This window comes from Anaerostipes stercorihominis (assembly GCF_057535655.1).
Genome location: NZ_BAAJCL010000003.1, coordinates 232,089 through 289,759 on the forward strand (window position 1 = coordinate 232,089; position 57,671 = coordinate 289,759).

General features: G+C 41.9%; 54 protein-coding genes (2 of these 54 cut by a window edge). 13 read left to right on the forward strand and 41 right to left on the reverse strand.

The features are described 5' to 3' along the window. Positions 1-76, forward strand: the end of a protein-coding gene (locus tag AC27EF_RS04985) for a GHKL domain-containing protein (protein ID WP_487109324.1). It extends 1,397 nt beyond the left edge of the window; only the last 76 of its 1,473 coding nucleotides appear in the window; its start codon lies off the left edge, out of view; the stop codon is at positions 74-76. Here AC27EF_RS04985 and AC27EF_RS04990 read toward each other — a convergent pair. The 4 genes from AC27EF_RS04990 to ppk1 form a co-directional block, all read right to left on the reverse strand. Continuing rightward, entirely contained in the window at positions 73-834 is a 762-nt protein-coding gene (locus AC27EF_RS04990; RefSeq protein ID WP_487109325.1) for an EFR1 family ferrodoxin, read from the reverse strand. The two genes, AC27EF_RS04985 and AC27EF_RS04990, sit on opposite strands and share 4 nt — an antisense overlap. A gap of 27 nt (positions 835-861) precedes the next feature. Beyond that, a complete protein-coding gene (rlmD, locus tag AC27EF_RS04995; protein ID WP_487109326.1) occupies positions 862-2,247 on the reverse strand; it encodes a 23S rRNA (uracil(1939)-C(5))-methyltransferase RlmD in 1,386 nt (461 codons plus the stop codon). Positions 2,248-2,255: 8 nt separating this feature from the next. Next, on the reverse strand, positions 2,256-3,197 hold the full coding sequence (locus AC27EF_RS05000) for a 3'-5' exoribonuclease YhaM family protein (RefSeq protein ID WP_487109328.1): 942 nt from the start codon (positions 3,195-3,197) through the stop codon (positions 2,256-2,258). Between the two features lie 190 nt (positions 3,198-3,387). Continuing rightward, positions 3,388-5,469, reverse strand: coding sequence for a polyphosphate kinase 1 (ppk1, locus tag AC27EF_RS05005; protein ID WP_487109329.1), 2,082 nt, complete (start codon positions 5,467-5,469; stop codon positions 3,388-3,390). A gap of 230 nt (positions 5,470-5,699) precedes the next feature. Between ppk1 and AC27EF_RS05010 the strand changes: the two genes are divergently transcribed. Further along, positions 5,700-8,102 carry an endonuclease MutS2 gene (locus tag AC27EF_RS05010; RefSeq protein WP_487109330.1) on the forward strand — a complete coding sequence of 801 codons (2,403 nt, stop codon included), beginning with the start codon at positions 5,700-5,702 and terminating at the stop codon, positions 8,100-8,102. A gap of 91 nt (positions 8,103-8,193) precedes the next feature. Here the strand turns inward: AC27EF_RS05010 and AC27EF_RS05015 are convergent, their stop codons facing one another. From AC27EF_RS05015 to AC27EF_RS05070, 12 genes are all read right to left on the reverse strand, one after another. After that, the gene (locus AC27EF_RS05015) at positions 8,194-9,309 is read right to left on the reverse strand and encodes a 5-methyltetrahydropteroyltriglutamate--homocysteine S-methyltransferase (protein ID WP_487109331.1); all 1,116 of its coding nucleotides are present in this window, start codon (positions 9,307-9,309) and stop codon (positions 8,194-8,196) included. Positions 9,310-9,563: 254 nt separating this feature from the next. Continuing rightward, a complete protein-coding gene (locus tag AC27EF_RS05020; protein WP_487109333.1) occupies positions 9,564-10,106 on the reverse strand; it encodes a cysteine hydrolase family protein in 543 nt (180 codons plus the stop codon). Beyond that, positions 10,103-10,549 (reverse strand): GatB/YqeY domain-containing protein, encoded by a 447-nt coding sequence (locus tag AC27EF_RS05025; RefSeq protein WP_487109334.1) that lies wholly within the window; start codon positions 10,547-10,549, stop codon positions 10,103-10,105. Before AC27EF_RS05025 ends, AC27EF_RS05020 begins: the two co-directional genes overlap by 4 nt. Positions 10,550-10,580: 31 nt before the next feature. Beyond that, positions 10,581-11,189: a hypothetical protein gene (locus AC27EF_RS05030; protein ID WP_487109335.1), complete on the reverse strand. Its 609-nt coding sequence runs from the start codon at positions 11,187-11,189 to the stop codon at positions 10,581-10,583. A 42-nt stretch (positions 11,190-11,231) separates the two neighbouring features. Beyond that, complete coding sequence (gene asnS, locus AC27EF_RS05035; RefSeq protein ID WP_487109336.1) at positions 11,232-12,614, reverse strand: asparagine--tRNA ligase; 1,383 nt, start codon at positions 12,612-12,614, stop codon at positions 11,232-11,234. A 21-nt stretch (positions 12,615-12,635) separates the two neighbouring features. After that, a complete protein-coding gene (locus AC27EF_RS05040; protein WP_487109337.1) occupies positions 12,636-13,055 on the reverse strand; it encodes a PPC domain-containing DNA-binding protein in 420 nt (139 codons plus the stop codon). Between the two features lie 203 nt (positions 13,056-13,258). Continuing rightward, complete coding sequence (locus AC27EF_RS05045) at positions 13,259-13,972, reverse strand: MIP/aquaporin family protein (protein WP_487109338.1); 714 nt, start codon at positions 13,970-13,972, stop codon at positions 13,259-13,261. 53 nt (positions 13,973-14,025) lie between these two features. Beyond that, positions 14,026-15,519 (reverse strand): glycerol kinase GlpK, encoded by a 1,494-nt coding sequence (glpK, locus tag AC27EF_RS05050; protein ID WP_487109339.1) that lies wholly within the window; start codon positions 15,517-15,519, stop codon positions 14,026-14,028. Positions 15,520-15,610: 91 nt separating this feature from the next. After that, positions 15,611-16,654 carry a glycerol-3-phosphate dehydrogenase gene (locus tag AC27EF_RS05055; protein WP_487109340.1) on the reverse strand — a complete coding sequence of 348 codons (1,044 nt, stop codon included), beginning with the start codon at positions 16,652-16,654 and terminating at the stop codon, positions 15,611-15,613. Between the two features lie 25 nt (positions 16,655-16,679). Further along, positions 16,680-17,030, reverse strand: a complete 351-nt coding sequence (locus tag AC27EF_RS05060; RefSeq protein WP_487109342.1) for a DUF1667 domain-containing protein — start codon at positions 17,028-17,030, stop codon at positions 16,680-16,682. Positions 17,031-17,032: 2 nt separating this feature from the next. Beyond that, positions 17,033-18,298, reverse strand: coding sequence for an NAD(P)/FAD-dependent oxidoreductase (locus AC27EF_RS05065; RefSeq protein WP_487109343.1), 1,266 nt, complete (start codon positions 18,296-18,298; stop codon positions 17,033-17,035). After that, positions 18,298-19,737: an NAD(P)/FAD-dependent oxidoreductase gene (locus tag AC27EF_RS05070; protein ID WP_487109345.1), complete on the reverse strand. Its 1,440-nt coding sequence runs from the start codon at positions 19,735-19,737 to the stop codon at positions 18,298-18,300. The genes AC27EF_RS05065 and AC27EF_RS05070 overlap by 1 nt, the downstream gene beginning before the upstream one ends. A gap of 355 nt (positions 19,738-20,092) precedes the next feature. Between AC27EF_RS05070 and AC27EF_RS05075 the strand changes: the two genes are divergently transcribed. Then, complete coding sequence (locus AC27EF_RS05075; RefSeq protein ID WP_487109346.1) at positions 20,093-21,178, forward strand: LacI family DNA-binding transcriptional regulator; 1,086 nt, start codon at positions 20,093-20,095, stop codon at positions 21,176-21,178. 147 nt (positions 21,179-21,325) lie between these two features. Here AC27EF_RS05075 and AC27EF_RS05080 read toward each other — a convergent pair whose 3' ends face one another. After that, positions 21,326-24,670: a LamG-like jellyroll fold domain-containing protein gene (locus AC27EF_RS05080; protein WP_487109347.1), complete on the reverse strand. Its 3,345-nt coding sequence runs from the start codon at positions 24,668-24,670 to the stop codon at positions 21,326-21,328. A gap of 555 nt (positions 24,671-25,225) precedes the next feature. Here AC27EF_RS05080 and AC27EF_RS05085 point away from each other — a divergent pair. The 5 genes from AC27EF_RS05085 to AC27EF_RS05105 all read left to right on the forward strand — a co-directional run bounded on the left by AC27EF_RS05085 (position 25,226) and on the right by AC27EF_RS05105 (position 30,373). Then, positions 25,226-25,687, forward strand: a complete 462-nt coding sequence (locus AC27EF_RS05085; RefSeq protein WP_487109348.1) for a PTS mannitol transporter subunit IIA — start codon at positions 25,226-25,228, stop codon at positions 25,685-25,687. 1 nt (position 25,688) lies between these two features. Beyond that, a complete protein-coding gene (locus tag AC27EF_RS05090) occupies positions 25,689-27,128 on the forward strand; it encodes a PTS mannitol transporter subunit IIBC (protein ID WP_487109350.1) in 1,440 nt (479 codons plus the stop codon). A 73-nt stretch (positions 27,129-27,201) separates the two neighbouring features. Further along, positions 27,202-28,398, forward strand: coding sequence for a mannitol dehydrogenase family protein (locus AC27EF_RS05095; RefSeq protein ID WP_487109351.1), 1,197 nt, complete (start codon positions 27,202-27,204; stop codon positions 28,396-28,398). A gap of 24 nt (positions 28,399-28,422) precedes the next feature. Further along, positions 28,423-29,955 carry a BglG family transcription antiterminator gene (locus tag AC27EF_RS05100; protein WP_487109426.1) on the forward strand — a complete coding sequence of 511 codons (1,533 nt, stop codon included), beginning with the start codon at positions 28,423-28,425 and terminating at the stop codon, positions 29,953-29,955. Beyond that, positions 29,939-30,373, forward strand: a complete 435-nt coding sequence (locus AC27EF_RS05105; RefSeq protein WP_487109353.1) for a PTS mannitol transporter subunit IIA — start codon at positions 29,939-29,941, stop codon at positions 30,371-30,373. The genes AC27EF_RS05100 and AC27EF_RS05105 overlap by 17 nt, the downstream gene beginning before the upstream one ends. Before the next feature lie 107 nt (positions 30,374-30,480). Here the strand turns inward: AC27EF_RS05105 and AC27EF_RS05110 are convergent, their stop codons facing one another. Genes AC27EF_RS05110 through AC27EF_RS05150 form a run of 9 tightly spaced genes read right to left on the reverse strand, consistent with a single transcriptional unit; the run spans position 30,481 to position 39,009 of the window. After that, complete coding sequence (locus AC27EF_RS05110; protein ID WP_487109354.1) at positions 30,481-31,107, reverse strand: V-type ATP synthase subunit D; 627 nt, start codon at positions 31,105-31,107, stop codon at positions 30,481-30,483. 12 nt (positions 31,108-31,119) lie between these two features. After that, positions 31,120-32,505 carry a V-type ATP synthase subunit B gene (locus AC27EF_RS05115; RefSeq protein WP_487109355.1) on the reverse strand — a complete coding sequence of 462 codons (1,386 nt, stop codon included), beginning with the start codon at positions 32,503-32,505 and terminating at the stop codon, positions 31,120-31,122. Positions 32,506-32,517: 12 nt separating this feature from the next. Further along, positions 32,518-34,284, reverse strand: coding sequence for a V-type ATP synthase subunit A (locus AC27EF_RS05120; RefSeq protein WP_487109428.1), 1,767 nt, complete (start codon positions 34,282-34,284; stop codon positions 32,518-32,520). After that, positions 34,277-34,873: a V-type ATP synthase subunit E gene (locus AC27EF_RS05125; RefSeq protein ID WP_487109356.1), complete on the reverse strand. Its 597-nt coding sequence runs from the start codon at positions 34,871-34,873 to the stop codon at positions 34,277-34,279. Before AC27EF_RS05125 ends, AC27EF_RS05120 begins: the two co-directional genes overlap by 8 nt. A gap of 16 nt (positions 34,874-34,889) precedes the next feature. Beyond that, on the reverse strand, positions 34,890-35,198 hold the full coding sequence (locus AC27EF_RS05130) for a V-type ATP synthase subunit F (RefSeq protein WP_487109357.1): 309 nt from the start codon (positions 35,196-35,198) through the stop codon (positions 34,890-34,892). Between the two features lie 17 nt (positions 35,199-35,215). Next, the gene (locus tag AC27EF_RS05135) at positions 35,216-35,650 is read right to left on the reverse strand and encodes an ATP synthase subunit C (protein ID WP_487109358.1); all 435 of its coding nucleotides are present in this window, start codon (positions 35,648-35,650) and stop codon (positions 35,216-35,218) included. Positions 35,651-35,668: 18 nt separating this feature from the next. Next, positions 35,669-37,603: a V-type ATP synthase subunit I gene (locus tag AC27EF_RS05140; RefSeq protein WP_487109359.1), complete on the reverse strand. Its 1,935-nt coding sequence runs from the start codon at positions 37,601-37,603 to the stop codon at positions 35,669-35,671. Then, positions 37,600-38,670: a V-type ATPase subunit gene (locus AC27EF_RS05145; RefSeq protein WP_487109360.1), complete on the reverse strand. Its 1,071-nt coding sequence runs from the start codon at positions 38,668-38,670 to the stop codon at positions 37,600-37,602. The genes AC27EF_RS05140 and AC27EF_RS05145 overlap by 4 nt, the downstream gene beginning before the upstream one ends. A 24-nt stretch (positions 38,671-38,694) precedes the next feature. Continuing rightward, positions 38,695-39,009 (reverse strand): hypothetical protein, encoded by a 315-nt coding sequence (locus AC27EF_RS05150; protein WP_487109361.1) that lies wholly within the window; start codon positions 39,007-39,009, stop codon positions 38,695-38,697. A 321-nt stretch (positions 39,010-39,330) separates the two neighbouring features. Between AC27EF_RS05150 and AC27EF_RS05155 the strand changes: the two genes are divergently transcribed. Next, entirely contained in the window at positions 39,331-40,620 is a 1,290-nt protein-coding gene (locus AC27EF_RS05155) for a VanZ family protein (RefSeq protein ID WP_487109363.1), read from the forward strand. A gap of 54 nt (positions 40,621-40,674) precedes the next feature. Here the strand turns inward: AC27EF_RS05155 and AC27EF_RS05160 are convergent, their stop codons facing one another. From AC27EF_RS05160 to spoVG, 14 genes are all read right to left on the reverse strand, one after another. Then, positions 40,675-41,397: an amino acid ABC transporter ATP-binding protein gene (locus AC27EF_RS05160; RefSeq protein ID WP_487109364.1), complete on the reverse strand. Its 723-nt coding sequence runs from the start codon at positions 41,395-41,397 to the stop codon at positions 40,675-40,677. Further along, complete coding sequence (locus tag AC27EF_RS05165) at positions 41,384-42,064, reverse strand: amino acid ABC transporter permease (RefSeq protein ID WP_487109365.1); 681 nt, start codon at positions 42,062-42,064, stop codon at positions 41,384-41,386. Before AC27EF_RS05165 ends, AC27EF_RS05160 begins: the two co-directional genes overlap by 14 nt. 26 nt (positions 42,065-42,090) lie before the next feature. After that, positions 42,091-42,876, reverse strand: coding sequence for a basic amino acid ABC transporter substrate-binding protein (locus AC27EF_RS05170; protein ID WP_487109366.1), 786 nt, complete (start codon positions 42,874-42,876; stop codon positions 42,091-42,093). 20 nt (positions 42,877-42,896) lie between these two features. Beyond that, positions 42,897-43,727 (reverse strand): MetQ/NlpA family ABC transporter substrate-binding protein, encoded by an 831-nt coding sequence (locus tag AC27EF_RS05175; RefSeq protein WP_487109367.1) that lies wholly within the window; start codon positions 43,725-43,727, stop codon positions 42,897-42,899. Between the two features lie 71 nt (positions 43,728-43,798). Further along, positions 43,799-44,839, reverse strand: a complete 1,041-nt coding sequence (mutY, locus tag AC27EF_RS05180) for an A/G-specific adenine glycosylase (protein ID WP_487109368.1) — start codon at positions 44,837-44,839, stop codon at positions 43,799-43,801. Between the two features lie 91 nt (positions 44,840-44,930). Further along, entirely contained in the window at positions 44,931-45,641 is a 711-nt protein-coding gene (locus AC27EF_RS05185; protein WP_487109369.1) for a ComF family protein, read from the reverse strand. A gap of 76 nt (positions 45,642-45,717) precedes the next feature. Further along, entirely contained in the window at positions 45,718-47,058 is a 1,341-nt protein-coding gene (dnaB, locus tag AC27EF_RS05190; RefSeq protein WP_487109370.1) for a replicative DNA helicase, read from the reverse strand. 13 nt (positions 47,059-47,071) lie between these two features. Beyond that, the gene (gene rplI / locus AC27EF_RS05195; protein ID WP_487109371.1) at positions 47,072-47,515 is read right to left on the reverse strand and encodes a 50S ribosomal protein L9; all 444 of its coding nucleotides are present in this window, start codon (positions 47,513-47,515) and stop codon (positions 47,072-47,074) included. A gap of 2 nt (positions 47,516-47,517) precedes the next feature. Further along, the gene (locus AC27EF_RS05200) at positions 47,518-49,584 is read right to left on the reverse strand and encodes a DHH family phosphoesterase (RefSeq protein WP_487109372.1); all 2,067 of its coding nucleotides are present in this window, start codon (positions 49,582-49,584) and stop codon (positions 47,518-47,520) included. Between the two features lie 294 nt (positions 49,585-49,878). Continuing rightward, positions 49,879-50,133 carry a 30S ribosomal protein S18 gene (rpsR, locus tag AC27EF_RS05205; RefSeq protein WP_487109373.1) on the reverse strand — a complete coding sequence of 85 codons (255 nt, stop codon included), beginning with the start codon at positions 50,131-50,133 and terminating at the stop codon, positions 49,879-49,881. 16 nt (positions 50,134-50,149) lie between these two features. Then, positions 50,150-50,596, reverse strand: coding sequence for a single-stranded DNA-binding protein (locus AC27EF_RS05210; protein WP_487109374.1), 447 nt, complete (start codon positions 50,594-50,596; stop codon positions 50,150-50,152). A 20-nt stretch (positions 50,597-50,616) separates the two neighbouring features. Then, complete coding sequence (gene rpsF / locus AC27EF_RS05215; protein WP_487109375.1) at positions 50,617-50,904, reverse strand: 30S ribosomal protein S6; 288 nt, start codon at positions 50,902-50,904, stop codon at positions 50,617-50,619. A 92-nt stretch (positions 50,905-50,996) separates the two neighbouring features. Continuing rightward, positions 50,997-51,188, reverse strand: coding sequence for a DUF951 domain-containing protein (locus AC27EF_RS05220; protein ID WP_487109376.1), 192 nt, complete (start codon positions 51,186-51,188; stop codon positions 50,997-50,999). A 146-nt stretch (positions 51,189-51,334) separates the two neighbouring features. After that, positions 51,335-51,622: a septation regulator SpoVG gene (gene spoVG / locus AC27EF_RS05225; RefSeq protein WP_487109378.1), complete on the reverse strand. Its 288-nt coding sequence runs from the start codon at positions 51,620-51,622 to the stop codon at positions 51,335-51,337. A gap of 308 nt (positions 51,623-51,930) precedes the next feature. Between spoVG and murC the strand changes: the two genes are divergently transcribed. The 4 genes from murC to AC27EF_RS05245 all read left to right on the forward strand — a co-directional run bounded on the left by murC (position 51,931) and on the right by AC27EF_RS05245 (position 56,858). Further along, positions 51,931-53,316 (forward strand): UDP-N-acetylmuramate--L-alanine ligase, encoded by a 1,386-nt coding sequence (murC, locus tag AC27EF_RS05230; RefSeq protein WP_487109379.1) that lies wholly within the window; start codon positions 51,931-51,933, stop codon positions 53,314-53,316. A gap of 251 nt (positions 53,317-53,567) precedes the next feature. Continuing rightward, entirely contained in the window at positions 53,568-54,641 is a 1,074-nt protein-coding gene (locus tag AC27EF_RS05235; RefSeq protein ID WP_487109380.1) for a DnaD domain protein, read from the forward strand. A 3-nt stretch (positions 54,642-54,644) separates the two neighbouring features. Beyond that, positions 54,645-55,631, forward strand: a complete 987-nt coding sequence (locus AC27EF_RS05240; RefSeq protein WP_487109381.1) for an ATP-binding protein — start codon at positions 54,645-54,647, stop codon at positions 55,629-55,631. Positions 55,632-55,685: 54 nt separating this feature from the next. Continuing rightward, complete coding sequence (locus tag AC27EF_RS05245) at positions 55,686-56,858, forward strand: ribose-phosphate pyrophosphokinase (RefSeq protein ID WP_487109383.1); 1,173 nt, start codon at positions 55,686-55,688, stop codon at positions 56,856-56,858. Between the two features lie 64 nt (positions 56,859-56,922). Here the strand turns inward: AC27EF_RS05245 and AC27EF_RS05250 are convergent, their stop codons facing one another. Beyond that, a protein-coding gene (locus AC27EF_RS05250; protein ID WP_487109384.1) for a transglycosylase domain-containing protein crosses the window boundary here: on the reverse strand, positions 56,923-57,671 show its 3' portion. Its footprint extends 1,471 nt past the window's final position; only the last 749 of its 2,220 coding nucleotides appear in the window; the start codon falls outside the window, past its right edge — the gene reads right to left on this strand; the stop codon is at positions 56,923-56,925.

A 57,671-nucleotide genomic window follows, 5' to 3' on the forward strand; every position in this document is an offset into this window, starting at 1 on the left:
TTTAAAAAAATATCCGAATATTACATTGAACTCTTATACAAATCAAGGAATGTTTTGTCAAAGCCTCATCCTTTAAAACCATTCATTTTCTTTTCTTGAGGCGCAGGCTTTCTGAATTTTCTTTGTAACTGCTGCCAACAGCAAAGCGTTCACTTTCCTTGCCTGATTTGGACAAACCTTCACACAGCGCATGCAGGAGATGCATAGCTCCTGATCCGTTTCTTTCGGATGACTTTTTGAAATCGCCTCCACCGGACATTTTTGAGCACATAATCCACACTCATTACAGTTCTTTCCTGCCTTGGGCTGTATCGGAACAACACCATATTTCCGGTACGGCCGATTTCCCGGTACATCTAAATTTTCCGGTATCTTATGATTTTGTATTCTTTCCAAAATACTCTCTGCAAAACCTTCAAGCTCCTGTACATCTTGTTCATCCGGTCTTCCCTTTCCAAACTTATGAACAATGGAGTGCTCTGTCACAACTGCCGCTGCCGCTGCACAGCGAAAACCGCATTCCTCCATAAGATCTTTTAATTCAAGAAGGGTATCCTCGTAGGCGCGATTTCCATATGTTACAATCAAAACCGCCTTTGCACCTTCTCCTTTGATTTTCTGAATTCTCTCAGATGCCGCTGCCGGAACTCTTCCGCCAAAGGATGGAACTGCGATGATACAAAGATCATTTTCCTGAAATGTTATTTCTGAAAAGTCCACGGTGGAATCTGTTAGATCCATAGTTTTATAAGGCTTACGAAGCGCCTTGACAAAGATATCGGCTGCCTTTTTTGTTCCTCCGGTGGGGCTAAATATGATTTGATATACACTCATTTGATTGTTTCCTCCTCTTATTTTTTATCATAAGACAGTCGCTTTTCTCACCAGTAAAGCGACTGTCTCTACATGCCCAGAATGTCCAAATTGGTCTACAACACTGATTTTCTCTACCTGATATTGACTTTCTCCCAATCGCTTCAGATCTCGTGCCAGTGTCGCCGGATCACAGCTTACATATACAATTCGTTTCGGCGCCATCCTTACCATTGTTTCCAGCAAAGAAGCATCACACCCTTTTCTCGGAGGGTCCACTACAATAACATCTGCATAGATTCCATTTTTTTCATATTCCCGCGGCAAAACTTCTTCCGCTTTACCTACAAAAAATTCTGTATTGGTAAATCCATTCATTCTGGCATTTAATTTTGCATCGTCAATGGCTTCTTTTACAATTTCCACACCATAAACCTTTTTTGCCTTTTGTGCCAAAAACAGAGAAATCGTCCCGATTCCGCAATACAGATCCCATACAGTCTCATTCCCTGTCAGCCCTGCATATTCTAAAGCCTTTTCATAAAGTACCTTCGTTTGTTTTGGATTTACCTGAAAAAATGACAAAGGTCCAATTTGATATTTTACATTGCCAATGTCATCCCGAATATAAGCAGGACCATACACCTCTTCAATCTTATTCCCCAGAATACGATTTGTTTTTTCCCTGTTTCCATTCACACAGATACTGGTCATCCCTTTAATTTCCTTGAGAGAATCAACCAAAGCATCTAAATTTCTGAGATCCTTTTTAGAGCCATTGACCACCAGACAGACCATAATTTGTCCCGTCGCAAATCCCACTCTCGTTACAATGTGGCGCACCAATCCCCGGTGCGTGGTTTCATCATAGGCGGAAATTTTATATTTTTTCATATAATCTAATACTGTTATCAGAATCTTTTCATTGACGGGATGCTGAATCAGGCAATGGGTGCCATCTACAATATGATGTGTTCTTCCTGCGTAAAATCCTGTCACCAGCTTTCCATCCTTATTGGTTCCTACCGGAAACTGAGCTTTGTTGCGGTAATAAAAAGGCTCCTCCATTCCGTAAATAGGCTCCATTTTTTCTTCCACCGCCGACAATCCTCCAATTCGCTCCAAACAATTTTTTACCTTATGAAATTTGTATTCCAGCTGCTTTTCATAAGATAAATGCTGCAGAGTACACCCTCCGCACTGACGTGCTTTCGGGCATCTGGGCTCCACCCTGTCTTTGGATGGCTCCAGCACCTGCTCCACCCTTGCAAATCCATAATTTTTCTTTGTCTTTATAATTTTAGCGCGAACCTTATCTCCGATCACCGCGTCCTTTAAAAAAAGGGCATAGCCGTCTATATGGCCAATGCCCTCTCCCTCATTTCCAATGTCATCAATATACAGTTCTACTATCTGATTTTTCTTAAATTCCATATGCACCTCTAAATTGATGTTTTACGAATCCTTGTATCCAAAAGCCGCTGAAATCCGGACCATTCCTGATCTTCTTTTTGTTTCTCCATAATCTCCGCAAAAGTTTCCATACGGGCATCCAGATTATCCGCCTGACTCAGTGCAATTGCCTCCAAAAGCGCAGGCTTTTTCGGGGAACCGAATTCTAACTCCCCGTGATGAGCCAGCATACAGTGCTTTACTTCATTGGCAAGCTTCGGCGGAAACCCAGGGATCTCCCGAATCAAGCGGTCCAGCTTGATCGCCCCCATCACAATGTGCCCCACAAGCTGTCCTTCGTCTGTATAGTCATTCTCAGGGAATCCGGACAGCTCCTCGACTTTTCCCATATCATGCCACAGAGCGCACATGACAATCAAATCCCGATTGATCTGCGGATACAATGCAGCATAGCTTTCACATACCTTTGCAACCGAAAGACTGTGCTCTAAAAGCCCTCCAATATATCCATGATGCACACTCTTTGCCGCAGAATGCACTTTAAACTCTCTCGCAAAATTCTGGTCCTCCACAAAAACCTTCTCTGCCAGTTTTTTAAGATGCGGCTCTTTTGTCTTTTGAATCATCCGCAGTAATTCCTGATACATGCCGTCAATATCCCTCTTGGTACTCGGCATATAATCTGTCATCTGATATTCTCCCTCGGAAGCCTTGCGGATCTGCTGAATATTTAACTGATGGGCGCCCTGATAACTGGTCACCTGTCCGCGAACCTGTATGTAATCCATCGCCTCAAAATGACCAATGGCATTGGTCAGCTCCCACACTTTTCCGTCAATCATACCGGTTTTATCCTGAAGAGTCAGGGAATAATAAGATTTTCCGAATTTTGAAGTTCCCGGTGATTTTGTTTTACATAAATAGATCTCCGTAATTTGATCTCCTTCACGTAAATCGCTAATATATCTCATGTTTGAAACCTTTCTAGTTTAAAATTTTAAATCCTCTTCAATTTTTCACATTTTATTATGCCACAGTTCATTTATAAAATCCATACCCAAAACATGCAAAAAGACGATATTCTAAATGTATCCTTTGAAAACCAAAGGCACTGCAAAATATCGTCTCTTCTTGTTTGCATTTTCATCTTTTGCTTCGCCGCTACGATTCCTTTGCGTTTTTATACGCCTGCTCATAGAAAAATTCCTGCGAATTTAAACATGTTTCCTGATTCTTCGGAATTTTATAATTTCCCCTGAAATCCTCCTCCCGCGCCTTTTGATTGTCACTGAGCATCGTAATAAACATTTCCGTCAGCTGCATTTTCAGTTCCGGATCATAAACAGGTGCCGCAACCTCTACCCGGCGCAGAGTATTTCTGGTCATAAAATCTGCAGAAGCAATGTAAACTTTTTCTCTTCCTCTACTTCCGAAAATATAAATGCGGGAATGCTCCAGAAACCGACCCACAATGCTCCTTACCTGAATATTCTCCGTTTTCCCTTTGATCCCCGGAATTAAACAACAAATTCCCCGAATCACCATATCAATTTTCACTCCCGCGCAGGACGCCTCTGTCAGCTTATCCATAATCTTCTTATCTGTAAGAGAATTCATTTTTAAGCCGATATAGCTGTCCTCTCCGGCTTTTGCATGTTCTATTTCCTGATCAATCATTTCCAGAACTCGATTTTGCAGGCAGTTGGGCGCCACCAGAAGATGATTGGATGACTCTACCGTGTCCCCCATTGACAGCGCCTGAAACACATCTGCCGCTTCCATTGCAATATCAACATTGGCAGTCATCAACGATAAATCGGTATACAATCGGCTGGTTTTTTCATTATAATTTCCGGTTCCGATCTGGGTAATATATTCTACATGCCCTTCGATTTTTCTTGTAATCAGACATAATTTAGAGTGAACCTTATAACCGTCTAATCCATAGATCACACGGCATCCGGCATCCTCCAGTCTTCTGGACCATTCAATGTTGTTTTCCTCATCAAAACGAGCCTTTAACTCCACTAAAATGGTGACGTCCTTTCCGTTTTCTGCCGCTTCAATTAAGGACTCCACAATTTTACTCTGCTTTGCCACACGATATAACGTCATTTTAATGGAAACTACGTTTTTATCGTTTGCTGCCTGCGAAAGCAAGCTTAAAAACGGACGCATACTCTCATAAGGATAAGACAGCAGTTTATCTTTTTGGGCAATTTGGTCCATGATCGGCTCATCCTCGGAAAACTGCGGAGATTTCTGTGGAACTCTCTTCTCAAAGAACAAATGGTTTTCTCTCCGAAGAATGTCCTGTACCCCAAATACAAAGGATAAATCCAACGGCGCCTGACTGTAGAAGACGTATCTCGGATCTAAATCCAGATATTCACATAATAAATCAATGATTTCTCCGTCCATTTCCTTGGATAATTCCAGACGAACCGGCGCCAGCTTCTTTCGTTTCTTTATTAACTGAATCATAAAATCACGATAGTCGAGATCTTCATCATATAGAGCATCGGCATCAATATCTGCATTTCTTGTAACCCGAATCAAGGCTTTTGCTTTTACATGATATCCTTTAAAAACCCTTGGAACATAGTGGAGAATCATCTCCTCCGACAACATATAATCTCCGTTATTTGACGATTTAATCAATCTTTGAAATACCTGATTTCCACATGGAATGATGCCAAGCTTTTCCTTTCCGCTTTTTGTCTCCAATACCGCAACCACATAGATCTCCTTGTTTTTCAAAAAAGGAAACGGCTGTCGTTTTCCTATGATCGTAGGCGAAATTAACGGAGCAATCTCTGCCTGAAAATATGCTCGAAGATATTCACTTTCCTTCTTGGATATCTTTTGGAAGTTTACCAGCTTAATTCCGTAATCTTCCACCTGCTCCATAATTTCTTCATAAACACTGTCCTTTCTGCGGTTTAATTTCCTCACCGCGGGCATGATCGCTTCCAGCTGTTCGTTTGGCGTCATCTTCGTTTTATTTTCTTTCATATCCCGGTCAATTAACATCTGATCAATCAAAGATCCCACACGCACCATAAAAAATTCATCCAAATTGCTCTGATAAATCGAAGCAAAGGTTAAACGCTCGCATAAAGGAACCTCTTTATTTTCTGCCTCTTCCAGTACGCGCTCATTGAATTTCAGCCACGAAAGTTCCCGATTCATAAATATCTTCTGTTCTGTTTTCATTCTATCCTCCAAAAAGCTTTTTGACACATTATCTTTCCGGGATGCTGAAGACGCATCCCGTCTCACATCGACAGACGGCATCTGTTTAGGTTTTTCTTATATTTTACGATCCTTCCGTTAAAAATAAAGACACGCTATGTTAAGTTTTTGTAAAATTCTTTCTTAATTCTGGATTTTCTTCTATCCGTTTACACCGGGAAAAATCTATGTTAAACTCAAATGGAACCAGATATAAACTGTAAAAGGAAGCAAAACTCATGAATCAAAAAGTATTACAAACCTTGGAATTTGATAAAATTATAAAAATATTAACAGAATATGCCACAACGGAGCTTGGCAAAGCCATGTGTTCGGCTCTGACACCTATGACTGAAGAATCTCATATTTTAAATGCCCAGGACCAGACACAGGATGCATTGACACGAATTTATCAGCGTGGAAATGTATCTTTTTTTGGCGTAAATGATCTGTCTGCCTCTCTGGCAAGATTAAAAATGAAGGGAACCCTGGGAATCGGTGAACTTCTTGATATCGCCCGGCTTTTAGAAACTGTAAAAAACGCTGTTTCCTACGGCGTTCGGACTGACGATGAAACGGAAGCGGATTCTCTGGATGATCTGTTTGAAAGCCTGCTTCCAATGGAAGACCTTCTGCGTGAAATTCGCCGCTGTATTATCTCTGAAGAAGAAATCAGTGATGATGCCTCCTCTTCATTAAAGAGTATTCGTCGTGCCATCAAACAAACCAACCAGAAAATTCATTCTCAGCTAACGGCTATGGTAAGCGCTTCTTCCAATCAGGACAAGCTTCAGGACGCCATTGTGACCATGCGAAACGGACGTTACTGTATTCCGGTAAAACAAGAATACCGCAATTCCTTTCAGGGGATGATTCATGACCAATCTGCCTCCGGCAGTACACTTTTCATTGAACCGATGGCTGTGGTTGCTCTAAACAATGAACGAAAAGAACTGGAAGGCAAAGAGCAGACGGAAATTGAGAGAATTTTATCTCTGTTAAGTGAACAGGCTTCCTATGGTATTGACGATCTTGCATCCAACCAGAAAACCTTAGTCCTTCTTGATTTTATTTTTGCAAAAGCAAAATATGCAAAAGATCTCAACGCATCCAAGCCCATCTTTCGAGAAGACGGTATTATTCAGATTAAACATGGTCGCCATCCGCTTTTAGACCAAAAAAAAGTCGTGCCGATCAATGTTTCTCTTGGAAAAGATTTTTCCATGCTGATTGTAACCGGTCCGAATACCGGTGGAAAAACGGTTTCCTTAAAAACCGTTGGACTTTTGACTTTGATGGGACAGTCCGGACTGCATATCCCGGCTTTTCAGGGATCATCCCTTGGTATTTTCCGGGAAGTTTTTGCCGATATCGGAGATGAACAAAGTATCGAACAAAATCTCAGTACCTTTTCCTCTCATATGACAAATATTGTCTCCATTGTACAACAGGCACATGGTGATTCTCTTGTACTGCTTGACGAGCTCTGCGGCGGAACAGATCCCATCGAAGGAGCCGCTCTTGCCATATCCATCCTGACGGATCTCCATGACAGAGGAATCAAGACTATGGCAACGACACATTACAGTGAATTGAAAATGTTTGCCCTGTCTGCCGATGATATTGAAAATGCCTCCTGTGAGTTTGATGTGGAAACGCTTTCCCCGACTTATCGGCTGATGATCGGAATTCCCGGAAAAAGCAACGCCTTTGCAATTTCCAGAAAACTGGGATTGGATGAACATATTATCGAAGGCGCCTCCGGTCAGATCGACCAGTCCGTAAAAGATTTTGAAAGTATCCTTACGGATCTGGAACAAAGTAAGCAGACCATTGAACAGGAACAAGAGGAAATTTTAGAGTATCGAAAGGAAATAGAATCCCTCCGACAAAGCTTAAAATCCAAGCAGGATCATCTCAAAGAAAAACGGGAAAAAATGCTCCGGGAGGCACGAGAAGAAGCTCATAATATTATTTCCGAAGCAAAAGAAATCGCAGATTCCACCATCAGGGAATACAATCAACTGAAAAAACAACGCAATCACCCTGATACTAACAAGAAAATGGAACATATGCGTAGCGATCTCCGCGGTCATATGAGCAAACTGGAAAACCAGATGGCATACAAATCTAAAAAACGCCGGAAACGCCATCATGATCCTGTGGATTTTCATATTGGAGATGAGGTTTATGTGACCAGTCTTTCGTTGGCGGGAACTGTTTCCACTCTCCCCAACGCTAAGGGGGATCTCTATGTACAGATGGGAATGATGCGTTCCTTAGTCAACATCAAAGATCTTGAGATAACAAAAACAATACAGGAAGTGAAAAAAGAAAATCAACGAAATGAAAGCAGAAACCGCGGACGAACTTCCATTCAAAAAGCGGCTTCCATCAAGCCGGAAATCAATGTTATGGGAATGACTGTCGATGAGGCCGTTTCCCAGCTGGATAAATATATTGACGATGCCTGCCTTGCCAATTTAAATCAGATAACCGTAGTGCACGGAAAAGGCACCGGCGCTCTGAGAAAGGGTCTTCACACCTACTTCAAGCAATTGAAAAAGCAACATAGGATTTCCGGATATCGCGATGGCGAATACGGAGAAGGCGATCTGGGCGTGACCGTCGTATTGCTGTGACGCATAATTTCTAAAACTTAACAAACCGGAGCCATTGTACAAACTTAAAAACGGCTCCGGTTGATCTTCTCTTTCGATAAAAGTCGAATCTCTATTTCCAGACTTCTTCTGCGATTTCTTTTACTAGGGCTAATTTTGCCCACTGTTCTTCTTCCGTCAGTTTATTTCCGATTTCACAGGATGCAAATCCGCACTGTGGACTTAGATACAGGCGATCCAACGGAAGATACTTCGCTGCCTCTTTAATTCTTTGAATTATAGTCTCCTTATCCTCAAGTTTTGGTGTTTTTGTCGTAATTAACCCAAGAACTACCTTTTTATCACCGGATACCTTTGCAAGAGATTCAAAACCTCCGGACCGCTCATCATCAAATTCCAGATAATAAGCTTCCACATTTTCTTTCGCAAACAATGTCTGCGCCACACTGTCATAAGCTCCGCTGCTTGCATAGGTGGAGTGGAAATTACCTCTGCATACATGCGTACTGATCACAAGATCTTCTGGTTTTCCTTCGATAGCTGCATTGTTAAGTTCCAACAATTCATTCTTGATTTTTTCAAGTCCTGCCGCATCGGTTCCAAAAAATTCACAGGCTTTCGGGTCCACTAACATTCCCCAGGAGCAATCATCAAACTGAAGATTTCTGCATCCTGCCGCATAAACATCCTGAATAAACTGCTGATATCCTTTTGTAATATCTTTTGCCAATTCCTCCTTGGTTTCGTAAAATTTCTTAGAATTTTCCCATGCAAACGGCATAATCATCTGTTCCATAAACTGTGCCGGCGCCGGAATTGTAAGTTTGGCTACGGTACTCTCATCTTCCAAAGCTTTTACAAATTTAAAATCTTCTACAAACGGATGTGCTTTGTAAGCAACCTTTCCGGTGAGATAAGTGTCATCAATCATGGCTGCCTCACCGTGAAACGGAAGTCCCGTCTGGGTTTTACTGTGACCAACACCTTCAAATCCCCACATAAAATCCAGATGCCATGTGGCTCTGCGAAATTCACCATCTGTAATAACATGGTACCCTGCCGCCTTTTGTTTTTCCACCAAATTCCGGATGCATTCATCCTCTGTCTTTGTCAGTTCTTCCCTGCTGACGCTCCCATCTTCATATGCTGCTCTCGCTTTCTTTAAACGTTCCGGTCTTAAAAAACTTCCCACAAAATCATATCGAAACGGTGTACGAAATGTACTCATATTATATCCTCCTGCAAAGCTAAATTTATTGTTTACTCACCACTTGTCATAACCGGTGCTTTTTTACGTACACTTAGTTTACCTCAAAGAAATCCTGTTGTGAAATACCGAAAAAAAATAGTTGGTTATAGTGATAGACTATAACCAACAAGGTAATGCAATAAGACCTTGCGAAACGAAACAAAGCGGAGCAAATCCCTCAATCCTTGAGGGACTCACTCCGCTTTTCCTTCCATGATGTATTTACACTTCCGTCAATTTGATTCCATTATTTCAATCTGACACGCCTTCATGGCTTCCAGCGCGCGAACATGACTTTCCCGCGTAACCCCCGCACAGCATAAGGAATCCACCATCAGTCTCGCCTCCGGAAATGCCGCCTTTAGGATCATGGCATTGGAAATTACACAAATATCCGTACATAATCCAATCAGCTGAATCTCAAGATCCTCACCGACAAAATCCTCTTTGATTTGCTCTGCCAGTTCTATCGAGCCAAATGCTCCCTTCCTGCAAAACGTATGAACCCGTCCTTTAGTTTTGACAAGCGCTTCCATAATTTCCGAATTTAACGCCCATCCGTCCTCACCGCAAATACAGTGCAGAACCGGAAGATTTTTCCCCTCCCGGGTTTCCAGATAATTTTCGGAATGAGTATCTAAGGTTCCGTAAATATCTCCCTGAAACTCAAGAATTTTCTGTGCTGCATAAGATACGATCTTCTGTGCTTCCTCCGTTCCCAGTGAGCCGTCAATAAAGTCATTTTGTAAATCGATTGCCACTAATAGTTTCTTCATTGCAGCCTTTCTCCCACTAACTGATTTACCAGCTTTCCATCTGCCTTTCCTTTGACTCTCGGCATTAAATTCTTCATCACGTTTCCCTTATCCTGCATTGATGGATGCGATATGCCCAGCTCGCTTAAAACAGAGTCAATCTCAGCCCTGATCTGCTCTTCACTCATCTGCTCCGGTGCAAATTCCTCCAGTACAGCCAGCCTTGTCCTGCATTCTTCTATAATATCTGTCCGGTCCGGCGGACAGGACTCCATGGTTTCTTTTGTCTGCTTGATTTCCTTTGCAATAATTGAATTTTCTTCTGCCTCCGTCAAATCCTCTCTTTTATCAATCTGTGCATTTTTTAACGCATTCAACAGCATGGAAAGACTTTCTTTTCTCTCTTTTTCCTTCTTTTTCATTGCAGTCATCATTTCTCTGCGAATTACATCAATCATACTCATCGTATTGTCCTCCTCCAATTTTCTATTTCTGTTAAATTTCCCAGTAATATAAACTTCCTTCTATCTCCCGCCGATAAGAACTTGCGAGCCATACATCCCTGTAAGTACGAACTTCCAAAAAAGACTCGCTCTTCTCCTTTAAGAACAGATCCTTTTCAAAAACATGGACATAAACCGGATCTCCCACTCGCTCCTCCTCAAAAATCTGCCCTGCATCAATATAAGCACTTCCAATATCCAGTCTTTTTCCCTTTCGTCCGCAGATTTCGGTCTGCTCATACACCAAAATATCTTTTGTCATAAATAAAAACAACTTGATCGGATGTACCCAGAGACAGTCCTCGGAAACGACTTTCATATCACACGGAATTCCGCGGCCGCAAATATAGTCTCGCAGCATATGAAGGCTTTTTCTTTCTTCCCGATTCCCTGCTTTTAAAATCCCCATGCCTCCGAGTTTGGATACTTTGGCAACTGACTGTTCCTCAAGAATCATCACTGCTTTTCCCTGTTCCTTTTGGAAATGCGCCTCAATTCCGTGGCGCAGCGTTGCTCCGATGTAGACAATGTCTGCTTTCTGATCTCTTCTCAGAATCGGATAGTCGGGAAATTCCATTTTTTCCTGCCAGATTGAATGCATAACTTTCACCTCATTTTTTAAGTAGTATATGCATTTTCTTTTTTAATATTGGCATTTCCCGACAGTTCTCGGATATGGAATCACATCTCTGATATTGCCGATTCCTGTTACATACATTACCATTCGTTCAAATCCAAGACCGAATCCGGCATGGCGCGTCGATCCATATTTCCGAAGATCCAGATAAAATTCATAATCCTCAGGATTCATCGCATTCTCTTCCATACGTTTCTTCAGCTTGTCCAGATCATCTTCTCTCTGACTTCCTCCGATTATCTCTCCAATCGCTGGTACCAGAAGGTCCATCGCTGCTACCGTCTTTTCATCCGGATTCATTTTCATATAAAAAGCCTTAATCTCTTTCGGATAATCCGTAACAAACACCGGTTTCTTGAAAATCTCCTCTGTTAAAAAGCGCTCGTGTTCTGTCTGAAGATCCGTTCCCCAGGATACCTTATATTCAAACTGATCATTATGCTCTTCCAGAAGTTTTACTGCTTCTGTATATGTGACCCGTGCAAAATCGGAAGAAACTACATGTTCCAACCGTTCTATCAGTCCTTTGTCAATAAACTGATTAAAAAATCTCATCTCTTCCGGTGCATGCTCCATAACATAGCCAATAACATATTTGATCATCTGCTCTGCCAGTATCATATTGTCGTCCAGATCGGCAAAGGCAATTTCCGGTTCAATCATCCAGAATTCTGCCGCATGCCTTGTGGTGTTGGATGCTTCTGCCCGAAACGTGGGACCAAAGGTATAAATATTCCGGAATGCCTGAGCAAAGGTTTCTCCTGCCAGCTGACCACTGACGGTAAGGCTTACCGGCTTCTTAAAAAAATCTTCCTCATAATCTACATGTTGTCCTGCAAGATTCTCAAGATCCATGGTCGTTACCTGAAACATTTCTCCCGCTCCCTCGCAGTCCTGTCCGGTAATAATCGGCGTATGCACATAAACAAAATCTCTTTCCATGAAAAACTTATGAATCGCGTAGGCGGTGAGAGAACGTACGCGAAAAACAGCTTGAAAGGTATTGGTCCTCGGACGCAAATGAGAAATCTTTCTTAAATATTCTAACGTATGACGTTTCTTTTGCAGTGGATAATCGGATGGGCATTCTCCCTCCACTACAACGCTGTTTGCCTGGATTTCAAAAGGCTGTTTTGCTTCCGGAGTCAAAACCAAAATTCCCCGGACAATCACAGATGATCCCACCGTCAGTTTGCTGATTTTTGAAAATTCCTCAAGTTCCTTTCCATAAACAACCTGTATCGGCTCAAAAAAAGTTCCATCGCTGATTACCAGAAATCCAAAGTTTTTTGATCCCCGGTTATTCTTTACCCAGCCACAAAGTTCTACTTCTTTCTGATCATATGTCCTGGCATTTTTATATAATTGTCTTCCTGTTATCATATCCATAATTTGGATACCTCCGCATTCTTAAAATTCAAATAGATTCAGCCCGGTTTCTTCATCAAACCTGCGATCTACGCTGCCGTCAATCTCTGTTAATACAAGCTCTCCGGTTCCGCTGATCACTGCTTCTGTCAGATGTCCTCCGAAAACATTTCCCTGTTCATCGGAAAAACTAATATGAAAGTGTGTATAAGTTTCCCCATCCATGGTGTTAATATTCCCGGCAATGGAAACAATCTCTAAATCACCCTTCCATGTCTGACCCTTAAATGCCTTTTCCTGTGTGTCAAACACACCGGCTGTAATCTTGCCTGCCGCGCCAATCCCTGTCAAATATGCCAGTTTGATATTTTCTTTTTTTGCTACAATTTTTAACTGCTCGCAGATTTCTTCTCCCCGGTCGATCCGAAGAACATATTGATGATTAAATTTTCTGTATTCCATATTGCTGATTCATCCTTTCTGTGTGTTTTCTTTGATTATAAAACAAGCTGATCTGTTCAACAAGGGGAAAGATCAAAGAAAAGGCGCCAGCTGTTTCTATCGCTGACGCCTTCATCAAATAATCTTTCCTTTTGATCTGATTGTGATCATAACCGTTCTAATAATTAATTACCATGTGCTGTGCCCCATTAAGGAACGTAACACTACCACGGGATCACTGTAAAAAGTCCACCCGCAATCAATGCTCCAAGGATCGGTCCAATCACCGGAATCCATGCATATCCAAAGTTTGATGTTCCCTTTCCCGGAATCGGCAGAACCGCATGTGCAAGCCTCGGTCCAAAATCCCTTGCCGGATTAATGGCATATCCAGTAAGTCCTCCCAGAGACATACCAATCGCCACAATAATGGAAAACACAAAGAAATAATTTAATCCCATGGAGCTTGCATTCTCTACATTTCCAACTCCCAAAATCGCAAACACAAGAACGAACGTTCCGACCATTTCGCTCAACAAATTTAATAAGGTATTGGAAATCGATGGTGCCGTACAAAAAACACCCAATTTTGCAGCCTGATCTTTTGTTGCTTCAAACTGCCCTGCGAATAGTACATACACCAGTATGCCGCCTGCAAATGCCCCGGCGATCTGAGCCGCCACATACCCCGGCACCATAGACCATGAGAAATTTCCGATTGCCGCAAGGGCTATGGTCAAAGCCGGGTTAAAATGAGCTCCGGATGCCGCTCCGAAAATAAATGCGGGAATTAATACCGCAAATCCCCATGCCAACGTAATCTGCGTCGCTCCTGCCCCTTTCATTCCCGATTTCTCAAGATTTACATTGGCAACCACGCCGTCTCCCAGTAAGATTAAAATCATTGTTCCTAAAAATTCTGATATATATGGTAACATTGTCAATCCTTCCCATCTCTCTTCCTTTATTCAATTATAATATCGCTAACGTTCTAATTTTTTGCCCATCCGAACGAATATTGAATGGCTTTTTCCCATCCGGCAAGCTTATTCTTCCGATCCGCCTCTTCCATTGCCGGAGCAAATTCACGATCAATATTCCAGTTTGCAATCACATCGTTCTTATCTTTCCAATATCCCACTGCAAGACCTGCCAGATAAGCTGCTCCCATCGCCGTTGTCTCCACACATCTCGGACGGCGTACCTGCGTATTTAAAATATCAGACTGGAACTGCATTAAAAAGTTATTGGCGCTGGCGCCTCCGTCTACTTTTAAAGCACTTAGCTGAATTCCACTGTCTGCCTCCATCGCCTTTAAAACATCATAAGTCTGATATGCCAGAGATTCCAGTGTCGCACGAATCACATGATATTTATTTACCCCGCGGGTAATTCCCACAATGGTCCCCCTTGCATACTGATCCCAATGAGGCGCGCCCAGTCCTGTAAACGCCGGAACCACATAACATCCATTGGTGTCCTTCACTTTTGATGCCATATATTCAGAATCCGGAGAAGAATCCACCAGCCGCATTTCATCACGAAGCCACTGAATTGCTGCTCCTGCCACAAAAATGGAGCCTTCCAGCGCATAATTGACTTCTCCGTCCAGTCCCCACGCAATGGTTGTTACCAGTCCATTGGTTGAAAAGACCGGTTTTGTTCCCGTGTTCATAAGGAGAAATGCACCGGTTCCGTATGTATTTTTTGCTTCTCCCGCAGTAAAGCAAGTCTGTCCGAACAATGCCGCCTGCTGATCACCTGCTGCTCCGCCAATCGGAATTTCTTTTCCGAAAAAAGAAGCATCTGCCATTCCATAGACTTCACTGGATGGTCTTGCCTGTGGAAGCATGGATTTTGGAATTCCCAGCTCCTGCAAAATCTCATCATCCCACTGCAACGTATTAATATTAAATAACATGGTACGTGCCGCATTGGAATAATCTGTGACATGAACTTTTCCTTTGGTCAGCTTCCAGATTAACCATGTCTCCACCGTACCAAAAAGCAGATCCCCTGCTTCTGCTTTTTCTCTTGCTTCCGGAATATGATCTAAAATCCATTTTACTTTTGTTCCGCTAAAATACGCATCAATGATCAATCCTGTCTTTTCGCGAAACTGATCTGTAAACCCTTTTTCCTTCAGCTCATCACAAAACTCAGATGTCCTTCTGCACTGCCAGACAATGGCATGATACACTGGTTCTCCGGTATTTTTGTCCCATACAATCGTTGTCTCTCTCTGATTCGTAATTCCGATTGCAGCGATCTGATCCGCTGTAATGTTCAGCTTATTCATCGCTTCTACTGCAACTCCGAGCTGAGAAGACCAAATCTCATCCGCATCGTGCTCCACCCATCCCGGATGTGGAAAATACTGTGTAAATTCCTTCTGCGCCACACTGCAAATGACTCCCTGCTCATTGAACAGAATACAGCGATTGCTGGTAGTCCCTGCATCCAGTGCCATAATGTACTTTTTCATTGACATTACCTCCTGATAAAAAATAATTGCAACAGCAGAAAAGTCTTGCCTCTTTAAAATTCGGCAAAGACTTTTCTACTGTAAAGGTGCCTTATTCTACAGCCGTTGTAAACGCTTTCCAAGGAATATTCACTTCTGCTCCCTGATTAATAATTGCATCCACATGCATTAATAGTGGGAAATCCTCTAAGGATACAACTCCTCTTTCCGCCAGTTTTCTTACCGCGCGGGCAGTTCTTGTGGCAATCACAATAGATTCCAGGGTAACGCCCTGAAGCTCTTCCATCGCCTCATCGAAGGTTAATCCTCTTCCAAGCAGAGTACCGATCTTTCTGGTTCTTCCTCCAAATACCGTAACATATAAATCTCCTGCACCGTGAATAATATTTTCCGGTCCTCCGTGAATCAGCTCCAACAAATGAATCATCTCTTTTACGCCCTGGCCAAACAATGCTGCCTGAGAGTTATAATGAACTGCGCCGATTTCTCCGTCTCTCTTTTCTGCAAGACCGACTGCCAGAGATACCCCCAATGCATATGCATTTTTCATTGCAACGGCGCATTCCACACCAACCACATCCGTAGAAAGACTGATATGATAATAATCTGTTTCTAAAAGAGATCGAATAAATTTTAATGTTTCCATATCTTTTCCGCAGAATGCCACGTGACTGTCATCGTGGTCTGCCAGTTCATAGCTTGTGCACGGTCCACCGATTGCATTAAAGTTAATATTCTTGCCTTCCGGCTGTCTTTGCGCAAAAATGTGAGGATATGGAACCAGCGTTCCGTCATCTAAATCCACCATTCCTTTGGTTACTGTTAAAAGCGGAACCTCTTCCGGCAGTACCGGGAGGATTTCATCACAAAACCAATCCAGTCCAAAGCTGCTGACTCCGCCGAGAATCAAATCTGCTCCTTCCAAAGCTTCTTCCAATTCTTCAATTTGATAATATTTAATACCATCATGCAGAGTTCTCTTTAAGGTAATATGAAAATTATCCTTTCTTAATCCATCAATAATTTCCCGATCCAAAGGTGATCCCACAAGACGCACCTCATGTCCGTTCTCGAATGCCGGAAATGTGATTGCAGAGTTCATCTGACCTGCACATACAAATGTTATAACGCTCATTTTTATATCCTCCTGATAATTTTTATTATTCTGTCACTTTTTTACAAGCCACTACATCGACGCCCAATCCCAGCACATCAGAGATCACTACATCTCCAATCTGTACCGGCGCCTTCATGGTAACCTTTGTTAACTCTTCCATTATATCATAGATTCTTCCCTTCGGAATATCTCCCGCTGTCTTTACCGGGACTCTTCTGGCTGTCTTTGCATCCACTTTTACCGTAGAAGTAATGACACGGGTAGGATTTACCAGTTCTTTTTCTCCATAAGCAGCTCCTCGCGGGCAGCCGTTTCCGGTCACCTTATATCCATTTTCCTCATCGACCTTCAAATGACATCCTTTCGGACAAACAATACAAATTAATTCTGTCATTCTTATGCACCTACCTTTTCTACAGATACTGTAATTTCTCCGTTTTCAACCTTATCTAAAAATGCTTTTGGAATCACAATCTTTTCCATTTCTCCCGGCGCCATGTGTTCTCTCTTAAACGATGCCAGCTCTTCTCCGTTGGATGTTACTTTGATTTGAACATCTTGGAACACATTTCTTGCCCGGAACATCACTTCCACCATTTTCTCCACATTGGAAGGACGCACTTTCTGAGGCACAATACCATTTACTCCGTCTCCGTTTTTCAGATCTATGCAGGTCTGATCTTTTGTCTCACCGTTTTTCACATATTCCGCAGCACTCTTTCCTGCCTTCTGACTTTCCGCTGTTACAAAATCTACCAAGTCATGAACATGCACTACATTTCCGCTGGCAAATACACCTTCTGCAGAGGTTTCCATATTTTCATAAACAACCGGTCCGCTGGTTGCAGGGTCCATGGCAATTCCCGCTGACCGTGTTAATTCATTTTCCGGTATCAATCCTACAGATAATAACACTGTGTCCACATCAAATTCCATTTCTGTACCTGGAATCGGCTGATTTTTCTCATCTACCTTCTGAACAATGACCTTTTCCACACGCTTATCCCCTTGAATATCCGTAATCGTATGAGAAAGATACAGCGGAATATCATAGTCATTTAAACACTGTACAATATTACGGTTTAATCCGTTGGAGTAAGGGCAAAGCTCTACGCATCCCACAACTTTCGCTCCCTCAAGGCTCATACGTCTTGCCATAATCAATCCGATATCCCCGGAACCGAGAATCAGAACTCTCTTTCCGACCATATATCCCTCGATGTTCACATAGCGCTGTGCCGCACCTGCGGTAAACACTCCAGCCGGACGATCTCCCGGAATTGCAATGGCTCCTCTGGTTCTCTCACGGCATCCCATATTTAAGATAATAGATTTTCCCTCCAGCTTCATATAACCGTTCTTTTTATTCATGGCATGCACACATTTTTCTTTTTCATCTACATCCAGAACCATAGTATCCAACATCACTTCAATGTTGGTTTCATTGAGCATGTCAATGAATTTTCCTGCATATTCCGGACCTGTTAACTCCTCTTTAAAATAGTGAAGTCCGAATCCGTTATGAATACACTGATTTAAGATTCCCCCAAGCTCCTGATCTCTTTCTACAACTAATACTTTTTCGGCGCCGTTTTTGTTCGCTTCCACTGCCGCTGCCAATCCTGCAGGACCCCCGCCGACTACAATCACATCATATTTCATTATCTGGCACCTCCGTCCTTTGTTTCTCCTGTAATAATATCTGTTCCTACACGATCCTGAGGAACCTTCGCCAACGGAATCTTCAGCTCTCGAGCAATAATTTCCTGAACTCTTGGTCCGCAGAAACCTCCCTGGCATCTTCCCATACCTGCGTTGCATCTTCTTTTCACTGCATCAATAGATGTAGCCGGAATCGGCCGGTGCAGTGCGTTGACAATCTCACCTTCTGTAATTGTCTCGCATCGGCAGATAATCTTTCCATACGCCGGATTCTGTTTTACTAATTTTGCACGTTCTTCATGACTCAAATGTTTAAACCGGTCAATTTTTCGCTCATCCGTCACGTGATCTTTTTGTTTCAGTGCAAGCCCGGAAGCCGCAAGCATTTTTACAATATCCAGTGCGACGGCACATGCGGAGGATAATCCGGGAGATTCCATACCGCCAATATTAATAAATCCTTTATTTTTCGGATCCTCATAAATATGGAAATCATGTTCCGCAGTTCTTGCGCGGACTCCTGCAAAGTTTCGGATGGATTCTCTGAAATTAATTCCCGGTACAGACTTCAAAGCCTTTGTTCTTACAAAGTCCAATCCCTGTTTTGTTGTGGAAACATCATCGCCGGCACTTGGCTGTGAATCCGGTCCCACAATCAGATTTCCATGAACGGTCGGAGATACTAAAACACCTTTTCCATTTTCATTCGGACATTGGAAAATCACATGATTGACAAGAGTGCCCTGACTTTTATCCATCAAATAATACTCCCCTTTATTTGGAGTAATCTCAAAGGTCTTTTCATTGCACATTTCATTTACTTTATCTGCAAAAACTCCGGCTGCATTGCAAATATATTTTGCTTCGATCTCACCCTGATTGGTCTGAATCTTATATGTATCATTTTCTTTGTCAATTCCGGTAACTTCTGTATTCAGCTGAATTTCCACTCCATTTAAAACTGCAGTCTCCGCTAACGCAAGCGCCAGCTCCCAAGGACTTACGATTCCAACATTTGGTGAGCTTAAAGCGGCAACCGCTTCTTCTGAAATATTAGGCTCCTCTTTGCGAAGCTTTTCCTGATCCCAGATCTCCATATCCGGAACACCGTTTTGTTTTCCCCGCTCTTTCAACTCCTCCAATGTTTTCTTTTCGTCTTCACTAAAAGCAACGACCAGCGCTCCGATCTGCTGAAATGGAACATCCAGCTTTTTGCATAATTCTTTTGTATACTGATTCCCTTTGATGTTATACTTTGCCATCTTTGTTCCCGGAATCGGATCATATCCTCCGTGAATAATTGCACTGTTTGCTTTTGTTGTTCCCACGGAAACATCATTTTCTTTCTCAATCACAACTGCCTTCACATTATATTTTCCAAGTTCATATGCGATAGAACAGCCTGTGATTCCCGCACCGATTATTGCTACATCATACACTGTTTTGCCCTCCGTTTTCTTTTCGTGTTTGTTTCGTTCTGCCCTAATCTAATCATACTTTTTACCCCTTGTCAAACCTCTCAAACGCCCATTTCATGCGCTTTTCAAAGCTTTTTAATTAATCGTTTTATTTGATTAATTCCCCCTGATTTCTATGTATTTTTTTTCATGCACCGCAAAGTGCCGAATCCCTTGAATTTCCAATTAATCATTTGTATAATATTAATAATCAAAGAAATAATTCAATTAACGCTTTGAAGTAATCAAAATATTTTTTTGATTGATATAGCTTTTCACCGGCAGAGCTGTGCTTAGAAAAATATGACGGCTTATAACAGAAATGAGGTTTGATTTTATGGGAAAACGAAATAAAGTTACGACAAGAGATGTGGCAGAATATACCGGAGTATCACAATCCACCGTTTCTATGATTTTAAGCAATAAACCACACGTATCTTTTTCAAAGGAAACCATTGAGAAAGTAAAACAAGGCGCCAAAGAGCTGGGCTATAAAAAGCCCATTGCCGGCGCCAAAAAAAAGGAGCGTGCACTGTCTAAAAGTATCATTGTCATCTGTCCCCTTCTCTCCAATGGATACTACTCCATGATCATTCATTCCATTACAGAACGCGCCAGAGATTACGGATATACGGTTTTTACGGTTAATACTCTGCGGGATGTCTCTCAGGAGGAGCTTTATTTAAACCTTTTATCCGGGTTTGAGCTTGCCGGGGTAATTTCTTTGTATCCCCCGACCAAAATTACACAAGCCAACGCTTTATCCAAGCAGGTTCCCGTAGTCTCCATCGGAGATAAGCCGGATGCCTGCCGCTTCGATGCGGTAGAGTTGGACAGCAAAAAACCGGGATACATGCTGGCAGAACATTTAATTTCCTTGGGGCATCAGCATATTACTTACATATCAACGCCGATTCGACCAAAAGAAGTCGGTAGAATCCATCGTCTGGACGGCCTTCGCTCCTGCTTTAAAGACCACGGTCTGGACCCGGAACAAATTAAAGTAAAATCTCCGACACTGGCAGCATACGGACGTTATCCGGCTGACAACTCAGAATATCAAAACGGATACGACCTTGCGACACAGGAACTAGAGCAGCATACTTCTTCTACTGCCTTTGTGGGAAATAATGATATGACTGCTTTTGGAATTATGGCCGCCATCTCCGATTACGGCTGCAGGGTTCCCAATGATTATTCTGTCTGCGGCTTTGACAATATCGCCCTGTCTTCTATGCCTCAGATTTCGCTGACAACCATTGAACATGCATCTCTTTATAAAGGACAGGAGGCCGTGGATATTATTTACAGAAAAAATGCTCAAAAGAGCACCTCTTCCAAACATCACTATATTATGCGGATGGAATATGAGCCGGAGTTAATTGTCAGAAACTCCACCGGCAAAGCAAAGCTCTTGCTATAGAATCATCAGAATTTCCAAAAGACACATTCCGGGATTGTAAGCGGCGCCAAGGTTGCATAAAAATTCCCCCTTTCCATGACCGGCTTTCACCGGACCTGGAAAGGGGGAAAATAAGTGATACCTGAAATTAAACCTGTAAAAATAATTCTAGGATTTTAAGGATTTCTTCTTGGTCTTACTGTATGCGCCGAATACTTTTTTTCCTGCGGAATCTATCGCATAGGCTTTGACTTTGATATAATATTTCTTATTCTTACTCAGTCGTTTTAAGACCGTTCCCGCAGATGTTGTATAAAGATATTTTGCTTTTTTATACTTCTTATTGGACGCATATTTGATCACATATCCTTTCGCATGAGAAACCTTTTTCACACGAACATAGACCTGTGTTTTTCCAAGTTTCGTAAGGCTTTTTAACGTTGGTTTTCCAACGCGGATTTTGCTCCATTTTGCATAAACCGTATAATTTTTTGCCATACCTTTTTTCACTGACTTGATCGGATGTTTCCACTTGCTGTCGGTATACCATCCCTGGAAGGCATATCCCTTTCTGGTTGGATTTTTCAGGGTAACCGACTGATTATAATATGCTGTGGGATTTGTTTTGGCATTGGTTCCTTTATTGAGCACATAACGAATTTCATAAGGTATGGTTACCTTACAGGAAGCGGATGAAACACTTCCGTCCTTTGCCGATGCTGTGATTACCGCACTTCCGTTTCCTTTTGCTGTAACAATTCCATTGGCGTCTACCACCGCTGCCTTTTCATTGGATGATTTCCATGTCACAGCATTTGCCGCTGCCTTCTCACCATCTAATTTCGCAGTCAGCGCCACTTTTTTATTTCTCGCAAGGGTGATACTTGTTTTATCAAGAGTTACCTTTGTCTGCGCCTGTCCCTGTTTATTTTCAAGATCAGAGTATACCTCGTCTCCGTTTTCCATACCAAGCATAATTTCATTAATTTTAACCTTTGAAGACGCTGTTTTTTCAAAATGAAGGACTGCCATCTGTGTTGGCTGCTCTTCGTAAGAAAGTGTAATATACTGCTTTCCATTTTTTTCTACATTTCTCACAACACTTGCGCCATCCGGAACCTGAATGCTTTTTACCTTATTTCCATCCAGATCTACAACCAAATCTGCAGCTCTTGTTTTCTGCTTTTGATTACTCAAAGATACTACCGCATTTTTGCCCTGACGTTCAAACGTAACCTTCTCTACCTCTCTTTTTTTCTTTGACATTTGTTCCTGTCTTAAGAATGCACTCTGGTCAAAAACTTTTCCTGTCATAGAAGAAGGCTTCTCAATCCGAAGAGCATTCAGTACCAGCGGAGAAATATCTGCATTGGTTCCTCCGGATAATTTTTTGCCGGAATCTACGGTCTGTCCGCCGATTCCAATGAAAATATCCATATTGGAAGGATCCAGGGAGCCATGATTGGTTCCGCTTCCTCCGTGATCTGCATTGGTCACAATCAGCGTATCATCCTCGTGTCCGGATTCTTTTAATGCATCCATGACGGCTTTGTAAAAGTCGTCATACTGAGCAAGTTCAGACCAGTATTTGTCATTATAGTATCCGGTACTATGGCCCACATGATCCATCCAGTCGCTTTGCATATAAACAAGCGCCGTCTTCTCAAAATCAGAACTTTGAATATATTTTGCAACATCATAGAAGCTTTGTTTGGATGCGGAGCCTTTGCCGATCACTGCAGCATCCGGTTCTATAATACCGTTTAAAATCTCCGTCCATTCAGCAAATGCTGCCATCTCCCGCTGCGGATATGCTTTTTGAATTGCTCGAAATACAGACGGATATTTTGCTTGGGATTTTCCGTAGTCTGCATAATATTTTTGTCCTGCAATCGTATTAGTTACCTGATATTCCGAAGGTACATCTCCCCATGGCACCCCATGAAGGATAGAACTGTAATTTTGTGCTGAAATAGAAGGAGTCACTGACTGTGCTGTATAACTGGCTGCAAACTGCTGATTGATCAAGTTCATTGCATAGGTATTTTTCCGCTTTGCCATAATGGACGGGTCAGAGGTCTTCTTTGGCAGCTGACTGTTGGAGGTGGTGTAATAAATTTCATCAGGATTCCAAATCTGTCCGCCCCCGTCCACAGTGAGCACGACTGCGTGTTTATACGGATAAATTGCTGCCTTTTGGGCAATCGCTGTTTTCTGAGACTCCGTTTTTGCCAGTGCAATATCCCCTGCTCCTATCACGCCGTCTCCGTTTAAATCCATTGCATCTTTATCATAGATCGTCACAGTTTTTTTTGCATCTGCTGTCTGCGCATCCTCGGTAACCTCAAGATCCCCGGTGTACGCTCTGAAATTTGATGTTGTAAATTCAGCTTTGCGATTTCCCTTCACACCTCTTGTCCTGAAATTCAGTTTTCCAAGTCTTGTGGTACGAAACTCATTGACTTTATCCGCCGCCAATTCTTTATTTACTGTCACAGACAATTTCCCTTCGGTGTCATTGTCAATGGTCACACCGCTCATCTTATGCTGGACACCGGCATACGTTACGCAGGATGGATCATAATTCACATCAAAGGTAATTTTATTGATTGTGCTGACATCTTCTGTATTTGCATGAAGGTTTACATTCATCTGAGCTGATTCTGCCGCAGTGTCAGACGCAACCAGATTTAAATTGACTTTGGAAACACCGGTCTGGTCAAGATCCGCACCTTCAAAGGCTTTGTCATTAAGCTCTTTCACCTGCTCGTCACTTAAAGCAGCGCTGTATAATCTTGCAAAGCTTACGGAACCTTTTGCAAAATATTCTGCGCCTCCGCTACTGCTGCTGTCTGCTCCAATCAGAAAGTTCCTTGCCGCTTCCGTAGAAGTAAACTTAATTCCTTCGCTCGGAGCCGTTACCGTTGCTTTTCGTTCTCCGTTTACATAAAGCTTTACAGAAGTACCCTCAACGACTCCCACTGCATGCACCCACTGTCCGGCTTTTATTTTGGCAGTGGGCTGGCGGTACCCGCCGCCCACATGTGCAAAAAAGGTTAATGTGCCGTTATCCAGCCCCAGACCGAGACCGCCGCTTTGCTGATTTGAGAAAATATCAGATTCTCCCGACGGAAGACTGTTATACTTAAACATACACTCAATGGTGGCGTTCTGCGTCATTTTTCCATACTTCGCAGCGTCAAACCCGTACTTATATGCAGAGTTTCCGTCAAACACTGCAATCTTTTTATGCAATTCACTGCTTTCCTTAATTTCCGGGCTTCCCACAACGGTATAGGTATTCGCCGTCTCCGATGTATCCTTCGCTGTTCCGTCTGCAAAGTCTACATCCATGACATCAGCCTTTGGAATCACAGTCTTCTCCTCTTTCTTTTGCTTCACAGCCGCCGCTGATACAGTCCTTGCCGGAACTGCCGACTGTATCGCCGGGGTTCCTCCCAGCATCCCCATCATAGCTAACACCAATATTTTGCTGACCATCCTTTTTCTCATGTCTTCTCCTTTTCTTCATATCCTGTCTGAATCTTATAAAGATTTTCTTAACGCTGTCTGAATACATGTTTCATTATAGCGGCCTTTTTTTGAAAAACATCATGGAAACATCATGGGCTTGTAACGTCCATGTAAACTTTACTTTCCTTTCACCAATTCTTCATGTAACAAAATTACACAGCTCAGCGAAAGCGTCCTCTTCTTCCCTGAATTTCAGCGCCTGCCGTTAACCTTGTTCCGCCCTTTTGACGTTTGTAATTTTCTTACACCAAGACAGCAGAATTTTCCATTGTTTTTCGGGTGTGTAAAGTATTTTACATTTTCTTTCTTTGGGTTAATTCTTTGTTAAAACATCTTAAATTTCAGCCCGAAACAAAATTTTGTCACAGTGGTCTCTGAAAAATATGACATTAATGTGCATTGATTTTCATACAAATTTTACGTTATCATAAATCCATACTTCAAGAGCGTTCATAAACTTACAGCCTTGCAGGCTGATAAAATTCGCTCCATCAGGTATTATAAACGTTTATAAGCAACAGAAAGGAAGGGCGCATGGCCGGCAAACTTCTCACCGATGAATTTCAAAAAAACATTTGTCTGAATTTTTCATGTCAGACACCGGAAGAAGCAATTTATAAAGCTGGAGATCTTTTAGAGCAAAACCGGTACATTCAGAAGGAATATATTCATGGCATGCTAAAAAGAGAACAGGAACATTCTACATACATTGGACTTGGAGTTATGATTCCCCACGGAACAGAAGATTCGCTTTGTTATGTTCTCCATCCCGGAATCAGTATCGTCAAGCTCTCCAATGGCATTTGCTATCAGGGTGAAACTGTCAAACTTGTCATTGGAATTTCCGGTCGGGAGGATGATCCTCTTCAAGAATTAATGCAGGTTACAGATATCCTGCTCAATCCTCTGAAAAGACAGCAATTTCTAAATGCTTCTTCCAAACAGAAATTTATCGATATGATTAATGAAAACTATATGGAAAAAGGAGAGCTATAAAATGACAGAAAAAACTAGTATTTCTCAGAAACTCCAAAAATTTGGCGCTTTTCTTGCCGGAATGGTTATCCCAAATATCGGAGCTTTTATCGGATTCGGATTAATTACCGCATTTTTCCTTGAAACAGGATGGACCCCCAATGCCAAACTGGCAAAATTAATTACCCCGATCTTAAACTCCCTGCTACCGATTTTGATCGGACATACAGGCGGTAAAATGACCGGCGGCGACCGAGGCGGCGTTATCGGTGCTTTGGTTACAATGGGTGCGATTGTTGCAGTTGACGGAACTCCAATGTTCTTAGCCGCTATGATTCTTGGTCCAGTCTCCGGATGGTGCATCAAGAAATTTGATCAGGCAGTAGACGGGAAAATCCCTTCTGGATTTGAAATGATCGTTAACAATTTCTCACTTGGTATTATCGGAGCCATTCTTTGCTGTATCGCAATGTTGGTATTCGGACCGGTAATGGAAACTGTTACCTCTGTTTTAACAGGCGGTGTTAACTGGATTGTTGATCATAATGCATTACCACTCTCTGCAATCTTTGTAGAACCGGCAAAGGTACTGTTCTTAAATAATGCCTTAGATCACGGTATTTTCGGACCAATCGGTTACGAGCAGGTAAAAACGCTCGGTCATTCTGCACTGTTTATGCTTGTGCCAAACCCGGGTGCCGGTCTTGGATTATTACTGGCTTACTGGTTCTTTGGGAAGGGAGAAATGAAGGAAGCCGCTCCGGGAATGATTCTAATTCATTTCTTCGGTGGAATCCATGAGGTTTATTTCCCTTATGTACTTGCCAACCCACTGACCATCATAGGTATGATCGGCGGAGGAATTGTCGGAACCGGAACCTTAACCGTCTTAAATGCCGGAACTGTTGCAACGCCTTCTCCGGGAAGTATTTTCTCCGTACTTGCTCTGTCACCAAAAAGCTGTATGCTCGGTGTCATCTTAAGCGTTGTATTGTCCTGTGCGGTATCTTTTGTATTAAATGCATTTTTTGTAAAACGTATGGTTTCCAAAGGCGGAGATACTTCTCTCGGAGAGTCTGTCATCCCAAAAGAAGCTATGGGAAATTCAGGCAGTACCAAAAACGAGTCTGCCGCTGCAACAAATGACAGCAGTCTCGGAGTTGCCGGTGTGGACATTAAAAAGATTAAGAAAATTGTCGTTGCATGCGACGCCGGTATGGGCTCTTCTGCAATGTCCGCCGCTGCTTTAAAGAAAAAAGTAAAAGCTGCAGACCTGCCGATTGAAGTTATCAATACTGCAATTTCAAAAATTCCGGAAGATGCGGATCTGGTCATTACACATGTTGAACTTACCGGAACTGCAAAGGCGGCACAGCCGAAGAAACAGCATTTATCGATCTCAAATTATTTGAAGGCTCCGGAATATGACGAACTGGTGGAACGCTTCAAAAACGAACTTTAAGATCGTTATAACTTTCAAAGACTAAGAATTTTTATTCTTAGTCTTTGGCAACTCTTTGAAAAGGAAAAAATTTATGAAAGCAGTTATCTATGGCGCCGGAAGCATTGGCCGAGGCTTTATCGGAGCATTATTTTCAGAAATCGGCTATGATGTTACTTTCATTGATGTAAACGACGATGTCATTCATACAATCAATATAGAAAAAAAATATCCCCAAATTATAATGAATCCGGAACAATCCATTCACTGGATTCAAAACGTTCGGGCTGTTGACGGCAAGAATGTGCAGGCGGCCGCCTGTGAAATCGCTGATGCCGATATCATCGCTACATCTGTCGGAGCCTCTGTTCTTCCAAAAATTGCCCCGGTTCTCGCACAGGGACTTATCCAAAGATGGGACAAAGATCCATCCGCCATTGTGAATCTTCTGATTTGTGAGAATCTGATGGATGCAGATGTATTGCTACGGCAAGATCTTCTGAATGCTCTTCCTGACAAATATCATCCGCTGCTGAAAGAAAACCTGGGGCTCGTAGAAACGTCCATCGGACGCATGGTTCCTCCATCGGATCCTGCCTCCATCTCCAACCGGGAGCACCCTTTGGCCGTCCGGGTAGAGCCTTATGATTTCCTGCCAATTGATCAATCCGCTTTTAAAGGCGCACTGCCAAACTGCAAAAAAATCATTCCGTACGAACCTTTTCACTACTACTTAGAACGAAAATTGTATCTTCACAATATGGCACATCTTACCACCGCTTTTCTTGGTCAGCGGGAAGGAGTGTCTTATATTCATGAAGCTGCCCAAAATCCTGCAATTCAAAAAATTGTTCAGGGGTGCATGACAGAAAGCGCTCTCATGCTTGCACGAAGGTATAACATTGATTTTATTGATTTACAGGCACATATGGAAGATCTGCTGTATCGTTTTCAAAATCCGTATCTCAAAGATACCATACAAAGAGTCGCAAGAGAACCTCTGCGCAAATTACAGCCTTCTGACCGTCTGGTGGGCGCTGCAAGAAGCTGTGAGAAAGAAAACATCTCTCCTGTTTATCTTTCCTTTGCCATTGCCCTTGCACTTTCCTTCATGAAGGATCAAAATCCTCAGCAGCTTTTGGAAGCAACATGTAAAATTTATAAAAATGAACAACTTTTTGAGCACATTCTTTATTTTTATGATAAAGTTACAAATGAACAATTATCTCTGAACAATTTAATCTATGAACTCACAGCGTATCAAGCAAAGCTTCGAGGGATGATTGTATAATAAAAAATGAAAGAACAGGTGTATATGTATATTTCTGACCGCTCCAAAGCTATAATTGAATATTTGATGAATGCCAATGGACCACTGACAATCTCCGACTTGGCAAAAAACCTTCAAGTCACTGAGCGGACGATTTACCGTCAAATGCCGGAGGTCACAGACATCATTGAATCCTTTGATTTAACACTGGATCATTCCTCCGGAAGAGGCATGATGATTTTTGGTTCTCTCTACAATATCAAAAGACTGAGCCAAGCCTTTGAAGATGTAAAAAGCGAACAGATTTATTCTGGAAAAGAACGCGTAGATCTTATGCTCCTTATGCTCATTAACGAAGATGATTATATGAAAACCAAGGCCCTTGCCATCGACTTAAATACCTCTGCCCAGACCATCCGAAATGATTATCATATTTTAAAGGAAAAAATTCGTACCCATGATGTTGCATTTGAAACTAAGAAAAGTTATGGCGTGCGGCTTTCAGGAAATGAAATCCCCAAACGGCATTTATTTGTGAATGTCCTTTTGGAAAATATATCTCCGGATAATTTCTTTGGCTGGATGAAAAATGAAAAACATCATTCCAATTTTCTGATTGAATTTTTAAACCGATGGGGCTTTGAAGAGCCTCTGCGAATTTTATATCAAAAAGTTCGCTCAGTAATACATCAACGGCATATTAATATTTCCGATCAGGAGCTTCAGGAGTTTCTTCTCCTGATTTCCATTTTTATAAAACGGCATCCGCTGACGCAAAATCAAACCAATATTCTTCAGCTGAATATTTCCCTGGATTATCAGGATTACGAGCAGGAATTTCAAACAGATATTTTGAGTATTTTAAAGAATGATTTTGAAATCGCACTTTATGACAGTGAGAAGGAGTATTTCCAATGGATGATCCATCTTTATGTGGGACGAACACATTATGAACGCCATCAGCAAGTCAGTGTATTCCAAAGCCTTGATAAAATCAGTTGTCTCATTGGAGATGTTGAAACAAAATTCCGCTTTCCATTCAGCCACGATAAAAACCTTGCAGAAAACTTGCTTCTTCACATCAGCATGGCAATGGAGCGAATTCAAAGCGGTATTAACGTTACCAACCCTATGTTAGATGAAATTTATCAATCCAATCCAAAGCTTTATGAAATTGTGAAACAAAGCTTTCTGGAAATCTTTCACTCGATTTCCATTCCGGAAGACGAAGTGGGATATATTGTAATCTATTTTATCGCTTCCATGGATTATTTAAGCAAGCGCTCGATTTCAGTGCTTGTTGTATGCTCCACCGGAATCGGCTCCTCCAAAATGCTGCGCAGCCGCCTGGAACGGGAATTTTCAGAAATTGATGTAAAAAAAATTATTTCTCTTCATAAGCTGCACGACGAAACTTTGGAAGATTATGATTTTATCATTTCAACCGTTCCATTGGATCTGGATGAATCCAAATATTTATGTGTTTCTCCCTTGCTCAATGAAAAAGAAAAGGCAGAGACCCGACGAAGACTTGAAATTTTAAACCGAAAAGGAGACTATTATGAACGAAATTTTTAACGAAAACAACATTGTACTAAATGTTTCTCTAAAGGAGAAGGCCGATGCGATTCAGAAAGCCGGTGAAGTATTATTCGAGCAAGGCTATGTGGCTTTGGAATACATTTCCTGTATGCATCAGCGCGAAAGGGTGATTTCCACCTATGTGGGAAATAACGTTGGAATCCCTCACGGCATCGACGGTTCGGAACAATACATAAAAAAATCCGGAATTTCACTGCTTCAAGTTCCGGAGGGCGTAATGTACGGCGAGGAACCTGCTTACATTGTCATGGGGATTGCCGGAAAAGACGGTACCCATCTGGATATCCTTACACAACTTGCAGAAATCATTTGTGAAGAAGAAAATATTGAAAAAATGCGCCGTGCCAAAACAAAACAGGAAATTTTAGATATTATTGGCAATTTGGAAGTCTAAAGATCTGCACATGTTGTCTGAGACTGGATTCATAGTATTTACTTTCCATAAAGACGTTTTTTGATATGAATCAAAAAACGTCTTTGTTTGATTTTCTCTCTTTTTTTCTAAGATTGCTTCCTCTGCTTCATTCGTTTTATCACCTTTAATCTTGTAAACTCTTCCCTTTCCTTTTCTTCCAGCTCATTGGAAATCTTATACACCAATGCCGTATAGGTGGGAATGGTAATGTTTTTCAGCGCATTGGCTCTCTTTTGTGTCTTTTTAATGCTGGTCGCCAGACGATACGCGGCATTTTCCACCATAGAAAGTTTAATTGTCAAATCTTTAACCTGACGGAATGCCTCTCTTGCAATGTCCATGGACTCCAGGGTTCCGTCCATCGGATAGGTAAGCTTATTTTCCCCGGCATCATATTTTACATGAGGAATTTCTGTTCCCATAATACTTCGCGTCTGTATCTGTATTGAATCCTCTATGGGCACTGTGTAAGCCAACTGCTCCACTTTACTGATCCCATGCTGGATATTCGCCCTTTGCAGACAGGCGTAGGCTCTTGTAAACGTAAGGTCAATCTGCTCTTGAATCCCTTTTGCTTCGTCAATGAGCTCCATAAGCTCACGAATCAAAATATTCCGTTTTTTATCCATCAAATCATAACCTTGTCTGGCAAGATTCAGAGAATTTTTTGCAAGAATTAAATTTCCTTTGGTTGGGAACTCTCTTGGATCCATACGATTCCCCCCTTACTCTTGTGGCTCTCTCGGTAAGTATTTCTCAATAATTTTCGTATCAATGCGATCCAGCTCTTCTCTCGGAAGGATCTTCAGCAGCTCCCAGCCAAGATCCAGCGTCTCTGTCATCGAACGATTTTCTTCATGTCCCTGACCAATATAGCGTTCCTCGAATTGTTTTCCGAATTCCAAATATTTTTTATCAATCGGCGAGAGTTCATCTTCACCGATGACAGAGGCTAAGTTTCTCGCTTCTCCTACCTTTGCGTAGGCAGAAAACAGCTGATTGGCTAAATCCTGATGGTCTTCTCTCGTATAACCTACTCCGATTCCGTCTTTCATCAGACGTGACAATGACGGCAATACACTGATCGGCGGATAAATGGACTGACCGTTTAAATTACGATCCAGCACAACCTGACCTTCCGTAATGTATCCGGTTAAATCGGGAATCGGGTGCGTAATGTCATCATTCGGCATTGTAAGAATCGGAAGCTGTGTCACAGACCCCTCCGCTCCCTCAATAATTCCCGCGCGCTCATAAAGCGTCGCCAGTTCACTATATAAATACCCCGGATACCCTTTTCTGGAGGGAATTTCCCCTTTGGATGAAGATACTTCACGCATTGCTTCTGCAAAAGATGTCATATCAGTTAAAATTACCAAAATATGCATATTACAGTCAAACGCCAGATATTCTGCTGCTGTCAAAGCAACTTTTGGCGTAATCAAACGCTCAACGACCGGATCGTTTGCCAGATTTAAAAACATACACACGTGATCTGCAACACCACTTTCCTCAAAGGTTTTTCTGAAAAAATCAGCGACGTCATGCTTGACTCCCATAGCTCCAAATACAACCGCAAATGGTTCTTCTGATCCGTCTCCCAGAGATGCCTGTTTTACAATCTGCGCCGCCAGCTGATCATGCGGAAGACCGTTTCCAGAAAAGATCGGAAGCTTCTGTCCCCGGATCAGGGTGGTCAATCCATCAATTGCAGAAATTCCGGTCCGAATATAATTTCTCGGATATTTTCTTCTCACCGGATTCAGCGGAAGTCCATTGATATCTCTTCTCACGTCAGATACCAACGCTCCCAGACCGTCCACCGGCTTTCCGATTCCGTTAAACGTCCTGCCAAGCATATCCGGCGCCAGAGTTACCTCCATGGGATGACCGGTCAGTTTTGTATGGGTATTATTAAGGGACATATTCTCGGTTCCCTCAAACACCTGTATCACTGCGCGATCCTCATACAGCTCTATAATTCTTCCGATTTTTTTCGTGCTGCCGCCTACCGTAAATTCCACAATTTCATCAAAAAATGCATCCTGCACCCCCTCTAAAACTACGAGAGGACCGTTGATACTGCTCAGTCCTAAATATTGAATTGCCATACGTTATCCCTCCTATGCATTTTTTTCTAACACAGTACGGTAAAAAGTATCAATTTCTTCCTGATACAAATCAAGCATTTGTAAGTTATCATTTGGCACATCATATTTGATCGCAATCATCCGCTCAAAGATTCCTTCTTCCTTTAGGACGCTCATGGGCATCCCTCTAACCACAAGCTCTCTGCATTTCTCATACAGATATAAAATAACTTCCATCATTTTAAACTGCTTTTTCATTGACACACAGGTATCATCCTTGTGAAACGCATTTTGCTGCAAGAATCCCAAACGAATCACTCTCGCAATTTCCAGCACCAATTTCTGATCGTCGGGAAGAACATCCCCTCCGATCAGTTTTACAATTTCCATCAAACTGTTCTCCTGATTTAAAAGCGCCATCAGACGATTTCGGTAATCTACAAATTTAGGAGATACGTGATCCCGGTACCATCCTCCTAAATCCACCAGATATTCGCTGTAGCTGCTCAGCCAGTGAATTGCAGGAAAATGTCTTGCATATGCCAAAGATTTATCTAGCCCCCAAAAACAGCGGACAAAACGCTTTGTATTCTGTGTTACAGGTTCCGAAAAATCTCCGCCCTGAGGGGAGACAGCGCCGATAATTGTCACCGATCCATCTGTTCCGTTGAGATTATGCATCATTCCTGCTCTCTCATAAAATGCAGAAAGCCGAGATGCAAGATATGCCGGAAATCCCTCTTCTGCGGGCATCTCCTCCAACCGACCGGATAATTCTCTCAATGCCTCTGCCCATCGGGAGGTGGAATCTGCCATAATTGCCACGTCATATCCCATATCCCGGTAATATTCTGCCAAGGTCAGTCCCGTATAAATAGAAGCTTCTCTGGCTGCCACAGGCATATTGGAAGTGTTCGCAATTAATGTTGTTCGGTCCATCAATGGATTCCCGCTTTTCGGATCTACCAGTTCTGAAAACTCCTCCAGCACCTGTGTCATCTCGTTCCCACGCTCCCCGCAGCCAATATAAATAATAATATCCGCATCGGACCACTTGGCAATCTGATGCTGTGTCATCGTCTTTCCGGTGCCGAATCCCCCCGGAATTGCCGCAGTTCCTCCCTTTGCAATGGGAAACATCGTATCTAAAATTCTCTGACCGGTCACCAGTGGGACGCTGGCAGGAATGCGATTGTGCACCGGTCTGGGAACTCGAATCGGCCACCGCTGCATCATTGTCAGTTCTTTCCTCGCCTCCTGTTCTGTTTCCAAAGTTATCAAAGGATCTTTGATGGTATAGTCTCCATCTTCCGCTGCACATACAACAGTTCCCGAGATTCCCGGAGGAACCATACATTTATGAGTAATTGCGCGTGTCTCCTCAACCTCGGCAAATATATCGCCTTCGTGTAAAAAATCGCCTTTCTTCACAATGAGCTTGGTTTTCCAGAGCTTTTCTGTATCCAGTGAATCTACCTGAACTCCGCGAGTAATAAAGGCTCCTGCACTTTCTGCGATTGTCTCCAACGGACGCTCAATTCCGTCAAAGATATGGTCCAAAATTCCCGGAGCCAGCGTCACAGACACAGCTTCACCGGTGGCTTCCACGATTTCTCCGGGATGCAGGCCGCTGGTCTCTTCGTAAACCTGTATTGTTGTCCGGTCTTTTTCAAGAGAAATCACTTCTCCCACTAATTTCTCTTTTCCAACGTACACCATCTCTGACATTTTAAATCCTGTATCTCCTTTCAGATAAATTACAGGACCATTAATTCCATAAATTTTTCCGGTTCTATGCACCTGACGCACCTCCCTTAAAGATAAAATCTTCATACTCTTTTTCCAGAGCTCCCTGGAAAGAGTGATCAATCAGAATATTACGTCCAGGAATTACCGCCCGGATTCCTCCAAGAAACTCTTCCTCACTGATCGTGATTGTCATTCCCGTCCGTTGTTCCAGAAAAGCTTTCTTATCTTCATCCGATTGGTTCATATAAATTGTCAGAGGCTGCCCGTCAGCAAATCTTGCAGCTCCCATGATATAAGAAATCAAAAGCTTTTGATATGCCTCTGTTTCCATATAATTCTTTAACAGTTGATGCACTTCCTTGAACAGATCATTTTTCAACGTGTTTTTCACAACACTTAATTCTTTTCGGAGTTTTAGCTGCCCCTTGGATATTGCAGAATTCAATTGCTGTCTTGCAGAAGCCGTCTCTGTCTTAATTCTGGTTCTGGACTGCATCAAAATTTCCTGCCGATGCGTTTCCAAAAGATTCTCCAGCGTTTTCTGATGATTCTTTATCATCTCATTGCCAAGATCTCTCGCCTCTTCCATCGCAGCCTGCCGTATATGCGTAATTTTCTCTTCAATCGTCAATTCTGTCACCCTCTTTCATCCGGCATTACAATTTTAATCCAATGGCTTCATTGACATAGGATGTAATAAAATCCTTCTTCCGTCCGGTTCCGTGCCGGTCAGGAATTTCAACTAAGAGCGGCATTTTCCGTTTCAGCTTCATCTCATCAATCAATTCCGGAAATTCTCTTCCAAATTTTTCTGTCAAAAGAACAATGCCGATGGATGAATCGCTCATTGCTTTTTCCAATGCCTGATAAAGTTCTTCTTTTTCATGAACTACAATGCCGTCAACGCCTGCCAGACGCATCCCCGTCAGCGTATCAACGTTATCGCTGATCAAATACATTTTCATATCAATCACTTCCCGATTTAGCCTAATTTACCAATAATCATAAAAGAAATAATCAATCCATACAGGCAGACTCCCTCTGCCAGACCTACAAAGATCAGGGATTTACCGAGCGCGCCGGGGTCCTCGCTGATTGCTCCCAGCGCCGCGCTGGCTGCACTGGCAACGGCAATTCCTCCTCCGACACAGGAAAGACCGGTGGAAAGCGCTGCCGCCAAATATCCCAATCCGGTAGACATTCCTCCGTCCGCAGCTGCCTGTGCCGCTTCTACCGGACTGGTCACAAACAGCATCACTCCTGCAATGACAACCACGCCAAAAAATAAGACAACATTGGAAAGAATACTTTTTTTATAACGCTTTCTCGTCTTTTCCCCTCTGAAAAAATATCCGAAAGGAATCAAAACACTGAAAATAAATGCTGCAATTATTGTTAATTTTATCGCTAATGTCATAATGTTACCCTCCTAGTTTTACTTTTTTACATGATGACGAAACGGATGAAACTCCCTTCCGGAGCCTGTATAAAACCGACTGAACATTTCATAATATTCCAAACGAAGTACTTGAATTCCAACCACAAGTCCCTCCAATCCACAAACCAGAAGATTTCCCAGAATCATGACAATCCAATTGGGATGACCTTCTGTGGCTCCGGAAAGCATTAGTACAACCTCCATCATTGCCGCATGACTGACTGCAAAAGCACCCACACGCACAAATGAAATGGTATTGGAAAAGAAGCTTAATAAGGTCTCAAATAATTCAAAGAATCCCTCAATAAAAAACATTCCGACCCCATCTTCTGCCTTGGGCTTTTTCCCCTTGATCATCTGTGTCAGCGGTTTTTTAAAAACAAACATCAAAACCGGAATCCCCAAAAAGATTGCCATCATGATATTTCCGGGAGTCTTATGTCCGGTCATATAAAGAACAATGGTAAGCACAAGAAATCCATAAAAAATAAATCCCGCTGCCCCGTTGGGTCCAAACAGCATATTTTCTGTATCTCCCCTCTTTTTTGCATTGATCATCTGAAAAATCATTGCAAGAAGAATCAACACCATTCCAAATGCAACCGCAACAATAAATACTGTATTTAATTGTCCTACAAACGGAAGATTTGTCATTGCCTCCATCGGAGAAAGCCATATCGGTTCAATGATCGTTCCCTCAAACCCAAAAAAGCTTCCGTACATGAATCCGAAAAAGGTTGAGAAAACTCCTGCTATGGATATAATTCCCGCCAGGTTCCACTTCTTCCAAAGATAAAGAACTCCACCGCCCAAAAAGAGACATAAGCCCTGCCCGACATCGCCAAACATCGCGCCGAAAATAAATGTATAAGTCAGCGCCACAAAAATTGTGGGGTCCATCTCGTTATGAGCCGGCAATCCATACATACGAATAAACATTTCAAACGGTTTAAAAAATTTAGGATTTTTCAGCTTTGTCGGCGGATCTCCAAAGAATTTCTCCCGTCCTTCTTCTACTACAATGGTAATTCGGTCGTCCTCCTTTGCCTCCGTCATAAAAGCCTGAGTGTCCTCCTCACTCATCCAGCCGCAGAGAATATAATAATCTTCCTGTTCATTTTCCATCCGTGCCGCCATTTTGCGCACATCAAAATTTCTTGTTAATTCTTCCAGCCGATATCGGGCGCCTAAAATTTTCGCTGCGTGCGCTGATAAAAATTTTCCGATTTGATCCTGCGCTTCTTGCATCTGCCTGCCAATCTCATCAATTTTCTGATTTAGATTATGACAAATCTCCGCAGGCATTCCATTGTATCCCTCCGGCAGATGCATGACTTCAAAATGAAGAGACTGAAATGCCGAATCAATTTTTCCGGTTTCCTTGTGTGCCGCAAAATAGCATCCGTAAACATAATTTTCATCACGGGTGCCTTCCAGAAAAACGGCGTTGAGATCGTCAAATAAATATTTTTCAAGCTTCTGAAAATAGCCAATGCTCACCCGTCCAAACCGAACTTTAATGTATTGATATTGAGAAATCTCTTTGAGGTTTAAGTCCAGCGGCAGAAAAGGCTCTAATTCATGAAGATTCTCCAGCAGTTCTTCCTGCTTCTTTTTTAAGACTTCCTCCCTCGTTTTCAGATCCAGATAATCATGATGAATTTCCCGAATCAAATCTAAGATTTCACTTTCAGAGAGCGAAAGATCCATCTTCGCTGAAGCATCTGGAAGCATGCCAACATACTGTTCTGCTCTGGAGAGCGGCTCCTTGTAAGGATTAATATCCATAAAGGGCATTAAATTATCTGTTGTTTTCAGTTCTGTTAATGCGTTCTCAAGCTGCATCTCATATTTTGATAAATATTTGCTGCTTACCCGGTCTATATCCGTTTTGGGACCGGAAATACTTAAAAATTTCATCTTTACAATCATCCGGCGTTACCTCCTTTCTGTCTGAATTCCTGTATGAAATACTGTAAGGTTTCCCGCTCTGATAATCCATAGCGCACACATTCCAATGCCGTCGTAATTTTATAAATCTCTTCCTCTTTTTGAAAAAGATAATAATAAATGCTTGCCAAGGAATACGGATGATTTCGATAGGCTGCACGCAAAATCTTCTCCAAACACTGGTTTGCAATGGATTCAATGGATGTGTCTCCATTCAACTGATATTTTCGTCCATAGAAAGTATCCTCAAACCGCCGCCCAAATTCTTCTGCCGATGGCGCTTCCACCAGCTCCTTCAATTCCTCATTTCTGATTCGATATTGAATCGGAATTAATAAATTATAAATGTCCGGAGCCAGCATATGATAATATTTTTTTGACCGATAAATCCACTGCAGATTTAACAAGTCAATTTTCGTTCCCAGCTCCTTTTTTATAAATTTTCGATCATTGGATCCCCCTAACCCTTTTCCTGCTTTCCACATAGCAGAAAAATAATATAGATCCAACGCCAAATCATAATCCAAAAGACTGGATGATCCCATTTCCTGAACTCTCTTCAGCGGAGCATAATATTCCGTATCTTTTAAATTTTCCACCAACTGCTCTATATTCTGTGCAGTCATCAGATATTCAATTCTAAGATCTGAAAAACGATCAAAAAACGGACGTTTATAATTGATGTCAAACGGCGGATTATAGTGGTTAAATACAATTCGGAAACAATATTCTAGCAGCTCCACTTCATACCGTTTCATAAAAATTCTCAAAAATTCTTTCTGTGCCATGTCCGCAAACCGATAAAGTCTGCTGTAATCATCATAGAGCGACAGTACCAGAATTTTTTCAATGCTTCCCCTGTGATATAAGGATTCATCCATTTGCTCAATTAAGCTTCCATACGATCTGGTTTCCTTCAGATACTCAATGATATCTGTGACTGTACTCATGCCGGCCAGTCTTTTATAATCTGCTTGCTTTAGCAGCTTCGCACGCATTGCAGCGGCTTTTGTTACAATTCCGCTGTAGCGCATAACATCTCTCATCATACCACCCCCAAATCTCTCAAGCTTCTACTGTGCATTCAAAATGTTTTTTAAAATCTTTTCCGCGTACATGGTATGATTCTGCTCAAAGTCCTTCTTTAGAAACTCTATTTCCTGCCGATTCTTTTGTTCTTGTTCCTGAAGCATTCGATCCATATTTTTTTGCAAATCGGATCGAATCTGCTGAATTTTCTCCTTCGTTGCCTGCTCCGTTTTTTTATCGAACCGATCGCGCCGCTCCTGCATCTTTCTTTCCAGTACATGCTTTTCCTCCTCGGCGTTTTCTACGATTGCTCTGGCAGACTCCTCGATTTCCAAAAGCTGACTTGCAATTCGCTCCATAGAAATCCCCCTTTCTTATAAAATAGGTTCCCCTATTTCGGATACACCTATTTTATCCCCTTCTCATGATCTTTACTAGCTTTTTCATTCATTCTTTACATAAATTTTAACACTTTCCACAATTTGCAGACATATTTAGACATTTCTGCTGCGGTTTGTTGGATATCTTTTTGGCCCAAACGTTAAGACTCCATGACACTTTATGCTCTCTTTTCTATTTTCAGGGTATTTTTATGGATTCTTGCCTTTTTTCTTTTATACTATATTTCACACAGCGTTTGATTCGATACTTTTATAAATTTAAACAAAGGAGATTTTTCAATGAAATTCAAAATTCAAAACCGTGTCTTTCCCTATATTTTTTCCATAATGTTTCTCATTTATTTACTTATTTTAATAAAAATTATATTATTAAAAGATGCAGCTCTGGCGGATTTGCCCAAACATCTCTCCCCAGACTATAACGGATTTCGTTCCTTAAATTTGGTTCCATTCCGAACTTTTCAGGATTTTTTCGCCATTGCCAAAAAGGGAAATTTTCTCTGGGGCATTTCAAACATCGCCGGAAACGCGCTGGTATTTCTTCCTTATGGATATTTGCTGTCCCTGCGGTTCTCCACCAAATTTCAAAATTTTGTAATTCTAATCAGCGCTCTCCTGTTGAGCCTTGCCTTTGAGTGTCTGCAGTTTTTTCTCTATCTCGGCAGCGCCGACATTGATGATATCATTTTAAATGTTTTCGGGGCGTTCCTCGGTATTCTATGCTTTCGGATTCTGTCTGTCATTGCAGGGCATCAAAAGACCGTCATTTACAAAGTCAGTCTTGTTCTGAGCTTCGCCGCATTTTTAGGAGCCGCTTCCATCGGATACTTTGAATTTGGAAATCGTCTTGGAATCGAATATAAAGAAGAAGTAATTGGCGGTGAAAAAGTACCGAAAGATCCGGAGGATTATTCAGGATATTTCATATCCGGCAATGATTGTAAATTCACTGCAGCGAATTCTCTGGACCCATCCTTTGGGAAAGAAACAGCCATCCGCATTAAAGAAAATACGACCATCTATTATTTAAAATATACATCAAAAAAATGGACGCCCTACAAAACTCAAGCAGTCTATCAGCTCTACACTCCGTCTCAGCTAAAGTCTGTGAAAAAAAATTCCCGGGTCTCCGTCTGGTTTGATAAAACAGCCAGACAAAAAACAGCGAGCGTTATTGTACTCAGTGATCCCATAGCCTCCGAAACATCCGAGGATCAAAAAATGTCTTTTCCAAATTCTAAAACAGAACTGACCGGCTATATCACTTCCACACGACATGATTCTCAAACCTTTACCTTAAATAAAATCGACTCTTTTGAGACCAAAGACGGCGGCTCCGTATCTACAAGCACAAAAATCTACCTTCCGATCTCTTACAAAAAAAATGTGCCGATTACGGTAAGAGATGTCTACGGCAGCGGAAGCAGCTACGAAGACCGAAAAGGAACTGTTGATGACCTGACAGCTGACAGCTTCGTTTCTGTCAAAGGAACAATGAAAGATCATGTATTTTATGCCGACTTTATTTTAGTCTCTATTTTCCACAACGAGGGAACAACGCATCAATAAGCAAACACAGACACGGCAAAGGAGCCAAGGGAACCCCTTGACTCCTTCGTATTTTTATAATACCTTGCTTAAAAATGTTTTTGTTCGCTCTTCCTTTGGATGCTCAAAAATCTGCTGCGGTGTTCCCTGCTCGCAAATCACTCCGCCATCCATAAACAGTACTCTGTCTGCCACTTCTCTTGCGAATCCCATCTCGTGAGTTACAACAACCATGGTCATACCTTCTTTGGCAAGCTGTTTCATAACCTCCAAAACCTCGCCGACCATCTCCGGGTCCAGCGCTGAGGTGGGCTCGTCAAACAACATCACTTCCGGTGAAAGTGCAAGAGCTCTGGCAATTGCAACTCGCTGCTTCTGACCTCCGGATAACTGTACTGGAAAATTATCTGCCTTGTCACCGACACCAACTCGATTTAACAATTCCATTGCCTTTTCCTTTGCCTGCGCCTCGCTCATCATCTTGTGGCGGATCGGCGCCAGCGTTACATTGTCAAGAATCGTCAGATGCGGAAAAAGATTAAAATGCTGAAACACCATTCCCACTCGTTTTCGGAGAGCATCCACATTGAATTTCTTCTCCATCAAATGCATATCATCAATGACAATCTCGCCCCTTGTGGGAGTCTCCAAAAGATTTAAACATCTTAAAAACGTACTTTTTCCTGAACCGGATGGTCCGATCACGCAGACACATTCTCCTTTTTTTATCTCGCAGTGAATGCCTTTTAAAACTTCCAGAGACCCAAAATATTTATGTAAATCTTTAACGCTTATCACTTTGCCGCAATCTCCTTTCCACTGCGTTTAATCCCAGAGTTAAAATTTTTACCAGCAAATAATAAATGCATGCCGTGCCAATCAGCGGTGTCATTGCCTCATAAGTTCTTGAAATTACAAAATCTGCCGCTTTACTTAAATCTACTATGGATACATATCCTAAGATGGATGTTTCCTTCACCAAAACAATAAACTCATTCCCTAACGCCGGAAGAATATTTTTAATCGCCTGAGGTAAGATAATATCTTTCATCGTTTGTCCGTAGGATAATCCAAGAGATCGTCCTCCTTCCATCTGTCCCTGATCGACTGCCAGAATTCCGGCACGAATAATTTCTGCCACATAGGCTGCACTGTTTAACCCAAAGGTTACAGTACCTACGATGAGTCCGTCTACCCCTTTTAAGATAATGAAGAACATAATCATCAACTGGGTAACCGTTGGAGTTCCTCTGATAATATCAATGTACACATATGCAATTTTTGATAGAATGGTACTTTTTCCATTCTTTTCTGCCGTCAGACGCATCAACGCAAGCAAAGTTCCGAGAATCACTCCAAGAATGACCGCCAAAAAGGAAACGAGAATCGTCATCTTCAACCCATCCAGATACATCAGATAACGCTTCCCCGCGATAAACGCTGTATAAAACGAATCTAAACTCATAATAATCTTACCTTTCCTTCCAGCATCTAATCAATGTATTTGGCTCTCAGCTTCTTAAATGTACCATCTTTTTTCATTGCCGTCAGCTGCTTATTAATTTCCTTCAGCAGCTTATCATTTCCTTTCGGAAGCGCGATGCAGTAGTACTCTTCTGCCGCTTTATCTCTGACAATCTTTAACCCTTTATTTTTCTGTACAAATTCCTGCGCAGTTTTCTCATCAATTACAACCGCGTCAATTCCACCGTTTTTCAAATCCATAACGGCATTGACGCCTTTTGGGAAACGTTTTACATCAACATCTCCTGCTGCAACTACCGGCTCTTCTTTTTCACCGAACGGATCTCCGGATACTAATTGATCTCCGGTTGTTCCTTCCTGAACTCCGACCTTCTTGCCTTTGAGATCTGTCACTTTTTTAATTTTATCATTGTTCTTTTTCAGGATGAGCACCTGGCTGGTTGTATAATAGCTGTCAGAAAAATCTACCGCTTTTTTGCGATCTGCTGTTTTTGTCATTCCCGCCGCAACTGCATTGATTGTTTCAGATTCCATCGCTCCGATCAGGGACTTAAATTCCATATTCTGAATTTCAATCTTCACATCCATACGTTTTGCAATCTCTTTCATCATTGCAATATCAAAACCATCAATCTCTTTATTATTGTCTACATACTCAAACGGAGGGAATTCTGCATTTGTTCCGACTTTTAAAGTATCCGGAATTGTTGCCTCCTCTTTTTTGCTGCATCCTGTAAACAACATAGATACCGCTAAAACACCTGTCAATGCTGCCGCTAATAATTTTTTCATAATCTTTTTTCTCCTCTTTCTTAAAATAATGGAACGACCGCTCCGTCGTATTTATCTTCAATGTATTTTTTTACACTGTCGCTCTTTAACGCCTTGATCAGAGCTTTGATACTGTCCTTCTTCTGATCTCCGTCGCGAACAGCAAGAATATTTCCGTAGTTCTTTGCTCCCACAGAATCGGTATCCTCGATTGCCAGTGCATCTTTGCTGACTTTTAATCCTGCTTCCAGTGCATAATTTCCATTGATTACAGCAAGATCTACATCTTTTAATGATCTTGGGATCTGTGCTGCTTCAATCTCTTTAATCTCCAAATTCTTCGGATTCTTTACAATATCCTTCTTTGTGGCAGTCAGCCCTGCATCTTCTTTTAACTCAATGAGTCCCTCTGTCTCCAGAAGCAGCAGCGCTCTTGCTTCGTTGGTTGTATCATTCGGCACTGCAATGACCGCGCCCTTTTTTAGATCCTTTATCTTCTTTGTCTTCCCCGGAAAGATTCCAAAAGGCTCGTAGTGGATAGTTGCCGCTGCTACTAAACTTGTCCCTTTTTCTTCATTAAAGTTGTCCATGTACGGCTTATGCTGAAAATAATTTGCATCCAAATCTCCAGCATCCAACGCTGTATTTGGCTGTACATAGTCCGAATACTCTTTGATCTCCAAAGTATAGCCCTCTTTTTTCAACTCTTTTTGTGCAGCTTTTAAAATATCTGCATGAGGAGATGGACTTGCGCCAACTACAAGTTTCTTGGAGTCTTCACTGCTTTTGTCATTTCCTCCGCCGCATCCGGTCAGCAGACCCAAACATGCCGCTGCGGAAAGCGCAACCGCTAATACTTTTTTTAACCTCATAATGTTCTCCTTTTTCTCATCCTATAACTTCTCTTATAGTTCATTAATAGTTCCTACACATAACATGTATTTTACAATATATTGCGAAAGATTTCAAATGCAGAAGGCAATGCATAAACCGTTTCCAGGTCCTTTTTGGGCACCCACAAAAAATCTTCCAGCGGAATGGGATGTTCCAGCAAAATCCGAACCCCTTCCATATGCCATTCCACATGACTGAAAATATGCTTTCCCCTCCCTGCCTGCTCCATTGGGCAGTTTGGAATTCCCCATTGTTCCATCTGATTCTTAAGATCTTCAGAATCCATCCTTCCATCAAGATTCGGAAATTCCCAAAGCCCTGCTAAAAGACCTTTCGTTTCTCTTTTTCTTATGACAACCTGATCTTTTGTTTCCAGTAAAAATACCGTCTTATTTTGAATTTTTCTTGGCTTTTTCTTTGTTTTTACCGGAAGCTGATCAATGAGATCCTCTTTGTATGCCCGGCATACCGTATCCCACGGACATTGCTCACAATTTGGTTTGCCGTTGGGTACGCAGACCGTGGCTCCAAGTTCAATCAATGCCTGGTTAAAATCTCCTGCCCGATCTTCCGGCATCAATGCAAGAACTTTCTTCCCCATTTCCTTTTTTGTTTTATCCTTTAGAATATCGGAATCATCTGCCCAAAGTCTTGCAAGTACACGAAGTACATTTCCATCCACTGCCGGAACCTGCAATTCAAAGGCAATCGAACCAATGGCTCCTGCCGTGTACATGCCGATACCCTTCAGTGATAACAAAGCGTCATAATCTGCGGGAAGCTCTCCATGGTATTTTTCCATAATGGTCTGCGCCGCTATTTTTAAATTTCTGGCTCGATTATAATAGCCCAGCCCTTCCCATAATTTCATAAGCCGATCCTCCTCCACCTCTGCAAGATCGGCAACGGTCGGCAATTCCTCCATAAACCGGTCAAAATATGGCTTCACAGCCTCCACTCTGGTTTGCTGCAGCATAATCTCTGAAATCCAGATTCGGTAAGGATCTTTATTTTCTCTCCACGGAAGCAGCCTTTTATTATAATCATACCAATGAAGCAAGGATTCTCCTAAGTCGTATCGTTTTTCCATCTCATTTCCCTTCTAAACTCATCGAATTGATTTCCGACGCAGTTACGCTTTATTATAACAAAAGGTATCAAAAATTGCTATGGAAGAAATCTCAAGAATATCCCCTGCCAACGGCTACACAGAAAATATAGACTTCCCGGACCCCAAGACGTTTTAAAATCTTTGTCACCGCCTGAGCAGTGGCACCTGTGGTATAAATATCATCAACTACCAAAATCTTTTTGGGACAATTAAGCTTCCGGTAAAGCTTATCATTCCCCCGAAACGCATGTTCTAAATTTTTTCTTCTCTCAACAGGATTCAGCTGTTTCTGCGGCTTTGTTTCATGAATCCGGGACACTAACTGGCAGCATACCGGACGTCCGACGATCTGACCGATTCCATCGGCAAAAAGTTCTGCCTGATTGAATCCCCTCCTCCTTCTTTTTTTCGGATGAATCGGTACCGGAAGAATCAAATCCGGCTGCAGTCTCTGCAATTGCTGTCCTTTACGCCGCCGAATTTCTTCCAGATAATACTTTGCAAAGATTCTCTTATTTTTATATTTAATCGCTGCCAGAGAATCTGTCACTGGCTTTTGATATATGCACAATCCCATGCCTCTCTTGAAATCCTTTGGATGCTCCCGGCAGTCTTCACAAAATTCCAAATCCGCATCCGATAATGGCTTTCCACAAGAATAACATGTCGGTTCTTCCAAAAACTGAATTTTTTTCTCACATTTTTTACAGACACGCTCCCCTTGATCCAACAGCGCTTTCCCGCACAGTGGACAAACCGGAGGATAAAGAAATGATAACATAGATACCCCCTCCTATCATAACAAAGCGGGCAAGCCCGGACTTTGGCTCATCGCTATCACAAAAAGAGCACGCAAATTAATGCGGCGCTCTCTCCTTGTTCCCAAATTTCGTATATTGCCCCAGCCAGACAAGTTCCACGGTTCCTGTGGAACCGTTTCTCTGCTTATCTACAATAATCTCGGCAATTCCTTTTTTTTCTGAATCTTCATTATAGTATTCATCACGATAAATAAACATTACAACGTCAGCATCCTGCTCAATTGATCCGGATTCTCGCAAATCGGAAAGCATCGGCTTTGCCGGCTTTCGTTCCTCCACTCTTCGGCTTAGCTGCGACAATGCGATTACCGGAGCATCCATCTCCCTTGCAAGCGCTTTTAGGGATCTGGAAATTTCCGAAATTTCCTGTTGTCTTGACTCAGAACGCTTTCCGCCGGACATTAACTGCAAATAATCAATAATAATCAAGTTCAAGCCATGGGTCTGCTTATATCTTCTGCATTTGGACCGCAGCTCTGCGATTGTAATTCCCGGGGTGTCATCAATAATCAACGGTGAACGGCCGATGGTTCCTGCGCTCTCCATAATTTTTTCCCAGTCGGTTTCCTGCAGATCTCCGGTACGGATTGACTGTGAATCAACCATAGATTCCATTGCCATCATACGGGTCACCAGCTGCTCCTTTGACATCTCCAGGCTGAAGATTGCCGTAGGGACATGATCACGAACCGCCGCTCTTTGCGCAATGTTTAAGACAAAGGCTGTTTTTCCCATCGCCGGACGTGCCGCGACAATAATCAGTTCTGAAGGATGCAGACCGGACAATTTATAATCCAAGTCTGTAAAACCGGTAGCAATCCCGGTAACTCTCCCTGCCGAGCTGGCAGCTTCCTCAATGGCATCCAGAGTATTTAATACAACCTTATCAATCGGTACAAATTCCTCCCTGCCGCTTGCCTGCTGCAAAAGACCGAACACATTTTTTTCTGTGTGATCTAAAATTTCAGACACATCATCCTTCCCAAGATAACATTCTGTGGTAATTTCTTCGCTGACTTTAATTAATTTCCGCAGTGTTGCCTTTTCCCGGACAATGGTTGCATATTGCTTTGCATTTGCAGACGTGGGAACCGACTCTAAAAGATCCCGAATAAACTCCAGACTTTTCATAGATTCCGGAACATCTTTCTTTTTCAGTTTATTCTGCAGAGTGATTAGATCCACCGGTTTTCCTTCCCGGTACAGTTCGGACATTGTCTCAAACAAAATTCCATTTTGTTTTTGATAGAAATCTTCCGGTCCGACAATGTCAATAACATCTGCAATGGCATCTCTGTCCATAATCATCGCACCGATAACCGACTGCTCAGCTTCCGGACTATTGGGCTGTATCTTTTTTACAAATGCCTCATCCATAAATTGTGTCCCCTTAAGCCTCTTCCACTTTCACTCTTAATGTAGCCGTTACTTTTGGATGAACTCTGATCGCCACATCATGAAATCCAAGATTCTTAATCGGTTCACAGTGCATTTTTTTCTTGTCCAAATCAAATCCCAGCTGTTTTTTTGCTTCCGCCGAAATTTCTTTCGTAGAAATTGATCCGAAGGTTCTTCCGCCCTCTCCCACTTTCATTTTTAATACAAGCTGTTTTTCCTCGATTTCTTTTGCAAAAACTTTTGCATCCTCCAACGCCTCCGCAGCCAGCTTGTCGTCGTTGGCTTTTCTTAATTTCAAGTCATTCAAAGCCTTTTTTGTAGCTTCAATTCCAAGCCCCTTGCGGAATAACACATTTCTCGCATATCCATTATTGACTTCTACAACTTCATCCTTTTTCCCAACAGATTTTACATCTTCCAACAAAATAACTTTCATCTTTATATTTCTCCTTTTCCTTTTAAAATTCTTAAGGTTTCGCGGATGACAATCTTAGCCTCCTCCAGGGAAACATCCACCAACTGGGCTCCGGCAACGGTCAGATGCCCGCCGCCGCCAAATTCCTCCATAATTTTCTGAACATTAATTTCATCTATAGATCTGGCGCTGATATAAACCTTTTCTCTCACCGCTGTCAGAACAAACGACGCCTGGATTCCTTTAATGTCCAATAATTCATTGGCTACCTGCGCTCCAATAACCGTCGGGCTGTCCACGCCAATTCCCACCAAAGTTGCAATGGCAAATTCATCATATAAAATCTCTGCTTCGCTGATCGCCTTTGCGCGGATTCGATAGGTATCCATGCTCTCTCTGGACATCTTACGGACCTTTGTCAAATCTGCTCCGCTACGTTTGAGATACGCCGCGGCTTCAAAGGTGCGGACTCCCGTTTTATTCACAAAGTTATCCGTATCTACCAACATTCCATAATACATCGCATTTGCTTCCATCGGTTCCAGCTTTGGCTTAGAAGCCACATACTGCAAAATCTCCGCAACCAACTCACAGGTGGAAGATGCATATGGTTCCACATACGAAAGCACTGGATTTTTAATCATATTCTTATTCTTTCTATGATGATCTAAAATCACAGTCGTTTTTGTCTGACTTAACAGTTTCTCACACTCCGTATAACTTGCATGATTGACATCCACTACAATTAACAGTGTATTTTCATCGGTAATTTCTATGGCTTTCTCATTGTCGATAAACATATCCTCGTCATAATCTCCACTTTCCAGTAAAGCTTCCAGCATGGAGCGAACGGATATTGTCATTTCATTCATTACAATGTGTGCCTTGCGGCCGAGAGAAAGCCCCAGACGATACAGACCAACTGCCGCGCCCATCGCATCCGGGTCAGGAATCTTATGCCCCATAATCACAACATTCTCTTTTGATTCCAAAAGCTCTTTCAGCGCATGTGCTTTTACCCTTGCCTTAACTCTGGTTGTTCTTTCCATAACTTCACAGTTTCCGCCATAGTAAGAAATATCTTCTCCGTCTTTGATGACTGCCTGGTCGCCGCCTCTTCCCAAGGCGAGGTCCATTCCGGTACACGCCGACTCATAATTTTCCTGATAGGTGTTTCCATTGATTCCAAAACTAATACTAAGCGTAATATGCATTGAGTTTCCAAGGTTGATGGTCTTGATTTCATCCAGAATCGAGAATTTATTTGCCTTAATTTTATCCAAATATTTCTGTTCAAACACGACAAAATACTTATCTCTCTCGGTTCTCTTTACAATTCCAGATACGTTTTGAATAAATTTATTAATCTTGCGGTCCGCCACCGCAATAAGCATGGAGCGCTTGACCTCATCAATATCATCTAAAATTTCATCATAATTATCAATATAAATCAATCCGATAACCATTCTCTGGTTCTCATTCTGCTCCATATACTTTTTCAGAAGTGTCTGATCGAAGAAATACGCGGCAATCAAACAATGATCCTTTAACATCTGCTGCGAACAGCTTTCATCCTGTTCTCCCAGAAAATCTTCTACACGAATACGATTCAGCTCGACTTTATAAAAAAGTTTTTGTTTTTTACCCTCTGAATCCTTTTTTTTGTATTCAATATGAGAAATTGTATGATTCACGTCCGAAGGCAGTAAATTTCGATTTAAATTGGGAAAAATCTGTTGTAAACTCTTCCCTCTGTTGTCACCTGCAATTTTTTGGAATGCTGCATTCGACCAGATAATCATTCCATCGCCGTCCAGCAGCGAATAGGGAATCGGCAGATCATGAATCAGATAGTTTTGTACCTGTCCCTGTTCAAAGACAAAATTCATGCATTCCTTCACGATCTCTTTCTTGCTGCTTGAATATAAAAAGCACTGAAGCGCAAGATATACCACCAGCACGAATCCCAAAATAATGCCGCAACGAATATCAATCCAAAAAAAGAGAATATCCACCGGCATAAGCAAAATCATTGCCTTTAACGGTCCCTGAAGATATTGGTCGATTTTTGTTTTCTTTATAATGTCCATATTTTACTCCTGATTCAGCTGTTACCAGATTTTAAATATCTTCTATTATACCTCTCTTGAAATGATTTGTACACCGAATTTAAAGAACCCGATTTTTTTAGCCAGGCATTTGCTGGCAGAAGCCTGTTTCATCAGAAATTTTACACAATTTGCGACCAGAGGACAAAGCTTTCCTCTGCTCATCGTGTGCATTCCACAAAGCGTTTTTGTAATATAGGAAAGTCAAAACTTTCCTATATTACAAAAAAGCCGATAGACCCTAAGTTTAGAGTTTATCGGCACTTTCATTGAAAATTATTCTGCTGTATACGGCATTAAACTTAAATGTCTAGCTCTCTTAATTGCTCCTGTGACAGCTCTCTGATGCTTTGCGCATGTTCCTGTAATACGTCTAGGTAAGATCTTACCTCTCTCAGATACATATTTCTTTAATGTCGCTACATCTTTATAATCGATCACAGCGTCAGCTTCTGTACAGAATGTACATACTTTTCTTCTTCTGCGTCCGCCTCTTCTTCTCATTGGAGAATCGCCTTTTGTATAAGCCATGATTTCTACCTCCTATTTAACTAAACGGCAGTTCCTCTTCCAACCCGTCCGGAATATTCATAAACCCATCGCTGACCGCGGCACTTGGCTGCGGTGCGCTCGGTGCAGGAGCGCCCATTCCCATTTGATTCTGGGATGCCGCTGCTTTACTTTCTGCAAAATCCTGCTCTTCAATTACAACATCTGTTGTATAGACTCTCATTCCGTCTTTGTTGGTATAGCTGCCTGTCTGAATTCTTCCGGAAACAACGATTTTTGTACCTTGTTTCAGATACTTCTCTGCAAATTCTCCTGCACGTCCGAATGCCACGCAGTTAATAAAATCTGCATCCTGATCGCCGTCTCTCTTAAACCTTCTGTTCACTGCTAACGTATATCTGGCAACTGCCATCGGTCTGTCTCCCTGTGAGTATCTCACATCCGGATCTCTGGTCAGTCTTCCCATTAATACTACTTTATTCATATTCGGATCCCTCCTGCTAATTACGCATCTTGTTTCACGCATAAGAAACGTAATACAGTTTCCTCAATACGAAGTCTTTCTTCAAGTTCCGCCGGAACTGTAGTTTCGCCTTCGAACTGGATGAAATAGTAGTATCCTTCTTTCATCTTCTGAATTTCGTAAGCTAACTGTTTCTTACCCCATTCATCGACGTTCGTGATTGCAGCACCTGCTGTAGTAATCATTGCCTGAACTTTTTCAATCATAGCTGCACGCTCTTCGTCTTCGATCTTTGCACTTAAAACTAATGCTAATTCATATTTCATCATTACTTTGCACCTCCTTTTGGTCTAGTGGCTCTTTCCTCTGAAAGAGCAAGGATATTTTCATATACCACGAATACTCATGTTATCATAGATCTTTATAATTCGCAAGCTTTTTTTATAAATCCCCGAAAATTTTTCTCCACTAATTTTCTTGATACCATAACCTGTCTTGTACATCCGAGACACCGAAGCCGAAAATCCATTCCTACTCTTAAAATTTCCCACTGGTTTTCCCCACATGGATGCGCTTTTTTCAGTTTGATAACATCACCGACTTGAAATTCCACCTAAGACACCTCCTAAAAAATAATTTTTCTCTGATTATCCAAAACAAATACCTTAAGTGTTTGCTTTGGATAAGATTATAACAGAAAAAAGAACCAGGGTAATCTCCTGATTCTTTTTTCACATCACATTAAGAAGAAGTTCTGATCTACATTTCGGGTTCTGTGGCGTCAATATCACCAAACTTCATTGCCTCATACTGTTCCAAAATCAATTTCTGAATTGTATTTCTCGTATCCGAATTAATCGGATGTGCAATATCACGATATTCCCCATCCGCTGCCTTTCTGCTCGGCATTGCAATAAACAATCCTTTCTCTCCCTCGATCACTTTAATATCATGTACTACAAACTCATTGTCGATGGTAATTGACACAACAGCCTTCATCTTGCCTTCCTTGGCTACTTTTCTGATTCGTACATCTGTAATTTGCATGTTGTCATCCTCCTAGTTTTTTTAAATATAGCTGAAACTCGCTCTCCGGTCCATTCCTGTCTGCAACTTCTTCTTTTTTTCTGACCGATTCTGCTATTTTTAATTATACCACTTTTTTCGGTAGATGTGAACAAATTTCTTTTTTATTTTTATTTTCTTATTATTAATTTTTACTATTTTTTATTCCAGATTCTATTGTGACATGAAATTTTTTCCAGAACCACCACTCTTGCAACTTTTATATCTGTGACTTATAATAAGGAAAGTAAAAAATAACATTGATATTGATATAGAAAGGACACATGAAAATGTATCAGATAGATTTTAAGAAACCAATTCATATTCACTTTATGGGCATCGGAGGGATCAGCATGAGCGGACTGGCAGAGATTCTCTTAAAAGAAGGATTTACCATATCCGGATCTGATATTCGCTCCACAGAAATCACCGACCGTCTGGAGCAAAAGGGCGCAAAAATTTTCTTTGAACAAACTGCTGAAAATATTACACCGGATATTGATCTTGTAGTCTACACTGCCGCAATCCATTTTGATACCAATGCAGAATATCAGGCCGCAGCATCGTTGAAAATTCCAACGATGAGCCGCGCAGCGCTCCTTGGACAGCTTATGCATAATTATAAAAATGCAATCGCAATTTCCGGAACCCACGGCAAGACCACAACAACCTCTATGCTTTCTCACATACTTCTTGCCGGTGAAACAGACCCGACCATCAGTGTTGGCGGAATCTTAGACGCCATTGGCGGCAACATCCGTGTGGGTCGCTCCGATACCTTTGTTACCGAAGCCTGTGAATATACCAACAGTTTTTTGGAATTTTTCCCGAAAATCAGCATAATTTTAAATATTGAAGAAGATCATATGGACTTTTTTAAAGACCTTGACGATATTCGACATTCCTTTCGGCAATTTGCTCACAAACTCCCCGATTACGGATATCTGATCATCAATGGAGAAATTGACAATCTCGACTACATTGTCCACGATTTAGAAGCAGATTATGCAACCTTCGGGCTCAACGATGATTCTTTTGACTTCTCTGCAAAAAATATCGGATATGATGCTTTTGGACATGCACATTTTGATTATTATTTTCGTGGGGAATTTGTTGATACCATTCAGCTCAATGTCAATGGAGAACACAACGTCAAAAATGCTTTGGCTGCGATTGCTGCCGCAAAAAGAATTGATCTTCCGATGAGTGCTGTCAAACAAGGTCTTCTCGGATTCTCCGGCGCAAAACGCCGTTTTGAATTCAAAGGAACCTGCAATGGATTCACCGTGATTGATGATTATGCGCATCATCCCACAGAAATCCGCGCTACTTTGACTTCCTGTAAAAATTATCCTCATAATGAGTTGTGGTGTGTTTTCCAACCTCATACCTACACGCGGACTTTGGCATTCCTCAATGATTTTGCCAAAGCCCTGAGTCTCTGTGACCATGTAATCATTACGGATATCTATGCTGCAAGAGAAAAAAACACCGGGGTTGTCCACGCCCGCAATATTGTAGAACGCATGGCAGCATATGATGTGGATGCCCACTATATTAAAGATTTTGATGACATTGAACAATTTATTTTAAAAAATTGTAAAAAAAATGATTTGTTGATAACTATGGGAGCTGGAAACGTCGATTCTATCGGAAATCATCTGGTCAGCAGATAGTTATCCACATTATCCACAGGTTTGTACACAGTTGTTGAAAAATAGACCTGTGGATTTCTTTTTCTTTTTTCCACAATTGTAAAATCTATGTAAATGGCTTATTCTCGTATTTCTTATTTTCTTATCCACATTATCCACACTATCCACAGGTTTTTCCACAAATCCTCTGTGGATTCTGCCTCTATTTACAATTTTCCTCATCTGCGTTATAGTCACATTAGATGATATAAAATAAAAAAGGGGACATTGCCATGAACTATATTCAGGTCACAACTACATATCCAACCGGAGGAACACTGCTTCCGAATGCTTTTGTTGATAACTATATGATTCGTGCCAACGGAGAGTACATCAAAGTTTATATTTATCTCCTCCGCATGGTTTCTGACGGGGCAAATTTCAGTATTCCGTGCCTCGCTGATGTTTTAGAGCTCACCGAACGCGATGTCACCCGCGCATTAAAATACTGGGAAAAAGAATCTCTTCTGAAGATTGAGATGAATCAAAGAGAAATTCAATCCATTGAACTTCTTCCGATTCCCGGACATCCGGTTCCTCCGATTCAGACGGAGGATGCTTCTGATTCTGCCGTATCCGAACCGTCGGATGTTCAGGAAAATTCCGTAGCCAGTGAGGCAATTCCCGCTATGAAAACACTATCCCCGGCTCAGTTACAGAAAAAAAGCGAGGATGAACGTTTTTCTTATCTTCTCTATGTTTGTGAAATGTTTTTGGGCAAGCCTCTGACCTGCACAGATATGAATACTCTTCTGTATATGTATGAAGATCTGTCCATGTCCTGTGAACTCATTGAATATTTGGTTGAGCACTGTGTCTCCAACGGCAAAAAAAGTTTTCGCTATATGCAGACCGTTGCAATCAACTGGTATGAATGCAATATAAAAACTCCGGAAGAAGCAAAATCCCACAGCCAGAACTTCCGAAAAGAATATTATTCCATCATGCGCGCTTTTGGGTTAAATCAAAATCCTGCGCCGATTCAGGAACAGTACATGAAGCGCTGGCTGGAAACCGATGGTTTCGATCTGGCCTTGATTCTTGAAGCCTGCAACCGCACAATCAACGCTATTAATAAGCCAAGCTTTCCTTATGCGGATACTATTTTAAAACATTGGAAAGATAACCATATCGTATCTCTGGAGCAGGCACGCATTTTTAAACAGCCTTCCAGAGCTCCAAAAACATTCGTCAACCAAAACAACCATGCAAATCTCCATAATTTTAAACAGAGAGATTATGATTTTGACGCACTGGAACAGCAGCTTCTGCAAAAACAATTTTCTGATGAAATAAGGGAGAATTAATCTATGCCTTTATCCAATACCGATTATCAAAAAATTATGCGAATGTATGAGTCCAGACGACTTTCCAATTATCACACACAGGAACAGAGAAAAAAGGATATTTATGCTGCAATTCCCCGCATCAAAGAGCTGGATCTTCAAATGACTCATAATTCGATTGCCCTGGGAAAGAAACTAATTCTGAAAGATGATCCGGTCCTCAGAGAAGAATGCCGGACAAAGAATGCAGCCCTTGCCCGAGAAAAACTCTGCCTCCTCAGAGACGCAGGATATCCGGAAGATTATTTAGAACCGATTTATCATTGCGGCAAATGTCAGGATACCGGATATATCGGACAGGAACCATGTTCCTGTTTTCGTCAGGCTATGATCGATCTTTTGTATACCGGTTCAAATATGGATCGAATTCTTGCCCGCGAAAATTTCAAGCAATTTCGGGAAGACTACTATTCTGATGAAATTACTGCCAGCGGACTTCCAAGCCCACGGCTGAACATTCAGAAAATTGTAAATCACTGCAAAGCATTTATTTCCAGATTTCCAAACCATGAGAACATTCTTTTTCAAGGGTCTACCGGTGTCGGCAAAACATTTTTAAGCCACTGCATTGCAAAAGAAATCATGGATCTTGGCTATACTTGTGTATATATGACAGCTTTCCAATTATTTGATACGCTGGCAAAACATACATTTGGAAAGGAAAAAGATCCGAAACAGGAAATATCCGCCGATCTTATTTTTCAGTGCGATCTTCTGATCATTGATGACTTAGGCACCGAGATGATGAACAAATTTGTAATTTCTCAATTATTTCAATGCCTGAATGAACGCCTGATTCAAGAGAAATCTACCATTATTTCCACAAATTTATCTCTTCAGGATTTCCGAAATATTTATTCTGAGAGAATCTTTTCAAGGATTATTGAGAATTATTCCTGGCATCAAATATATGGCGAGGACATTCGTTTTAAGAAATCAAACTTGACGTAATCAAATTATAATGATATAAAAAACTATAGAACAATATACGAAGGAGATAGTATCATGAGACGATCTGACCGTAACTTTACAAAGATTCCCGACGGAAAACTTGGAATCATCGCCCTGGAAGGCTGTGAGGCACTTGGCGAAGCCATCGACCATTACATTATTCAATGGAGAAAAGAAAGTCATGGAGCTTTCAAAGATTCTGTTGCATGCGACGGCTACCTGAGAGACACCTATTTGCTCAATGCCAGCTGTCCCCGCTTCGGATCCGGAGAAGCAAAAGGACTCATTCGTGAATCTGTCCGCGACATGGATTTATACATTCTTGTGGACGTACTGAATTACAGCATTACCTATTCCTTAAACGGACAAATCAACCACATGTCACCGGATGATCATTACGCTGACTTAAAACGTATCATCAGTGCTGCTGCCGGAAAAGCAAAAAGCGTCAATGTCATTATGCCGTTCCTCTATGAAAGCAGACAGCACAAAAGAAGTACCCGTGAATCCTTAGACTGTGCAGTGATGCTGCAGGAATTGGTTAATCTTGGTGTCGATAATCTGATTACTTTCGATGCCCATGATCCTCGTGTACAGAATGCTATTCCAATCAGTGGATTCGATAATGTACAGCCGACTTATCAATTTGTAAAATCTCTGGTAGAGCAATGTGATGATGTGAAGTTCGACAAAGACCATTTAATGGTAATCAGTCCCGATGAGGGAGCAATGCAGCGTGCGATCTATATGGCAAATGTCATTGGCGTGGATGTGGGAATGTTCTACAAACGTCGTGATTTTACGAAAGTAATTGACGGACGCAATCCGATTGTCGCTCATGAATTTCTCGGTGATTCCTTAGATGGAAAAGATGTTCTGATCATTGACGATATGATTTCTTCCGGCGAAAGTATGATTGACGTAGCCAAAGAATTGAAACGCAGAAATGCAAAACGCGTTTTCTGTCTTTCCACATTCGGTCTCTTTACAAACGGTCTGGAAGTTTTTGATCGTGCTATCGAAGACGGTACCATTGCCAAAGTTATTACGACCAATTTGATATATCAGACTCCGGAATTATTATCCCGCGACTGGTATGCATCTTCCGATGTATCCAAATATGTAGCACTCTTAATTGATACACTGAATCATGACGCTTCCATCAGCGAATTATTAAATCCTACGGAACGCATCAAAGAGTATTTAGAAAAAAAGAATGTAAAATAAAGCTCTCTCTTCCCTATATTACAAAAAGGAGATCTACAGTTTCATACTTGTAGATCTCCTTTTTTTATTCCCGACCGTCCTGAGAAGGCGATGCCGTCGTGCTTGGCGCCGCCGTTGTCGGAGCTGCCGTGGTCGTCGGCGCTGCTGTGGTTGGAGCTGCCGTCGTCGTTGTTGTGGCCTTCTCCGTTTTTTCTGTTGTGGTCTCCTCTGTCGTTGTCGTATCCTGACCGGTCGTTGTTTCCGTAGAACTTCCTGAATCCGTATAACTTCCCCCCAAGGTTTTATCGGAAGAGAATTCAGAGTGAATTTCATTCATAAAGTTACTCCAAATGGTTTTTGGATAAGAACCTCCGCTCAGTTCCGGCATGATCTTATTATCATCCCGTCCAACCCAAATTGCAGTTGTATAATATGGAGTATAACCACAGAACCATCCATCACGGTTGCTGGTTGTCGTACCAGTTTTTCCGGCAGTATCCACATTCGGAACCTTTGCCCCCGCACCTGTTCCGGAAGTTACAACGCTCTGCAAAATGTCCGTCATAGCATTGGCTGCATTTTCAGAATAAATTCTGCGTCTCTTTGCAGAACTGGACATCACCTCATCTCCATCAGAGGTTGTTATTTTGGTAATGCAGGTAGGCTCCCGGTAAACTCCGTCATTTTGCAGTGCGGCATATCCTGATGCCATTTCTTCCGACGTTGTTCCTTTTGTAAAACCACCAATACACGTTGTGTAATACGTATAATCTTCATCGGTCAGATACTTAAAGTTCATCTCTTCTAAATATTTCAAACAGGTCTTTGGTCCCA

Bases quoted from the DNA above. Each gene is read 5' to 3' on its own strand.
- AC27EF_RS04990 (WP_487109325.1), bottom strand. From the start codon at position 834: ATGAGTGTATATCAAATCATATTTAGCCCCACCGGAGGAACAAAAAAG.
- rlmD (WP_487109326.1), bottom strand. From the start codon at position 2,247: ATGGAATTTAAGAAAAATCAGATAGTAGAACTGTATATTGATGACATT.
- AC27EF_RS05000 (WP_487109328.1), bottom strand. From the start codon at position 3,197: ATGAGATATATTAGCGATTTACGTGAAGGAGATCAAATTACGGAGATC.
- AC27EF_RS05010 (WP_487109330.1), top strand. From the start codon at position 5,700: ATGAATCAAAAAGTATTACAAACCTTGGAATTTGATAAAATTATAAAA.
- AC27EF_RS05015 (WP_487109331.1), bottom strand. From the start codon at position 9,309: ATGAGTACATTTCGTACACCGTTTCGATATGATTTTGTGGGAAGTTTT.
- AC27EF_RS05020 (WP_487109333.1), bottom strand. From the start codon at position 10,106: ATGAAGAAACTATTAGTGGCAATCGATTTACAAAATGACTTTATTGAC.
- AC27EF_RS05025 (WP_487109334.1), bottom strand. From the start codon at position 10,549: ATGAGTATGATTGATGTAATTCGCAGAGAAATGATGACTGCAATGAAA.
- AC27EF_RS05030 (WP_487109335.1), bottom strand. From the start codon at position 11,189: ATGCATTCAATCTGGCAGGAAAAAATGGAATTTCCCGACTATCCGATT.
- asnS (WP_487109336.1), bottom strand. From the start codon at position 12,614: ATGGATATGATAACAGGAAGACAATTATATAAAAATGCCAGGACATAT.
- AC27EF_RS05040 (WP_487109337.1), bottom strand. From the start codon at position 13,055: ATGGAATACAGAAAATTTAATCATCAATATGTTCTTCGGATCGACCGG.
- AC27EF_RS05045 (WP_487109338.1), bottom strand. From the start codon at position 13,972: ATGTTACCATATATATCAGAATTTTTAGGAACAATGATTTTAATCTTA.
- glpK (WP_487109339.1), bottom strand. From the start codon at position 15,519: ATGAAAAAGTACATTATGGCACTGGATGCAGGGACTACCAGCAATCGC.
- AC27EF_RS05055 (WP_487109340.1), bottom strand. From the start codon at position 16,654: ATGAGCGTTATAACATTTGTATGTGCAGGTCAGATGAACTCTGCAATC.
- AC27EF_RS05060 (WP_487109342.1), bottom strand. From the start codon at position 17,030: ATGACAGAATTAATTTGTATTGTTTGTCCGAAAGGATGTCATTTGAAG.
- AC27EF_RS05065 (WP_487109343.1), bottom strand. From the start codon at position 18,298: ATGAAATATGATGTGATTGTAGTCGGCGGGGGTCCTGCAGGATTGGCA.
- AC27EF_RS05075 (WP_487109346.1), top strand. From the start codon at position 20,093: ATGGGAAAACGAAATAAAGTTACGACAAGAGATGTGGCAGAATATACC.
- AC27EF_RS05080 (WP_487109347.1), bottom strand. From the start codon at position 24,670: ATGAGAAAAAGGATGGTCAGCAAAATATTGGTGTTAGCTATGATGGGG.
- AC27EF_RS05085 (WP_487109348.1), top strand. From the start codon at position 25,226: ATGGCCGGCAAACTTCTCACCGATGAATTTCAAAAAAACATTTGTCTG.
- AC27EF_RS05090 (WP_487109350.1), top strand. From the start codon at position 25,689: ATGACAGAAAAAACTAGTATTTCTCAGAAACTCCAAAAATTTGGCGCT.
- AC27EF_RS05095 (WP_487109351.1), top strand. From the start codon at position 27,202: ATGAAAGCAGTTATCTATGGCGCCGGAAGCATTGGCCGAGGCTTTATC.
- AC27EF_RS05100 (WP_487109426.1), top strand. From the start codon at position 28,423: ATGTATATTTCTGACCGCTCCAAAGCTATAATTGAATATTTGATGAAT.
- AC27EF_RS05105 (WP_487109353.1), top strand. From the start codon at position 29,939: ATGAACGAAATTTTTAACGAAAACAACATTGTACTAAATGTTTCTCTA.
- AC27EF_RS05110 (WP_487109354.1), bottom strand. From the start codon at position 31,107: ATGGATCCAAGAGAGTTCCCAACCAAAGGAAATTTAATTCTTGCAAAA.
- AC27EF_RS05115 (WP_487109355.1), bottom strand. From the start codon at position 32,505: ATGGCAATTCAATATTTAGGACTGAGCAGTATCAACGGTCCTCTCGTA.
- AC27EF_RS05130 (WP_487109357.1), bottom strand. From the start codon at position 35,198: ATGAAAATGTATTTGATCAGCGATAACGTTGATACGCTGACGGGGATG.
- AC27EF_RS05135 (WP_487109358.1), bottom strand. From the start codon at position 35,650: ATGACATTAGCGATAAAATTAACAATAATTGCAGCATTTATTTTCAGT.
- AC27EF_RS05140 (WP_487109359.1), bottom strand. From the start codon at position 37,603: ATGATTGTAAAGATGAAATTTTTAAGTATTTCCGGTCCCAAAACGGAT.
- AC27EF_RS05145 (WP_487109360.1), bottom strand. From the start codon at position 38,670: ATGATGAGAGATGTTATGCGCTACAGCGGAATTGTAACAAAAGCCGCT.
- AC27EF_RS05150 (WP_487109361.1), bottom strand. From the start codon at position 39,009: ATGGAGCGAATTGCAAGTCAGCTTTTGGAAATCGAGGAGTCTGCCAGA.
- AC27EF_RS05155 (WP_487109363.1), top strand. From the start codon at position 39,331: ATGAAATTCAAAATTCAAAACCGTGTCTTTCCCTATATTTTTTCCATA.
- AC27EF_RS05165 (WP_487109365.1), bottom strand. From the start codon at position 42,064: ATGAGTTTAGATTCGTTTTATACAGCGTTTATCGCGGGGAAGCGTTAT.
- AC27EF_RS05170 (WP_487109366.1), bottom strand. From the start codon at position 42,876: ATGAAAAAATTATTAGCGGCAGCATTGACAGGTGTTTTAGCGGTATCT.
- AC27EF_RS05175 (WP_487109367.1), bottom strand. From the start codon at position 43,727: ATGAGGTTAAAAAAAGTATTAGCGGTTGCGCTTTCCGCAGCGGCATGT.
- mutY (WP_487109368.1), bottom strand. From the start codon at position 44,839: ATGGAAAAACGATACGACTTAGGAGAATCCTTGCTTCATTGGTATGAT.
- AC27EF_RS05185 (WP_487109369.1), bottom strand. From the start codon at position 45,641: ATGTTATCATTTCTTTATCCTCCGGTTTGTCCACTGTGCGGGAAAGCG.
- dnaB (WP_487109370.1), bottom strand. From the start codon at position 47,058: ATGGATGAGGCATTTGTAAAAAAGATACAGCCCAATAGTCCGGAAGCT.
- rplI (WP_487109371.1), bottom strand. From the start codon at position 47,515: ATGAAAGTTATTTTGTTGGAAGATGTAAAATCTGTTGGGAAAAAGGAT.
- AC27EF_RS05200 (WP_487109372.1), bottom strand. From the start codon at position 49,584: ATGGACATTATAAAGAAAACAAAAATCGACCAATATCTTCAGGGACCG.
- rpsR (WP_487109373.1), bottom strand. From the start codon at position 50,133: ATGGCTTATACAAAAGGCGATTCTCCAATGAGAAGAAGAGGCGGACGC.
- AC27EF_RS05210 (WP_487109374.1), bottom strand. From the start codon at position 50,596: ATGAATAAAGTAGTATTAATGGGAAGACTGACCAGAGATCCGGATGTG.
- rpsF (WP_487109375.1), bottom strand. From the start codon at position 50,904: ATGATGAAATATGAATTAGCATTAGTTTTAAGTGCAAAGATCGAAGAC.
- spoVG (WP_487109378.1), bottom strand. From the start codon at position 51,622: ATGCAAATTACAGATGTACGAATCAGAAAAGTAGCCAAGGAAGGCAAG.
- murC (WP_487109379.1), top strand. From the start codon at position 51,931: ATGTATCAGATAGATTTTAAGAAACCAATTCATATTCACTTTATGGGC.
- AC27EF_RS05235 (WP_487109380.1), top strand. From the start codon at position 53,568: ATGAACTATATTCAGGTCACAACTACATATCCAACCGGAGGAACACTG.
- AC27EF_RS05240 (WP_487109381.1), top strand. From the start codon at position 54,645: ATGCCTTTATCCAATACCGATTATCAAAAAATTATGCGAATGTATGAG.
- AC27EF_RS05245 (WP_487109383.1), top strand. From the start codon at position 55,686: ATGAGACGATCTGACCGTAACTTTACAAAGATTCCCGACGGAAAACTT.